A 57671-nucleotide genomic window follows, 5' to 3' on the forward strand; every position below is an offset into this window, starting at 1 on the left:
TACCAAAGAGTTCCACTTCTCGGCCTCGCATCAGCTCACCTCCTTGCCACCCGATCATCAGTGCGCGCGGCTGCACGGGCATAACTATATCGTCGTGGTGGAGCTTTCAGGTGGCGAACTGGACGAACATGGCTTTGTGCGCGACTATCATGACCTCGGCGCACTCAAGCATTACATCGATGGGACGTTCGACCATCGTCATCTGAACGACGTGCTGGGGCATGACCGTGTTACAGCGGAATGTCTGGCCAAGCACTTCTACGACTGGTGCAAGGTGAGGCTACCCGAAACCTCCGCCGTGCGGGTGAGCGAGACACCGAAAACCTGGGCGGAATACCGGCTATGACCTGCACGCTGGATCCCGGAATCCGGGTGAGCGAGATCTTCGGCCCGACCATCCAGGGTGAAGGCATGCTTGTCGGCTTGCCGACGGTGTTCGTTCGAACGGGCGGATGCGATTATCGCTGTTCCTGGTGCGACAGCCTGCATGCCGTGGACAATCGCTTCCGCCATGAATGGAAGACCATGTCCACAGACGAGATCTGGCAAGAGGTCAATGCGCTTTCGGGTGGCCGACCGATAATGGTGTCGCTATCAGGCGGCAATCCGGCCATCCAGCCGCTCGGCGCGCTGATCGAACACGGACATCGTAAAGGCTACCGCTTTGCATTGGAAACCCAAGGTTCCGTGGCCAGGGACTGGTTTGCCGAGCTTGATGTCCTGATTCTAAGCCCAAAGCCGCCATCGAGCGAAATGACGACCGATTGGGCTGCGTTCGAGGCGTGCGTCGAGGCGGCGAGGGATAGGCCGCAAATCGTGCTCAAGCTCGTCGTGTTCGACGAAAGAGACTACGCCTATGCCAAGGATGCCGCCGCGCGTTATCCGCAACTGCCTGTGTATCTGCAGCCCGGCAATCACACACCGCCGCGCCCTTATGACGAAGAAGCGCTCATTGACATGGACGGCATAATGAAACGCATGGAATGGCTGGTGGAAACGGTGGCTCGTGAAAGATGGTTTGACGTACGCGTCCTGCCGCAGCTTCATGTTCTGCTCTGGGGCAACAAAAGGGGCGTCTAGCCCGCGCAGTGCTGGTAACTGGAATGCGCCTGGCCGAGGCGACCTATCCCGGTTGCGGAGCACTTCGTTCGGGCCACCTGCTATAGTAATTTTCGTGAATTTCGTGAAAATCTCCAAAGTAATCCATCGGGATCAGACGGCTTAAGATCATTGAAACGCAGCAGTTCCGTCGACGTCAATGTCACATCAAGTTTGACGAGGCAAATGCGGCTTTGGCCACACCTGCCCTACTCTCCCGCGGTAACTTCTCCGCGACCCATGGCGAGCCCTTCCGCCCGATTTGATTGGCCGTCGACCGTCGCCACGGCCGAATGCGCTTGACAAGATAGCGCCGGCCCGTTCAATTCGACCCATTCACCAGGGGAGTCCCGGCAAGGGGCTGAGATACTGCTGGCTTTCGCGGCGCAGTGACCCGTTGAACCTGATCCAGTTCATACTGGCGTAGGGACGGTGCAAGCGCTTTGCGGGAGTTTACGCCCGAGGTCCTGTTTCGGCAGGTCAACCAAAGCGTCTTTTCATCCTTCCGGCACAGAACTGGGTCTCCAATGCATGAGCAAAGGAGCCTCAAGATGAATGCCCTCACCCCCGCCGTATCGACGGGACCGCTGCCCGCCTCACGGAAAATCCACAGGCCCGGTGCCATCCACCCGCAGATCAGGGTGCCGATGCGCGAAATCTCCGTCCATCCGACGGCCGGCGAACCGCCCGTCACCGTCTACGATCCGTCCGGCCCCTATACAGACCCGACTGTCGAAACCAGCATCGACAAGGGCCTTGCCCGGCTTCGCCACGAATGGATTACGGCGCGCGGCGATGTCGAGGCCTATGAAGGCCGCCATGTCCGGCCGGAGGACAATGGATTCGCGGCGGGCGAGCGCCTGACACCGGAATTTCCAGTCCGCAACCGGCCACTCAGGGCCAAGACCGGCAGGGCGGTGACACAGCTTGCCTATGCGCGCGCCGGCATCATCACACCCGAAATGGAGTTCGTCGCCATTCGCGAGAACCTTGGTCGCGAGATCCTGCACGGCAAGCTTGAGCGTGACGGCGAGCCTTTCGGCGCGACGCTGCTCGATTTCGTGACGCCGGAATTCGTCCGCGAGGAGGTGGCGCGCGGACGCGCAATCATTCCCGCCAACATTAACCACCCAGAGAGCGAGCCGATGATCATCGGCCGCAATTTCCTTGTCAAGATCAATGCCAATATCGGCAACTCTGCTGTCACCTCCTCGATGGCCGAAGAGGTCGAAAAGATGGTCTGGGCGATCCGCTGGGGCGCCGATACGGTGATGGACCTGTCGACCGGCCGCAACATCCACAACATCCGCGACTGGATCGTGCGCAATGCGCCGGTGCCGATCGGCACAGTGCCGCTCTACCAGGCGCTCGAGAAGGTCGGCGGCATCGCCGAGGACCTGACCTGGGAGGTCTACCGCGACACGCTGATCGAACAGGCCGAACAGGGCGTGGACTATTTCACCATCCACGCCGGCGTGCGCCTGCACTACATCCCGCTGACCGTTGACCGGGTCACTGGCATCGTCTCTCGCGGCGGCTCGATCATGGCCAAATGGTGCCTGCACCATCACCGGGAAAGCTTCCTCTACGAGCATTTCGCGGAGATCTGCGACATCTGCCGCGCCTATGATGTGTCCTTCTCGCTCGGCGACGGCCTTCGTCCCGGCTCGATCGCCGACGCCAACGATGCGGCGCAATTCGCCGAGCTGGAGACGCTCGGCGAGCTGACGAAGATCGCCTGGGCGAAGGATTGCCAGGTGATGATCGAAGGCCCTGGCCATGTCCCAATGCACAAGATCAAGGAGAACATGGACAAGCAGCTCGCTGTCTGCGGCGAGCCGCCGTTCTATACGCTGGGACCGCTGACGACCGATATCGCGCCGGGCTACGACCACATCACCTCCGGCATCGGCGCCGCAATGATCGGTTGGTTCGGCACCGCCATGCTCTGCTACGTCACGCCGAAGGAGCATCTCGGCCTTCCCGATCGCAACGATGTCAAGATTGGCGTGATCACTTACAAGATCGCCGCCCATGCCGCCGATCTGGCGAAGGGTCATCCGGCGGCGAAACTCAGGGATGATGCCCTTTCCCGCGCGCGCTTCGAGTTCCGTTGGGAGGATCAGTTCAACCTGTCGCTCGACCCCGAAACCGCACGGTCCTTTCACGACCAGACCTTGCCCAAGGAGGCGCACAAGCTGGCGCATTTCTGCTCGATGTGCGGGCCGAAATTCTGTTCCATGCGCATCTCCCACGACATTCGCGCCGAGGCACAGAAGGAGGGCATGGCGGCGATGGCGGCGAAATACCGCGAGGGTGGCGATCTCTACATGCCAGCTGGCGAGACCGGCGTGCCACTGAAGCCAGAGGCGCCGGAACCGTCATGAGGGTGCTGGTCAAAGGGGCCGGCGTCGCCGGCCTCACCGCCGCCTTCGAACTCGCCGCTCGCGGCGCGGCGGTCACCGTCATCGAGACCAGGTATACCCTTGGCGGCAATGCGTCGTGGTTCGCCGGCGGCATGCTGGCGCCGTGGTGCGAGCGTGAAAGCGCCGAGCAGCCGGTGCTGGATCTCGGACGCGACGCCGCCGCCTGGTGGGATACGGTACTGCCCGGTCAGGTGACACGGGCCGGAACACTGGTTGTGGCCGCGCCGCGTGATGCGGGCGAACTCGACCGGTTCGCCAGCCGCACGTCCGGGCATCGCCGTGTCGATGAAGACGAAATCGCGCTCCTGGAACCCGACCTCGCCGGTCGCTTCCGCCGCGCACTGCTCTTCCCCGACGAGGCCCATCTCGACCCGCGCCAGGCGATGGCAGCACTTCATCACAAGCTCGCAGCCAGGGGGGTCGAATTCCACTTCGGCGCCGACGCCCGCCACGTTTCCGGTTTCGATCGTCAGATCGACTGCACGGGAATGGCCGCCGTCGATGACAGGCTGCGCGGGATTCGCGGCGAGATGCTGATCCTGCGCACGCCTGACATCTCGCTGTCGCGCCCGGTCCGGCTGCTTCATCCACGCTTTCCGCTCTACATAGTGCCGCGCACCGACCACCGTTTCATGATTGGCGCGACGATGATCGAAAGCCAATCCGGGGAGCCGGTCACGGTCCGTTCGATGATGGAGCTTCTGGGTGCCACCTATGCCCTCCACCCGGCGTTTGGCGAGGCCGAGATCGTTGAAACCGGTGTCGGCGTCCGTCCTGCCTTTTCCGACAATCTGCCGCGTGTCGAGGCACGTGGAAGCACCGTCGCGATCAACGGGCTTTATCGCCATGGCTTTCTTCTCGCCCCTGCCATGGCGCGCCAGGCGGCCGACCTGGTTTTCCATCAAGACGGAACGAAGGAGCTTGCTCATGAAACTGATGGTCAACGGCGAAGCGCATGAGGTTGCCGCCAGCACGCTGGCCGAACTGCTTGCCGCGCTCGACTATGAGGGCGATTGGCTGGCGACGGCCGTCAACAGCGACCTCGTGCACAGAGCCAACCGGGCGGAATTCCGATTGAGCGACGGCGACCGGATCGAAATCCTCTCGCCCATGCAAGGAGGCTAGCCATGTTCGATCTTCTTGGAACGAAACTTCCTTCACGCCTGCTTCTTGGCACGGCTCAGTATCCTTCGCCGGCAATCCTTGCCGATGCGGTCAAGGCGTCGGGCACGGCGGTGGTGACCCTTTCCTTGCGCCGCGAGATGGCGGACGGCCGGGCTGGCGAAAAATTCTGGTCGCTGATCCGCGCGCTCGGCGTAAGAATCCTGCCCAACACCGCTGGCTGCCACTCCGTCAAGGAAGCGGTTATCACCGCGAAAATGGCGCGCGAAGTATTCGGGACGACCTGGATCAAGCTCGAAGTGATCGGCAATCACGACACGCTGCAGCCGGACGTGTTTGGCCTGGTCGAAGCCGCCCGCATCCTGTGCGAGGACGGCTTTTCAGTATTCCCCTATACCACCGACGACCTTGTAGTCGCCGAGCGGCTGCTGGAGGTAGGCTGCACGGTCTTGATGCCGTGGTGCGCGCCGATCGGTTCCGCCCTCGGGCCGGTCAACATCATGGCGCTACGCTCTATGCGCGGACATTTCCCAGGCGTTCCGCTGATCGTGGATGCAGGGCTCGGGCGGCCGTCGCACGCGGCAACCGTCATGGAGCTCGGCTTTGATGCCGTGCTCCTGAACACGGCGGTCGCCAGGGCGGCCGATCCGGTCGGCATGGCGCGTGCATTCGGCAAGGCGGTCGATGCCGGCCGTGAAGCCTTCGGCTCGGGAATGCTCGAACCGCGCGACGTCGCCGTGCCATCGACGCCGACGATCGGCAGGGCAGTTTTCTAATGAAGCTCGATCCCTTCTACCTGATCGTCGATAGCGCCGCCTGGATCGAGCGGCTGGTGCCGCTCGGCGTCAAACTGGTGCAACTCCGCATCAAGGATCAGGAAGAAGCCACGCTGCGGACGGAAATCCGCCGCGCGAACGACGTCTGCGCGGTCCATGGCTGCCAACTGATCGTCAACGACTATTGGCGGCTCGCCATTGAGGAAGGCTGCGACTTCGTTCATCTCGGCCAAGAGGATTTAGCTGCTGCCGACCTGCTGGCGATCAAGTACGCCGGATTGAAGCTCGGACTTTCGACCCACGATCACACCGAACTGGAAACAGCCCTCGCAGCCGAACCGGACTATATCGCGCTCGGCCCCATCTACTCGACCATCCTGAAGAAAATGAAATGGGCCCCGCAAGGGGTTGAACGGATCAGCGAGTGGAAGCGCCGGGTCGCACCGATTCCCCTGGTCGCAATAGGCGGCCTCAATCCTGACCGGCTCGACGGTGTTTTCGCGGCCGGCGCGGACAGTGCCGCAGTGGTTACAGACGTCACGCTGAATGCCGATCCCCAAGCGCGCACGCGAGAATGGATCGAAAAGACGGAACAATGGCGCTGAGGCGAGAACCGCATGTGCTTGTCGTTGGCGGGGCGGACTCCAGCGGCGGTGCTGGAATTGCCCGCGATATCGAGATGATCTCCTCCATTGGCGTGCGCACCTGCCTTGCTGTCACTGCGGTGACGGTGCAGACGCATGAAGCCGTCATAGAAATCCATCCTTTGCAGCCCGATCTGGTGGCCGATCAGATGCGCGCCGCGCTGCGGGCCAACCAGGTTACGGCCATTAAGATCGGCATGCTCGCAACGGCTGAGATCGTCGCAGCCGTAGCCGCCGTGCTGCGCGAAAATCCGCAGGTGCCGGCAGTGCTCGATCCGGTGCTGGCTTCTTCGTCGGGCCGGGCACTGCTGGAAGCAGGCGCCATCGCCGTCATGAAGCGGGATCTGATGCCACTTTGCCGCCTCGTCACACCCAATCTCATCGAGCTAGCGCTCCTTGGCGGCTCAGATCTGGCGGTGGATGAGGACGGCGCGCTTCAACAAGCACACAGACTCCTGGCCGCCGGCGCTCAAGCTCTGCTGATCAAGGGTGGGCATGCGTCGGGACCTCGATCAACGGATATCCTCGTTCGTCCTAACCAAGGACCGATCCGCTTCGATTCACCGCGCCTTGCCACATCAATGCGCGGAACAGGTTGCATGCTGGCCAGTGCGATTGCAGCGCATCTGGCCAATGCGAGATCCCTTGAAGACGGGGTGCGCAAAAGCAAGCTGTTTCTTTTCGAGAAGCTGCAGAAGAATGTAGCCGGACGACAGTGACGTTGCCTCAGTCAATTAATCGCGGCCGCCCAGCAATCAAGCTATCCAGCGCTCTGGGCGCGCATTGTTAGATGTCAGACCGTCCTTCTGCAAAGTCTCCAGAATGGCGATATCAATCATGTCGAGCGGCTTTTTTCGGGATTCCTGCGACAATACGACAATTTTACGCAACGATTATCGAAACGCACCCTCCTGCGCAAGCACATTCGCAAACACCTGCGCAGCGATTCGTGGTTCACTTCACCAATACAGGGAACGAGCCCCTAAGGGCCGGATCAGGAGAGAAAGATGCGCGTCGGCTGCCCCAAGGAAATCAAGAACCACGAATACCGCGTTGGCCTGACGCCAGGCTCGGTCCGCGAATATGTCGCGCATGGCCATGAAGTGCTGGTCGAGACCGGCGCCGGCGCCGGCATTGGTGCCGACGACAACGCCTACCGCGCCGCCGGTGCCACCATCGCCAAGACGGCGGCCGATGTGTTTGCCAAGTCCGACATGATCGTCAAGGTCAAGGAGCCGCAGCCCAACGAATGGGTTCAGCTCCGCGACGGGCAGATCCTCTACACCTATCTCCATTTGGCTCCGGATCCGGAGCAGACCAAGGGGCTGCTCGCTTCCGGCGTCACGGCAATCGCCTACGAAACTGTGACCGACGACCGCGGCGGCCTGCCGCTGCTGGCGCCGATGTCGGAAGTTGCCGGCCGCCTGTCGATCCAGGCCGGCGCCACCGCGCTGCAGAAGGCCAATGGCGGCCGCGGCGTGCTGCTCGGCGGCGTTCCCGGCGTGCTGCCCGGCAAGGTAACTGTGCTCGGCGGCGGCGTCGTCGGCCTGCATGCGGCGCGGATGGCCGTCGGCCTCGGCGCCGATGTCACCATCATCGACCGTTCGATCCCGCGCTTGCGCCAGCTCGACGACATCTTCGGCGGCCGCGTTCATACGCGCTACTCGACCGTCGAGGCGCTGGAAGAGGAATGCTTCTCCGCCGACATCGTCGTCGGCGCCGTACTGATCCCGGGTGCGGCGGCCCCGAAACTGGTTTCGCGCGAAATGCTGTCGGGCATGAAAAGAGGCTCGGTGCTGGTCGACGTCGCCATCGACCAGGGCGGCTGCTTCGAGACTTCGCACGCGACCACCCATGCCGACCCGACCTATGAGGTTGACGGTGTCATCCATTACTGCGTCGCCAACATGCCCGGCGCGGTGCCGGTGACGTCGGCCCACGCGCTCAACAACGCGACGCTTCACTATGGCCTGCAGCTTGCCGACAAGGGCCTGAAGGCGCTGATCGACGACCACCACCTGCGCAACGGCCTCAATGTCCACAGGGGCAAGATCACCAACCGTGCGGTCGCCGAGGCACTCGGCTACGAACTGGTTGAGCCGAAAGCCGTTCTCGCCGCCTGATTCCAGTTACACCGTTTCCTCCCGTCTCGCCCGCCGGTTCGTTCCGGCGGGCTTTTTGCCGACGATTGGCCAGAGGCGTCCCTCCCCTCCCCTTTCCGTCAATGTCCGCGGTGAAGCTCGTCGGCGCGACACCCTAGTCGACGATGAGGCTGAACGCGTCCGAAACTAGACATCGCCTGCCGAAATCCCCCAGTCCCTTCCCCGTGAGCATCAGCTTTGGCGTCTCGGGGTGGTCGGTGCAATCGTTCCCGGTCTCCAGATCGTTACTGACGAAAAGGAGAACCTGCCCCCACCGGCGAGTCCGATTTCTGCTGATTACATGGCCAGCTCTGCTCGTAAGGGCGCCATGCTTTGATGTCGACAGCCCACATAAACACAGATGAGCTGTCGCTGTGACACCACCATGCGCGGTGCCTTTGCCGCCAATGCTTTCACGGCGGTCAAGATCGGCATGCTCGGGTCGGCGGGAGCGACCGTAGCGATCGGCTCTGCCCCGGAACAGCCATCAGGCATCGGCAGTGCTCGACCCGGTCGAGGCCTCAACCTCGGGACGAGTGTTGCTGAGCGATCATACCATCGAGCGCTGCGTCGCAGTCGGCAACTTTTTGAACGACACGTGCCCCAAATGAGCATTGGAGGCGAACAGCGTTTCCCTCGGGTGACAAAGAACAGCATCCCATACTTTATCGTCTACATAATTGACATACTGAACAGCGAAAGTAGGGCCGTTTCCAAGTTGGAGCAAGACGATGATGTTGGCAGTGAAGAGATTTTCGAGAAGAAGGTTTGGTGGATTGGCGACCGCTTTGGCGGTAACCATGGTCGCTTCTTCCTCCCCTTTCAGTGCCCAGGCAGGCAGTCCGGACGCGGGTAAACTGCCGACCAAAATCCCGGAGGGCACCGTGCTTCGAATCGGCGATCCCGAGACGCAAAGGGCACTGGAACTCTCGGGCCTGATCGATCGACTACCCTTCAAGGTTGAATGGGCCAATATCAGCGGCGGCCCACAGACAATCGAAGCTTTTCGCGCCGATGCATTGGACGTCGGATCCGTCGCCGACATTCCGCCCATCCACGCGACCTGGACGGGGCTCCAGGTCAAGATCATAGCCGCGAAGTTCCGCAAGGACCCGGTTGCGCACCCGATTTATCAACTCGGCATTGCGCCGGGCGTCGAGGTCAAGACGCTCGCGGATTTGCGCGGCAAACGGATCGCTTTCAGCCCCGGACAGGCGCAAGGCGCGCTGGTGCTGAGGGTCCTGCAGGCCGCTGGCCTGAACAAGGAGGATGTAAATCTCATCGAACTGCCCAGCAAAGGCGATGCCTACCCGGTGGCACTTGCCAGCAAGCAAGTCGATGTCGCACCTATCTGGGGCGTCCTCGTCAAGCACTATCTGCGCCAGTATGGTGCCGACGGCGCTACCACCATCCCGCATGGCTTGCGAGATGATCCAGACCATCTCTATGCCCCGCAGGCCGTGCTTGACGACCCGGCCAAAGCTGCCGCTCTCGGCGAATATGTGCGCTACTGGGCACTTGCGGCCCGATGGGTGGAGCAGCATCCCAAAGAGTGGATCGAGGGTTACTACGTCGCCACCCAGGGCCTCAACAGCGAAGATGGCCAGTATCTCGTCGACGCCGACGGACGGTTCGACATACCGTCCGACTGGAACGAGGTGATCGCGCGCCAGCAGGCGACGATTGATCTCCTGGCCAGGGAACTGAACAAGCCCCCGATCAAGGCCGAGGATCTTTTCGACAGGCGCTTCGAGACGATCGCCGCAAATGCGCTGAACGCGTCCTGACGACCTGCTTCCCAGCACTGGAGACGATGCAGATGAACGCAATCTCACATACCGCCGCACCCATTCCCTACGCATCGGATGAAAGGGGGTTGATTGCGCCCGCTGTACAGGCCCGCAAAACCGGGACGAGGCGTCGCCTCGCACTTGGGCGGGCGATCCCGTTTGGCGCGCTGATCGGGCCCGCACTTCTTCTCGTGATTTGGTCCATCGGCAGCATCGCTGGCCTGATCGATCCAAGAACGCTGCCGGCGCCTTGGGCGGTTGTCGGCACTGCCATCGATCTCATCGCCGAAGGGAAGCTTCAGGATCACTTGATGACGTCTGCCTGGCGGGCAGCACAGGGGCTGGTGTTCGGCATCCTGACCGGAACCATCCTTGCTCTCATTTCAGGTTTATCCCGGCTGGGCGAGGCGATCATCGACGGTCCCGTTCAGATCAAGCGGGCGATACCGACGCTGGCTCTGATCCCGCTGCTGATGCTGTGGTTCGGCATTGGCGAGGGCATGAAGGTGACGGCCATCGCGCTGGCCGTCCTGATCCCGATCTATATCCAGACTCATAGCAGCTTGCGCAGCATAGACAGCCGATATGTCGAATTGGCCCGGACCTTGCGAATGGGCTACGGCGAATTCATCCGCCAGGTGATCCTGCCGGGGGCCCTTCCAGGCTTCTTCCTTGGTCTGCGTTTCGCGGTAACCTACGCCTGGCTGTCTCTGGTGGTGGTCGAACAGGTCAATGCCACGAGCGGCATCGGCTACATGATCGATCTCGCACGCAACTACGGCCAGACTGACATCGTCATCGTCGGTCTCGCCGTCTACGCGTTGCTCGGTCTCGCCTCCGACGGCATCGTCCGCTTCTTCCAGGAAAGGTCCTTGTCATGGCGTCGCACCCTGGCGGATTGAGCGGCGCGCCCGCGGTGCGGGTCGAGAGCCTTGTGAGGCGTTTCGGGCCGCGAACCATCCTCGACGGCCTCAGCCTCGACATCGAGAAGGGGGAGTTCGTCGCCCTTCTCGGCCGCAGCGGGTCGGGCAAGAGTACATTGTTGCGCGCGCTCGCCGATCTCGATGACAAAGTCTCCGGGTCCGGCCGACTCGATACGCCCGATAAGAAATCGGTGGTGTTCCAGGATGCCCGCCTGCTGCCCTGGAAACGGGTGCTGGAGAATGTGGTGCTCGGCCTCGGCCTGGCGGACGCCGCCGAACGCGGACGGCTAGCTCTCGAAGAGGTCGGCTTAAGCGGTCGTGAGAGCGCATGGCCGGTCGAACTCTCTGGTGGCGAGCAGCAGCGGGTGGCATTGGCGCGCTCGCTGGTTCGTGATCCTGAGCTGCTGCTGGCGGACGAGCCATTCGGCGCGCTCGACGCGCTGACCCGCCTGCGCATGCACGATCTGCTGCGCCAGCTCTGCGCCCGTCACCAGCCGGCCGTCCTGCTGGTCACCCATGATGTGGACGAAGCCGTGACGCTGGCGGACCGCGTTTTGGTGCTCGACAATGGCGCGATCGCCGCCGACATCGTCATCGATGTCCCCACGCCACGCGATCATGGCGATCGCCGGTTCGGCGAGATCCGCTCCGAACTTCTGCGTCATCTCGGCGTCGAGACAAAGCCCGTGCTGCCGGTCTGAGCGGCCGAAGATGTTCGCTCAGTGTCACCCCCAGGAGGACCAACAATATGCCCGCCCAATCACGACAGCTGAACCTCAACCTTTTCATCTACCTGGCGGCCATCATGAAGCCGGCTGGCGCTACAAGGATTCTGCCCCCGAGAGAGTGCTGGACATCGCCTATTATCGGGAACTGGCGAAAAAGGCTGAGGCGAGCAAGTTCAACGCGCTGTTCTTCGCCGATGGGCCCGCGCTCGCCGACAACATCCGCTACGCGAGCCGCTTCAGGCTGGAGCCGCTGACATGGATTTCCGCGCTCGCCGCCGTGACGAAAAGCATCGGCTTCATCGCGACCGCCTCGACCACCTACAACGAACCCTACAACCTGGCCCGGCTGTTTGCTTCTGTCGATCATCTGAGCGGCGGGCGTGCCGGTTGGAACATCGTTACGACGGGGGACGCATCCGCAGCGTTGAATTTCGGCTTTGACCGATATCCGACCCATGCAGACCGTTACGAGCGCGCCGGCGAATTCGTTGATGTGGTGACGAAGCTTTGGGACAGCTGGGAGGACGACGCGCTCGTCGCGGACAGGGAGTCTGGAATTTTTGCCGACACCGACAAGATCCACCCAATCAACCACATCGGCAAATATCATCGGGTGAAGGGACCGCTCACGCTTCCGCGCTCGCCGCAGGGACGGCCGGTCTATGTCCAGGCGGGTTCGTCGGAAGGCGGACGGTCGTTCGCAAGCCGCTATGCCGAGGCGATATTCACAGCACATCAGACACTCGGCAACGCGCAGGAATTTTATGCTGACATCAAAGCACGCGTGAAGTCGGTTGGCCGCAACCCTGACCACGTCAAGGTGTTGCCCGGTATCAGTCCCTTCATCGGTTCAACCGAGGCTGAAGCCCGGGCACTGCATGACGAGTTCAACGAGCTGACGCAGCCGGAATATTCTCTCGATCAGCTACGCCGCATCGTAGACGCCGACCTTTCCAGCTACGATCTGGACGGGCCATTTCCGCGCGAGCTCATCAGTGTCGAGGGCGAGCGCGGTGCGAGCAGCCGCTTCCACGTCGTACTCGACATCATCGAGCGCGAGAATCCGACCATCCGCCAGTTGCTCCACCGTCTCGCCGGCGCGCGCGGGCATTGGGTCCAGGCCGGGACGCCCGAACAGATCGCCGACAATATCCAGGAATGGTTCGACAACGGTGCGGCGGATGGTTTCAATGTCATGCCGCCCTATCTGCAGGGCGGGTTCGACGTATTCGCCGACGAGGTGGTGCCGATCTTGCGAAGGCGCGGACTTTTCCGGCACGACTATGAGGGGGTAACGCTGAGGGACCATTTCGGTCTGCCCCGCCCTGACAATACGTTCAGCCAGCCGCAAAAGGCGACCGCCTGAGCTACTTTCGCATCGAGCGTTTTCTCTTGGAGGGATTCGACCGGACACGGATTCTCGCCCGCATCCCCCCGCGTTGTTTCGCGTCGTGACGCGCTCCTGGCACATGTATCCGGTCGGTTTCCGGTTCGGGCTCGGCCTTATTGGCGCGACGATAGCCTCGGATAATCGTGTCCGCTTCATTGACTATCTTGCCGGACTGTTTCGTCTTCCTCGCATTAGCGGAAGTTAAATTTCGAGTGTTTCGGCTTGCCGCAAATTAGGATCTCGGTGGCATAACTCCGCATGACTTTCGGGGTGCTGGCAGGAAGACTGATGCGCGGGCGTGGGTGGATCAAGGCGTTGCGTCAGGACGATGCCCGACAGGTGCGTGCGCACATTGCCGAACTGGAGCGCAACCTCATGGCGACCAAACCTCAGGGACGCCATCGACGTTTCGAAGCCGGGAATGAACTTCGTATTGCGAAATTCCGCCTGGAGCGTCTCGAGGCATGCATCGCCGCAATAACGGAGAAATGTTGGCGTTAGCGGAAGCTCGCCGCTCGAAGTTGCCGCGCGGTACGGCCGGACTGTGCGTCGGCGCTGTAATCACAAGGCCGGCCGTCTGACACCGCTCGGTCGGGAGCACCTTTTCAAGTTGCGCTGGGCGGCAGACGCGCAGGCACACGAGACTGCCTGGAGACAACCCGCAAGTGGGTTCCGTAGTGCCGGACGAGGGGCGACCGGCCTGTGGGGCCGCCCGTCGTGGCCAAATCGCCTCTATCGTAACTAATTGCCAAGTGACACTATTCGTCTTTGATGGCTATTGGTTCGACGTTGCGCCCGCGCTGGCTACCGGAAAAGAGCTTTCCGTCCTATGCGTATCTTCCCGGCCGGCAGCCGCATCCCGTGCGCGATCCTGCAGGACACAGCTACCACAGCGAAGCAATCCCGGGTGCTGAAGAGGCGTCGCTTGACTCCGACATGTTCCTCTGGGGTATCGACCTCTTCAATCATGGTTATTACTGGGAAGCCCATGAGGCTTGGGAAGGTCTTTGGCAGGTTGCAGATCGAGGCGCTCCGCTTCGGATGCTCTTCAAGGGATTGATCCTGTTATCGGCGGCCGGCGTGAAGATCCGCGAGGGCAAGCATGCGGCGGCGGTGCGTCATGCCGGACGCGCCGCGGCGCTCCTTCGTCGGCTGATGAACGCGCCGGATCGCGCCTTCGAATGTGCGCTCGGCATGTCACTCACAGTGCTTGCCGAACAGGCCGAAGCCGCAGCAAGGATTCCGGCAGCCCCGCAGGCGACAGCGCTTGGTCAGCCTCAAGCGGTGTTTGATTTCATTCTCGGGTCAAGTTCCCGCGGAATGCCGATCAGATCGCAAAAGAGAAACAGTCATTCGTAGAAGACGGCGGATTCACCGTGCCGTTTTGCGGGCGCAGTGAACCGTCTGGCCCGTCGTGTCGAAACGCGGCTCGAAGGCGATCAGAGCGAATCCGGCTTTGGACCTTTGTTGAGGTCCTTAGCTTCATGGCGATCGGACTTGTCCCGATCTTAGGATGTTGGGCTCGAGCCGATGCAGACTGCTTAATTCGACGACGAAATCGCCGTTCCGTCCGCACGCTGGGGATAACACTGGAGTTCACTATTTGTTCTTTTCCAAAAACGGTCGATAATATATCGCCTGGGACTACATCAGCCCTCAGTGAGTCAGCGCGCCAATGACTGTGCAGCCCAGGATTCTTAATGAACCAACGATCATCTGCCCGAGCTGCAAAACGGACATTAAGCTCAACGAGTCGCTTGCGGCGCCGCTGATTGCCGCGACCCGCGAGGAGTATGAACGGTGCTTGGCGCAGAACAACGCATCGATGGCTGCCAGAGAAGAGGAGCTTAAGCGCCAGCAGGCCGAGATCGACGCCGCCAAAGAGGACATCGGCAACCAGGTGGCTGAGCAAATCAAGCTTGAGCGTGCGGCAATCACGGTCGAGGAAGCCCGCAAGGCAAAATTGCTTCTTTCGGTAGATCTGGAGGACAGGGATAACAAGCTTGCCGAGCTGGAGGCAACGTTGAAGGCGCGCGACGAAAAGCTCGCCGAGGCCCAGCAGCAACAGGCGGAATTCCTGAAAAAGCAGCGTGCGCTTGACGACGAAAAGCGCGAGATGGCGCTGACCATCGAAAGGAAGATCCAGGAAGGATTGGACGCCGTTCGCGTAAAGGCTAGGTCCGAAGCCGAAGACGGCCTCAAAATGAAGGTTGCGGAAAAAGAAGAACAGATCGCCGGCATGCAGCGCCAAATCGAGGAGCTGAAGCGCCGGGCGGAACAGGGCTCCCAGCAGCTGCAGGGCGAGGTCCTCGAGCTTGAGCTGGAGTCTCTCATTGTCAGCCGATTCCCGATGGACATCATCGAACCGGTCGCCAAGGGCGAGTTCGGCGGAGATGTCCTGCACCGCGTGGTCGGACCGGCCGGCCAGCTATGCGGCGCCATTTTGTGGGAATCGAAACGCACCAAGAACTGGAGCCAGGGCTGGCTAGGTAAGCTCAGAGGAGATCAACGAGCCGCGAAAGTGGATATCGCGCTGATGGTCTCGGAAGCGTTGCCTCCCGGCGTGGAAACTTTCGATCTTGTAGACGGAGTCTATGTCGCCCATCCCAAATGTGCGATCCCGATCGCCATCATGCTTCGACAATCCCTGATCGAGCTGGCGAACTCCCGCCTCGCCCAGGACGGCCAGGCCACCAAAATGGAACGGGTCTACGGCTACCTGACCGGTTCGCGGTTCCGCCACCGCGTCGAGGCGATCGTGGAGAAATTCTCCGATATGTAGGAGGACCTCGCCAAAGAACGCAAGGCCACAACACGCCTGTGGGCCAAGCGCGAGGCGCAGATCCAAGGGGTGATCGAGTCGACCGTCGGCATGTATGGTGACTTGCAGGGTATCGCCGGAAAAGTGATGCAGGAGATTGAGGGGCTGGATGTGCTGGCGATTGAAGCCTCTTCGCCTGAAACCGAATAGGTGACCTTCACGCCGGCTAAGACGATCAAGGACGCCCTCAACGACTGAGCCGCAACTGAAGGATGCGACCGAAAGAGGGGGCTCAAGCCCCCTCCTCCGCAGCCATCGCTTCGTCACGCTGACTCCTTCCGCCTGCCGGCGTTCGCTTGAAAACGCCGAAGGCCCCGCCTTGCGGCGGAGCCCTCGTCGAGGCGATCAGTCCCGGTTAGGGCGAGACCAGATCAGCTGCAGGCCTTCCTCGCCTTCCGCCTCGATCAGGGTGGCGTAAATCGGAGCGGGGAAGCTCGGGTCGTCCAGCTTGACCGAGAGGTAGTCGCGCTTGGTTTCCCTGGAAACCTTCCCGTCGCCACATTGAGAAACGGCAGGAAGGCGCTGATCCTACCGCCGGACTCGGCGTGAATCTCGGGTGGCCGTTTATCTTCGGCCAACGTCGCGCTCTATCTCAGAAAACCTAAAGTTTGCTACATCACAGGCCTTAGTCGCGACAAAAGCCATCAGTTGGAAAAATGGTCAATCCTATGATTGTCGCGCGCTCCCGGTGCGCGTCGACAAAGGTTGCCTGTATCCCTCAACCGAGAGGCCAAGGCCAGGCGCCGGAGCACGAACCGCAGGCGGTACACGCCAACGGCTGAGAGAGTCGTGGTAACGGTTAAGAGCGCGGCCGCGTTTCAGAAGGTCGATCTACTCGTAAAAAGGAATCGTCTTAGGCGGAAGGCCGCACTTAATGCCGCTACCCCTATATTCATTGCCGCCCCATCGGGTTCCCGGATTGAGCAAATCCGGATCACTATTTTATGCCGCTGCCAGCGTTGTGTCTGCCTTGTGCACGCGCGCTGCCGCCGCCAGCAGATCGGTCTGGGTGATCAGCCCAAGAATGCGTCGCTCGGCATCGACGATGACCACGGCATGGCTGCGGCCGTCGGTGAGCACCGGCAGCAGGCTCATCGCCGGCGTGTCGGGAGAGGCGGTGCCAGCCTTCGACATCACAGCTCTCACCGTGTCGGTCGCCTTCGTCAGCTCGCGCAGGCCAACTACACCAACCAGCCCGCCCTCGGCGTCGGTCGCCGGCAGCGTCCGGATGTTGTGATCGAGCAGCAAATGACGCGCCTGGTCGGCAGGCGCATGTTCATCGACCGAAATCACATCGCGCGACATAATGTCCTCGCACAGCAGGGTCCGGTGCGAGCGCACCATCGCCTGCAACTCGACCTGCCGCAGCAGCCGCTCGAGATCGTCGCGGTCGATATCGAAGGTTTCCTCCAGCGCGCCGAGCGCGGCATCGATATCCTCGGGCCGGAAGCCGACCCGCTCCCGCGCCGGCGGGTCGATGGTTCCATGGGAGCTTTTAAGGGTAGGGGCCGCCACATGCGGATAGTTGCGCCGCGACAGTTTGTGGATGCCGTAGCCGAGTGCGACCAGCACGATCGAGTTCAGCGCCACCGGAACGAAGGGAAACAGCAAGCCGGAGCTGAAGACGGCCGGTCCGCCGAACACCGCGGTCAAGGCGGCGGCGCCCCCCGGCGGATGCAGGCAGCGCGTGAATGACATAGCGGCGATGGCCAGCGCCACCGCAATGCCGGTAGCAAGAACGGGTTCATGCACGAAATGCGCCACGATCACCCCGACCAGCGCCGAAATCGTATTGCCACCGATAATCGACCAAGGTTGCGCCAGCGGGCTTGAAGGCACGGCAAAGAGCAGCACGGCCGATGCTCCCATTGGAGCAACCAGCAGTGCGACATGTGGGCCAGATCCGTTCGCCAGCGCACTGATCACGCCGGTCAATGCGATGCCGATCATAGCCCCGATGCAGGCAAGCAGCCGCTCGCGCAGCGTTGCACCGGCAAGGATCGGAACAAAGAGACGAAACGCCATGGCATGCCCTGCGAGTGGTCGGAACTAAGAGGTCCGCAATGCAGGCAAAGCCACAGATTTGGAAGTTAAGCCAATTCGGAAAGTCGGCTCACGGGGGAATACTTTTGCGCGCAGCGGCCATTCCCAAATGGGTGCAGACATTTGATCAGCCAGAGGAGAGGCGGACGGCACGCTGATCCGCTCGAGCGCAGCAAGAGGCGAAGGGCTACCGTGCCCCGGGCAGCCGGAAGCCTAAATCCAGCTTTCGGAGCCTTTGCGGCCGTTGCCAACCGGCGACTAACGACGCGACCGAGCTTATTGCGGACGTCAGCGGATTTGATGCTTCGGCCCTTCCGGCTCGACCGGCCCTGTGCGCCGAGCCCATTCATGCGCCGCCGCGGACGTGTATCCTCACAGCATTCCACGGTGAAATTCAAAGCCACATATTGCCGTCTGTCGCGGTTCGTTGCATTCGGAAAAAAGAGCGCGACTATGAGACGGCGCTAAGCCGGCTATTTCGCTTGCCCAGAGAGTTTTTTGTGAAGCAGAAAGCGACGACAACACTGATGCATCTCGCCGTGCCCTCGCCAAGATGATGGGACTCGGCCGAAAGCCGAATGAGCCCGAAAGCCGGCTCCTGAGAAACGGACGGTCCGGTTCGCGCTCAGGAAGCTGTCGGCCCCTCGTGGATTTCGCGCCGGACTGCTGCTCGATCAGGTTCCAGTCGATCGCCCGTGTCAGGATCGGCAGAAGGTTCGGGAGCTCGCGCGCCATTTCGGTGTCGGGCACCCCGCACTTCATCGACAAGAGAACGGGCGACGGTTCCGGCCAGATCGCCAACCATGTGATGGCGCACCCCGATCCGGACCTCTTATGGTACGGCGAACTGGAATGCGCCCCCTGCCATGATGCGCTCATCCAGAAGAGGTGAGAGGCTACGCGATCGGGTGTGATGAGAGTGGAGGCGCATCCCGTCCGACAATCTGTGGAATCGGCAGCCTTGATTAACGTGTGCGATGTCTGACCCTAGCCATCCATGGCGGAGTGCTCTCGCTGAGGTTAAAGGCAGCCTCTTCAGCCTCGTACCGGGTCAGCCCGGTGAGCGGCCGACCGTATCTCTCGGCGGGAAGCCCTGTCAGGCTATCGATCACCGACCACAACCCTGATTCCGACGGCAGAATCTTGTAGCGCCTCATCGAGCCCTCGCGTGCTATAAGCTTAGAGAACTGCATCTTTACCGGAAAGTTCCGCAGTGCAGCATCAAAATGTTGCGACGCACTACGAGGGGTCCTAGTTCATATGAGAACTGACCGGCCCGAAGCTGATGAGGTGGAACGGCCCCAATGCGCGTCAGGGATGGCCGCTCAACGGGTGAAGACCCCTTTGAGAGGCGGCGGAATGATTTAGAGATGGCACCAAAGCCGATAATCCCACCCGAACAGCTCTCGGAGGAGACGAGGGAGCTTTTCGACCTGTTAAATCACGAGGCGGACTTGGCGGTCATTCTGATAGCCACGCGCTTCTTAGATGCCTGCCTGAAATCCATCCTGGAAAACCACTTTTTAGAAGGTAGCACGAGCGAACGCATCTGGGGCATACAGGCATTCTCGGTGCGCTGAGCGCCCGAAGTGACCTGCTATGTGCTGGGACATCGCCAAGCAATGCAACGAACTGTCGACCAGTGAGCTAATCGGTATGGGGCCGGAGCAAATGACGCTACGCGCAAGGTTCACTCTGTGCGTAGCAATGCTCGCGAATTGGCTTCTGATCACAGCTTTGCAGATCAAGCAAAAGCTGAAGGTTACATCCCCGCGCGACCCAAAGCTCATACGGTACACCACATCGCCTCCACCGGAGTAAGGCATTTCGTTCGGCAGTTTTTCGCAAGCATTCTGCCCGAAGGACAAGTGAAGGCTTTTCCGACGTTCCGAACGTTTGTTCAATGACCGCGTTCAATCAGAACCTCGTATTGGCCAACGGTAGCTTGTGGTATAGACGGCGCTGCCACGCCATGTCGGCGTTGGGCGCATTGCTGCTCGGCGACCTAGGGGCCGTGTATGGACGGCTCTCCGTTGGCAAGGGATTTGTGAGCTTTTGCAGTTGCTGGTTGGTGCGGCCATGTATCCGACCTGTAGGTGCGGCCTTTCATGTGCCGCTGGCCATAATGCCATTCGCGCGTCTCAGGTCCCGATCGAAAGCTCGCACTTATAGTGCACGGCCCCAGTGGGTTTTCCCGATCCGGCGGTTTCAACCGGCTTTGTGCATTAGCTCCTGTCCGCCCTTTCCAACCTCGTCGGCGACCGCTCGCCTTGTCTGAGTTATGCGATTACCGGTTCCCTGTAGCGCTCGCCGCCGGTCATCAATGCCCAGACCATGCGGGCTGTCTTGTTAGCCAGCGCAACCGCCGCGACCTTGGTCGTTCGTCGTGCCATCAACTGCACGAGCCATGGGCGCCTGGTCCCGTTCCGCTCGGCATAGCGGATGACTGCCATCGCCCCGACGACGAGCAGCTGGCGCAGGTAGCGATTACCTGCCTTGGAGATGCTGCCGAGCTTCTCCTTACCCCCGCTCGAGTTTTGCTTCGGCACGAGCCCTATCCAAGCCGGGAGGCATCGCCCCGACTTGAATGCGTGCGGATCGGCGACGGTCGCAACGAACGCACTCGCCAGCAGCGGGCCAACGCCCGGAATCTCCATCAACCTGCGACCCAGTTCGGTCTCTCGCGCACTCGCACGGACCCGGCGATCGTTTTCGAGGATCTGTTCCTTCACGACACGAAGCTGTGCTTCAAGCATCCTCAGGCAAAGCCGTGCGTCGGCCGGTATCCTGGCATCGTTCTCGTCGTTGATGACCACGAGAAGTTGCTCAATTCCATTACGCCCGATCGGCGCCACGACCCCGAACTCGGATAGGTGCGCCCGCAACGCGTTCCGATATCTGTGTGCGCTGGCGGTTGAGCATCAATCGAACCCGGTGCAGCATCATCACACTCTGTTGCTCAGGCGACTTCACCGGCACGAAGCGCATCGTCGGTCGTGTCACGGCCTCGCAGATCGCCTCTGCATCTGCAGCATCATTCTTCTGCCGCTTCAGATACGGCTTCACATACTGTGCCGGCAGCAGCCGCACATCGTGGCCACGCGCGATTAGCTCGCGAGCCCAATAATGCGACGAACTGCACGCCTCGATCCCGACAAGGCATCGCTGCAAACTCTCAAAGAACGGCAGCACACGCCCACGCGTCAACTTCCTGCGAACTGCAACCTCACCAGCCGCATCCACGCCGTGGACTTGAAACACGGACTTCGCAATATCCAGACCGATTGTCGTAACGTTGCTTATCATAGCGCTCCTCCAGCTCTAATCCCGCGATCATACCGCAGGAAGGGAGGAGAGCCGTCCACCGCATCAAGAGCGGATCGGCAGTTTCTGGCGTCCATCGCGCCGGGCGTTCGCACCCGAGAACACTCACGTCGTGGCCTAGCTGTGAGCCGATTGTTCAACGCTAAGTCCTGGAATTAACTCCAAAGCCAAGCGGGGTACGGCACTGTCGGCACCGGCTGGACCCGGATATCGAGGCGCCGCAAGCGGAGACGGAGCTGACATCCTGCATGATCGCGTGGTGATTGATCCCCTGACGGTTATTGCCGGCGATCTGTGGGAACCGTTTCCCCTTTTCCACCTGCTCGTCGCCATGGCCAAGATCGGCCAAGCCGACTTTGTCGAAGTGGCGTCCCCGTTCTCCGGCCAATCTGTCTTATTCGGCTGCTTCCAATGGGCCACCGACGACATGGCTCCGCCAACCGAGGCGGGAGGCTCGCCGATACGCAAGCCAGCCAATAAATTGTTTTTGCAACCAGAATACTGCCAAGCCTGATGCGAGACCAATCGAAATGGCCGCTGCCGGCCCGGAAGGCTGCTGCGTGCCCAGGTCGAGTTGCGGAAGCAGCCAGTCGGGGATTACGCGGTGAAAAAGATAGATGTGATAGCTGGCGGCAGAGACCGGCAGGATGAGGCGCGCCGCCCAACCGGGCAATGTAATGCGCGGAATGAAAAGCAGGACGAACACCGCGCCGAGCACCAGCATGAACTTGACCCAGGAACCTGTCCAATTGCCGCCCCACCAGGCCAGCACCAGGCAGAGAACAGTGGTGACGGAAAAGAACGCCTTCCGTTTCGGCGGCGTGTCGAGGAAGTACAGGCACCAGCCTAGGACGGCCAAATAAAGGATGTCGGGCAGTGTGAATATTTGCGGCCCGCCGATGTACCAGACGAGTGGCGTGAGGAACTTGGCTGCTACCGCAATTGCCAGCGCGAAAATGCCAGAAGCGAGCGGCATTGCATGTGCGATGCGCCGCGCCTGCGGAATGGAAAACAGGATCACCCATAGAAGAATGGTCTGCGCATACGCCTCAACGAACCAGTAGAGATACGGCACCATGTGCGGCGGTGCGGCAAAGCCGAGATTGCCACTCAGGAAGACCGAAGGCCATAGCACCTCGCCACGCGCCAGGGAGAAACCCGCGACGATGGGCGCATAGAGCGCAAGGTTGGCTGCCAGCGGCCGCAGCACCGCCAGACCATCGCCGGCGAACAGCCGCTGGCGCTGAAAGCGAGCCAGGCTGAACCCGACCAGCATCACGAGTGTGGCGGCTCCGCCCGGAATGGGCCAGAGCGTTGCGTGATGGATGACAACCAGCAGGATCGCGGCAGCACGCAGGACCAGTTGACTGTCGATGGACCGATTATGGTTCCTGGGTTCGGCGGTTCGGGCAAGGTCGCCAAGGGGCATGGTTTCCCATCCCTCCGGCAGGCTCCCGAGTTCACGTTCCAGGGTCAGCGAGAGCTGCACATAGAGCAGCGAGTCGCCGCCGAGCTTTTCGAAAGTGTCGCTGGGACCAACTTGACGCGGATAGAACGCATTCCTGAAGGCGTCCAGGACATTCATGGCCATCTGCTGGCGCGGGGCTCGCAGGCGAGCCTGGAGCGAAGCATAGTCGATCTTCCCCGAGGCGAGTTTCCGCAACGACGTCGCCCTGCCGACTTCGAGGTGCGGCCTTGGCAATCCGCTTGCAGCCATCATGACCTGGAGCACCTCGTTGTCGTCGACATTGGGTGTCGTCACCATCGCCAGAATGCGCTCATCGTCTCCGACGACTGCTGCGGCGATCCCAGCTTTCTCAAGCGCCGTTTCGATCGCGTCGTGGCTCAGGCGGAGGCCCGCGATCTTCGACATCCGCTTGCGGCGACCGACTATCGAATAGAACCCGCGATCATCACGCTTTGCGATGTCGCCTGTACGCAAATCCGCGACTTCGTGCGCCCTTGCCAGATCCGTCCGTCGATGGGCATAGCCCATCATCACATTGGGACCGCTGTAGATGAGTTCGCCCGGCTCGCCATTTTGTTCGATTGGCCGGCCGTCTTCATCAGCCAACCAGAGTTTGCCGCCCGGGATGGCAATGCCGATGCTGCCCAGATTGCCCTCGAGCTCGCCGGGGGGAACATAGGCGATGCGAGCAGTTGCCTCGGTCTGCCCATACATCATGAAGAAGCAGCCAGAGTTGTCCGCGAGATGACGCCGAAAGGTCTCGGCCAGAGCTTGTTGCATGCGTCCGCCGGCTACCGTCATGAAACGCAACTCAGGCAAGTCGTGCCTCCGGAAGCCGGCGTGGTCCATCATTTCGAAGGAGTAGGGAACGCCACTGATATTGGTGCAGCGCGCTTCGCGCATCTCTTGAGCAAAGGCGGCGTGGGAGGCACCGTGTTTGGGGAAATAGATGCTGGCACCTGCCTCTAGATGAGAGTTCAGGACCGAGAGGCCGTAAGAATAGTGGAATGGCAGGACAAGCGCCGCCCGGTCCCGATGGCCGAGTTCCAGATAGCTGACTATGGCTCCCGCATTGGCCTCGATTGCGGCGGCTGACAGGCGAACATACCGGCTCTTGCCGGTGCTGCCGGAGGTCCCGAGCAGCACGGCGAGATCGGGATGCAGTGGGCCATTGGACTCCCCAGCTTCCGTGCGGCAGCGCCAGCGGGCGTCTACGCGTCTGCAGATGATTTCGGGCGAATAGTCGGCGACGAAGCCGTCCAGAGCCGACGCGTCGCATGGCGGGATCAATGCGACGGCGTGCTTGCCGTGCATGGCTGCCAAATAAGAGATGACCGCGTGTTCCGTCGGCTCGGCTGCTACCGCGACCAGCTTTTTCTCCGGTCCGAACTCGGCTGCCACCGCTGCGACACGCAGCGCAAGATCGCGGTAGGGGATCGGCGTGCGGCCGGGAAAGATCAGCGCCGGACGATCGCCGTGTTCTTCCAAGCGCCGGGTCAACCCCATTCCCCTGATCTCCGTCAATTTGAAGAGGCTCATTGCAGCCATCAGTGCAGTCGGGGACGGCGGCTATCACGTTTGTTGAGTGATTGCATCAACTTTTACGGGATGTCTTCGCGCGCGAGCGGAGGGCGAAACTACGATGTCCAGCGTGGTCGCCGGCAACGTCTGCTATCGGGCAACAGCAAAGATCACCTCAATGACCGACTTGCTGAAGATCCTATGGGGATGGAAGGCGACCAGCGCTCTGCCAAAGTGAAGTCGCCAAACATCACCTGGAGGTCAGCATGCAAGCCAACATCACCAAGGCCCGGCCGCTATCCGCGTCGATCTTGCCGCAATATTTGTCTCGTTAGAACTGTCTCGTTCAAAATGGCTCGTGACTTCGCTTTCGCCAGGTGGGGGCGAGAGAATGTCGAGACACCTCGTGTCGGGGGGCGACATTCCGGGTTTGCTCGATCACTTCGCAGAGCTGCAACGAAAGGCGGAAGTGCGGACAGGGCAGCGTTTCCGGGTCATATCAATCCAGGAAGCTGGTCTGGATGGATTCTGGATACATCGGGTCCTCGAACGCGAAGGCATCGAGAGTTATGTCGTGGACCCGGCATCCATTGCACATCGCGTCGCCGCCGGCGGGCCAAGACCGACAGGATTGACGGGGGAAGCACTGGTTCGAGCGTTGTTGGCCTACATCTCCGTGCAACGGAGCCAGCGCGGTCCCGATTGTAACCTCGACGCCGATTCGATGGGAATCCAGATCGTAGGTGGTCAAGACCGCCTGCCTAAGCATGGTGAAATTGACGGCTTCCGCCTCAGAAAAGACTGTACTTTGCACGACGACGAATTCGTCACCGCCAAAGCGTGCCACGAAGTCCTTTTCTCCAACGCTGCACCGCAGCCTCTCGCCGAGCTCCTCCAACACGGCGTTCCCCACATGGTGGCCAAGCGAATCGTTGATCTGCTTGAACCTGTTCACGTCGACGAAGTGGACGGCGAACCCCTCGGGCTGCTGGCCCAATCGCTTGTCCAGTGCGTCTGACAGTGCAAACGAGTTTGGTAGCTTTGTCAGGTGATCAGTGAAGGCCTGTTGTTTGATGGTGCTGTTGGCCCATAACAGCCGGGCAAGGGAAACGGCGTCCCGGCGGTTCGTCTTCACCCGATCGCCGGCTGCCTCGGGATCAGTGACGGTGCAACCACGGTGCATTCGTGCCCGAGCGACTGGATCAGGCGATAAAGGCCAATACCCCGTGAGCCCAGCCTCGTAGCAGAAATGCACATGATCAAAGCGGCTGGCAAGGTGACCCGCGACAGATGGTTTGAGGCGCGCGTGCTGCTACAGCTTCACGTTCTACTCTGGGGGAACAAAGGGGCGTCTAGCCCACGCCCTGCCTTCCAGCGGCAACGGCCTGGCATCTCTCGGCTAAGTCCATCGCGGGGCACCACAGTCACCTTGCAATCGCGATTTGTCGAGCCTCAGCCGTTTGACACGTGGAACTGTAGCCGAAAATCGCGGCGATGGCCTCGTCTCGAACTGGTTGGTGACTGCATGTGGTTAATACCATTCAGCATCGCCTAGACGTGAAAAGCACCCGGTGGCTTGCTCCGACAAGGCCGTCTCCGGCAATACGCCTTGATGCGCGTTGACGACATGGCTTCGACTGGTTATAGAACCCCCGCGAGCTAATCATGAGAAAAACACTCATGATAGCCAGCTCTGACCGATCTCGTGAAAAGCAGGCTGGCCGCAATGCAATATTGCCTTCTTCCCCCATCATCTTTGATTCCTACGGAAGAGGTCGACCCGGACAGGGTTGCGGAGCTGCAGACGCAGATCCTGCAGGCGGGCTGCTGGACTATCCCCATCACGGCAGAGAAAGATACGCTATTCGTGATGGACGGCCATCATCGGCTGACCGTCGCGCATCGTCTGCAACTCGCGTTGGTACCGGTGATCCCCCTGGATTACAGCACCGTAAGGGTGGAGAGCTGGCGGCCGGGAGAGACGATCACGCCGGCGCGCATCTTCACAATGGCCCGCAGCGGCCGGAAATTTCCCTGCAAGACGACGCGGCATATTTTTGAGCAAAGCCTACCCGCCTGCACCCTGCCTCTGGAAAGCTTGCGCCACCCGGCTCCGGCAGCGCGCCCGGCAACAGATATGCAAGGGGTATGGGCATGACCCTTCATTGCCACAAGCTTGGCGCGGCTCTGCCCCCGGTTCTGCGGCCGTCGACGGCTGAACTGTTGGCCCGCGATGCACAGCGTCTTGCGGAATGGGTCGCGCGACACGGCTCGCCGCTCAATCTGATCTGGCCCGATGAGCTGCAGAAGAACCTTGCGACACTGACGGGCGTGTTGACAGAAAGCGATGTGGCGCATGCGGTTTATTACGGGGCGAAAGTCAACAAATCGCCGGGGCTGATGGAGGCGGCGCTCCGCGCCGGCGCCGGTATTGACGTCTCGAGCCTTTACGAATTGCGCGACGCCAGGCGGCTTGGCGCCGATGGCGCACGGCTTGTAGCGACAGGCCCGGCAAAGACGGCGGCATTCCATAGCGAGCTCGTTGGCTGCAGCGCTCTGATATCGGTGGACTCACCGGAAGAGCTTGGCGATCTTGTGAGCTGCTTGCCGGTGGGCCAAGTGGTCCAACCGATCCTGCTCCGCTTGCGCCCTACGGAACAGGGCATGAGCCGCTTCGGCATGCCAGCGGACGCCATCCAGCATTGTCTTTCGCGCATCGCTGGTGAAGGCAGGCTGCGCTTCGACGGGTTGCATTTCCACGTAAGCGGCTATCGCTGGGAGTCCCGCGCGGCAGCGTTGAGGGAAGCCGCCAGCTTGATTACCGAAAGCCGGGCAAGGGGATTTGATCCGCGCATGATCGACATCGGCGGCGGGCTGCCAGTTCAGTATGTCGATCAGCTGGCCTATCAGGCGCATCTGAAGGCACAGGTCCCCGAGGACTACCGGACCGGAAAAGTCCCGGGCTCCTTCTACCCCTACGGCGGCGCGCTTTCGGCGACTGACTGGCTGCGCCAGTTCTTGCATGCGCCGATGCCCAAAGGCCGCAGCATCGCCGGGTATTTTGCGGATGAGGGATTGGTGTTGGGAATGGAGCCGGGGCGTGCATTGGCAGATCAGACGGCCATCTCCATCTTCCGGGTCTTAAGAGTGAAGGCCCTCAGTTCCGACACTTGCGTCATTTTTGTCGAGGGCAGCAGTTTTAGCGCCTGCGAAACCTGGTTCGCATCCGAATTCCTGGTCGACCCCATTTTGGTGCCGGTCACACCGCCATCCGCCCTGTCAAAACCCGTGCGAGGCTATCTGGCCGGTCATAGCTGCCTGGATGAGGACGTGCTTTGCAATCGGTGGCTTACTTTTCCCGTGGCCCCGCGCGCGGGAGACCTTCTGGTTTATGCCAACACCGGCAGTTACCAGATGGACCTCCTTGAAAACGAATTCCACCGCCACCCGATGCCGCGCCGCCTATGCGTGGTTCGGGATGCACATGGGCAGCCAGCACTCGTCCCCGACATAATTGGAGAGGCATAAATGCTCTGCACGACCACAACCCAGCTGATCGGCCAGACACCGATCATGTCGATCGCCGTGCCGAACCGCGACGCCACACTGGTGCTGAAGATCGAGAAGAACAATCCCGGCGGGTCGATGAAGGATCGTATGGCGCGCAGCATGGTGTGTGCCGCGCTCGAGGACGGGCGGCTTGCCGCCGGTGGCACGATCGTCGAATCCTCGTCCGGCAACACCGGCATCGGGCTGGCGCTGGCCGCACTGGAGTTCGGTCTGCGCTTCATCGCCGTGGTCGATCATCATGCCGCGCCGGACAAGATCCGCATGATGCGCGCGCTCGGCGCCGAAATCCGCTATGTCGAAGGCCATTTCCGAGAGGACGAAGTTGCGGTGGTCGAGCGGCAGCGCCTGGCAGCCCAGCTTGGCGCCCAACTTCCCGGCGCGCTGTTCATGAATCAATCCGACAATCCGGCAAATCCGGAAGGCTATGCCGGTTTTGTCGAAGAGCTTCTGGCGCAGCTCCCGAACGGCATCAACGCCTTTGTCGGCTGTGTCGGCACCGGCGGGTCGATGACCGGCATCGCCCAGCGCCTCAAGCGCCACAATCCTACCGTGCGCACGATCGCGGTAGAGCCGGCCGGTTCGATCGTCTTCGGCAAGCCCGGACATCCCTATTACCAATCGGGAACCGGAACGCCGGCAGGTGATGAAGTCGGCAAGGTGCTCGATTATGGCTGCATTGATGAGGGGGTGCAGGTCACCGACACCCAAGCCTTCGAGACAGCGCGCTATATCGCCCGGCGCAGGGGCCTGCTGGTGGGTGGTTCCACCGGCGGCACCATCTACAAGGCGCTGGAGTTCATAGCGACGGGCAAGTTGCACGGCACGGTCGTCACACCGGTGGCCGATGGCGGCGAAAAATATCTCGGTTCGGTTTTCGACGATGATTGGATGGCACAGCGCGGCTTGCTGGATCCGGCAATTGCCGACCGGTTGGATGGGTGGCTGGCCGCAAAGGCATGCGCAGCATGAAGGTGACGATCTGCGGCGCGGGCCGCACCGGGCATTTGAACGCAGTGCTCTTCAACCAGCGTCCCGGCATTGCGGTTTCTGTCCTCACTACCTCTGCCGCGGTTGCCGAAGGATGGGCAAGCGGCGACGATGTCTGGCAGGCACACACGCCGGACGGTAACGTCCTGAGCGCGCGGCCCGACTATGTCGGCACCGATCCGGGCAAAGCGCTGGAAGACGCGGATATGGTGGTCGTGACCCAGCCGGCCCAGGTGCGGCCGGCGCTTCTACGCCAGATCGCTACCCACCTTCCGCGGAACAAAAAGGTATTTCTCGGCGCGATCCCCGGCTTTTGCGGTTTCGACTGGCTCGCGGCGAAGATCCTTTCGGGCCACGACAATGTGGTGATCTGGGGTATGAAGGATGTTCCCCATACGGCCTTTGATCTGGTTCCGGGCAGACGCGTGCGTATGGGTGGCGCCAAGGCGCAACTCTTTGCCGCCCTTCATCAGCGCGAAAGCAGCGCCGACCGCGCTGTGCTGGCCGAGATGCTCGCCCGGCTTTTCGACGCGCCCGTCGCTATGCTGCAGAATTATCTGGAAATCACGCTGACGCCGGGCAACGCACTGATGCACCCAGCCGTGCTCTATGGCCTGATTGGCCCGGGCGCCCCTTGGCAGGACAAGCCCTTTGACAAACCCATATGTTGGTGGAGCGACTGCCCTCGCGCTAGCGCCGAATTGCTGGAGGCGTGTGACGCGGAAAACCAGGCGATCCGTGGTGCGATCGAGGCGCGTCTCGGGATTGATCTAAGCACTGTAAAGCCTCTCCGGCAGGAACTGATCGAGGCTTATGGCAGCCAGATCGGGGACGACCGCACCATGTATACGCTTCTGCGCACGAATCGCGCCTATGCCGGCATTCGCGCGCCGCTCGTACCCAATCCGCACGGGTATGGTCTTCTCATCGATCGCGAGAGCCGCGCCTTCCACGAAGATATCGCCGTTGGTCAGGCCTTGCTCGTGGAGATGGCCGCGCGGCTGAATGTGGCCATCCCGGCCATTGCGAAAACCTATCACTGGGCGCGTCGCTACCACGGAGGGCTAGCCGAGGGTGCACCAGCCTATGTGCCTGCCGACTGGCCAGAGGCGGCCTGATGGACGAGAGGGCTTCTTCCGCGCCGGATACCCAAGCCCAACCGCGCGATGCGCGGCTTTGGACGGATGCATCGCGCAATGCGCTCGCCCGGCTGGTCCGCTGCCTGTTTGCCGAACGCCTTCTTGAACCGAAGACTTTGCTGTGGGCGCGCGATGGCCGCCAAGCGTGGCTCCCCCTCTGGCCTTCGCGCCGCGTCCTGCATTTTACCGATTTGCGCCGTGCGCCTGCCGGAACATTGCAAAATCGCGGGCACATCGAAGTGCTGGACGGAACCGGCGCCCGGCACCGGCTCGATGATCCGTCCGCCCTGATAACGGAGGTCTCCCCGGCATTGGCGGTTTCGGCCGCCCCGGATGGTCTGGCGCAACTGTTGCGCGACGTGGACAACAGCATGCGCAACGACGTCCTGGCGCGTCGCCACCGGGAGGGCTGGAGCGCAGAACTGCGCCCGAAAATAGCCGACGCAGGTGTGCCCGGCTTCCTCGCCTATCTCGAACAGAGTTTGCCGCCGCATTTGGCGGCCATGACCCTCGATCAATGGGGTGCGCTCGAAGGCCATCCCTTCTATCCGACATGGAAGGCCAAACCTGGCCTGCCGCCACAAGAGGTGACCGCGTTATCGCCCGAATTCGGCGCCCGGGTGCGCCTGCGCATCACGGCGCTGCGCAAGGAATGGGCCTATGTCGAGAAGATGCCGCATGTCGGCAGCTATTCGGAATGGTTTTCGCAAAACTTTCCTGACCTCTGGCGCGACTGGGCTGAAGGTTTGAAAGAGCGCGGAAAGTCGCCCGGGGCCTGGCTTCCTCTCCCCGTCCACGGGTGGCATCTGGACAATTTCGTGCGCCGGGAATTCGAGTCCGAGATTACGTCCGGTGTTTTGCACCCGGAAGGCCCCGAGATCGTGACGCTGCCGTCCATGTCGTTCCGCACGATGCTGCCGGACACACAGGAGCCCAGACCCTTCATCAAACTGCCGGTGGCAATTTGGCTGACCAGTGAGCAACGCACCCTCCAGGCCAAGTCGATCCATATGGGACCCCGCCTCAGCACTCTGATTTCCGACATTCTGGCAAAGGAGGAGGATCTCCGCGACACGCTGGAGATTTTCACCGAAGAGTTAGGTGCAATCCTGCGCCATCCCGATACGGGTGACGAGCATCCGGGCCGTTTTCTGTCGGTGGTCTTCCGCAATACGAACGCTCTGGTGCGCACCGACGGGCTGATGCCAGTAACCGTCGCGGCGCTCCTGACGGCAGGTCCAACGGACGATCGCCCGCTCATTTGCGAATTGATCGCGAGAAACGGCAACGAAGCCGAGGCGGATGTGGCGGCGTTTTTCCGCGCCTATGCGCGCACCGTCATCCGGCCAACCCTTGCCATGTATCTGCTATACGGGATCGCCTTTGAGGCGCATCAGCAAAACAGCCTGGTATTGTTCGACCATGCCGGCCACCCACGAAAGTTGCTGATCCGCGATTTCGGCGACGGCCGCAGTTTCGCGCCGCTGTTCGAGGAACGCGGGCACTGCCTAAAGCCCTTCACCCAGAGAGGGATTTTGCCCACGACGTTCGATGAAGACATCAGCCTCGTGCGCTCGTTCGTGATCGATGCCTGCTTCGTCTGCCACCTCCATGAGATCGCCCTGTGCTTGTCGGAGCAATATGGACTGGCGGGCAACAGCCCGTGGCGCATCCTGAGGGAGGAGACCGAAGAGGCATTCGACGCACTTCGGCCGCGCGTGTCGTCCGATGAGTTCTGGCTGCGGGAACGCGCGGCCTTTCTCGAAAATCCGTGGCCGACGCGCTCGGTGCTGCGGATGCATCTGGAGCGGTATCGAGACTATCGCGTCGAACACCAACTGCCCAATCCGCTGACGGCAGTGGAATGACAAACGCCTCTGCCGCCGTTCGGGGTTTCGGGCCTGTTTTCGCGCTCCTGTTCGGCTTGCAATTCGTTTCCATGGGCGCAATGGAAATGAGCGGCCCCTTCTGGCCGGTCCACATCAAGGCGTTGAGTCCTTCCGACAGTGTCTTCAGTCTCGCCGGAATCGGCATTTATATCTGTCCGATGCTCGGCGTATCGCTCACCAGCGCCTTTTGGGGGCGTATGGGAGATCGCTACGGCAACCGGCTGATGATGGTTCGCGCCTTGGCCGGTTTGGCGATCACGCAACTGCTCATCGCCTTTGCGCAAGATGTCTGGACAATTTTGGCTCTGCGCTTTTTGCAGGGCGCCTTTGCCGGCTACATCGCCCCGGCGCAGGCCTATGCCGTGCAGATTAACGGAGGACGCGACCGTGCCGGCCTGTTTGCCTGGCTTCAGGTGGCCACCAATGTCGGGTCGCTGGGTGGCGCTTTCCTGGGCGGCCTCATACTAGACGCCTGGCCTTTCACCGCCATCAATCTGACGGCCGGCGTGATCTGTGCCCTGTGCGCCGCCACCGCCTGGGCAAGTCTGCCTGTGCCGCCAAACGGGATTATTTCCGTACGGTCAGCAACCGCGAAAATTACTGCCCATGCACCCACGGGGAGTGCGCCGGTGCCGGGGCTTCTTGTGCTGATGGGGATGTTGCTCGCAAGCCGCATGGTGCTGCAGGTTCCGTTTTCCTTATACATGACGCAAGTTTTTGGCGCACAGCACTGGGTCACCGGCTTGAGCTACGGACTTCTGGCGCTGGGCTTTGTCGTGGGCGCGCCCTTGTGGGCGCGGCTGTTCGAGGGGCGCGCGAAATCCTATGTGCTCGGCTGGAGTGTGTTGATTTCAGCCGATTGCCTTGCAATCACCCATTTGGCCGGGATCACCGGGTCTATAGGCTTTTTTGCAATGCTGTATTTTGTCTGGGGCGCTCTACTGGGAGGAACAACGCCGGCTCTCCTGTCACTCATTTCGGCGGCAACGCAAGACGACCGGCAGGGTTCGGTGCTGGGTCTTGCGCAAAGCTGCCAGCAGGGCGCCTCGGTAGTCGGCATCGTCGCCGGCGTTGCGGTCACTCAGTTTTTTGGTCTCGACGCCGCGTTCCCGCTCGTCTCAACCCTCTACGCCTTATCATTCTTAGTGGCGCTCGGCATATGGCTCAAAGCGCGCCATTCACCTGACGAAGGAAGTTGATCGTGAAGAGATATCGTCCGCTGTTGCATGCCGCGATCGCGGCCCTTGCAGTGATCGTGGCTGGCCCGGCACCGGCATTTGCCGGGGAATCGGCGATGATGGAGGCGCAGGCGCCGCTCATCGTCACCGATATTGCCGGCCGCGAGGTAAAGCTGAATGCGCCCGTCAAGCGCATGCTTCTGGGCGAGGGCCGTCAGCTCTATCTCATAGCATCTTTGGAACCCGAAGATCCGCTGGCTCGTATCGTTGCCTGGCGCAACGACCTGATCGAGGCCGATCCGGCGACTTACGCGCAATATCTCAAAGCGTTTCCCGACCTGGCAAAGCTCACCGCTTTCAAGGGTTCGGAAGACAGCCTGGTCGATATCGAGTCAGCCATCATCCAGAAACCCGACGTGGTTCTGCTCAACCTTGAAGCCATGCGGGCCAATGAAGACGCCAAATTTGTCGAGAAGCTGGCGGCGCTGGACATTCCGGTTCTTTACATCGACTTCCGCCATTATCCGCTGGAGAACACCGAGCCAACCATCCGCCTCCTGGGCAAGATCATGGGGCGCGAGGCGCGCGCGGAAGAGATCATCGCGTTTCGCCACAAGGCCATGGCGCGGGTGAGCGACGTCCTCGCCGAACACAAACCGCAACGTCCAAAGGTCTTCATCGAGCGTATCGGTGGTTATTCCGACGATTGCTGCCTGTCTTTCGGCGCCGAGAACTTCGGCAACTACGTCGAGCTCGCCGGTGGTCACAATATCGGCAGCGACATCATCCCGGCGACATTCGGGCAGCTAAACCCCGAACAGGTGATCGCCGCCAACCCCGATCACGTGGTCATTACCAGCGCCGACTGGGAGGCCTATGTCCCCGGCGGACACTGGATCCCCCTCGGTCCCGGCGCGGACCCGCAGGTGATGCGCAAAAAGCTCGAATGGTTCCCAACCCGCAAAGCCTATACCGGCATTGCAGCCCAAGAGACGCGAAATTTCCACGGCATCTGGCACCAGTTCTACAACAGCCCTTATGAATTCATCGCAGTCCAGCAGCTGGCGAAGTGGTTCCACCCGAACCTGTTCGACGATCTCGACCCCGATGCAACCTTTGCCGAATATCACCGCCGATTCCTGCCCATCGATCACCAGCCCGGCTACAGCGTCACTCTCTCCGATAGCCCGTGAGGGCCGATGTCCGGGCCGAAGCGGTTTCCCGCTCGGGCATGGCATTTATAGAGCGCCCGCCTAGTGTCAGGCGACAGTTTGAGCGGCGGTCGGCGCCAGCTTGTCGGCGATGCCCGATGTCTGGTGCGCGACCCGCCTGCTTTGCGAAAAACCAACAGCGCGCTCGATATGCACCGGCATCCCTGAAATTCGCGATCAGGTCGCAATTGTGTCAAGTGGAAGCTTGCATGGTTTCGGCGCGCGGCCCAGGGTCCTCACACTGGAGAACCTTGCCGCCACCTTCCACCTCAGGGCATGTGTTACACGCTGCTCTCAGGGCCCCCCATTGCTGATCTCGACGATGCGATTTGACATGCGCGCCTCGCCAGCGCGGCATCAGAAATCCGTTGTCATCGACAACTTCACGGTAAGCGGTGCGCCCTGCGCCAGGGTGCCGTAACTGGCGACGCCTGCCCAGTAGTCGTCGTCGAAAACGTTCTCGACGGCGGCCCGGAAGGTGACCGGACGATCCAGAATGTCGGTGTGATAGCGGGCACCCAGGTCGAGCCTCGTCCAGGAGGGAATCTCCTGCGTATTCGCCGTGTCGACATATTGCCTGCCCGTGTGAATGACGTTGGCCGCCAGTGTGAGCCCCTGCAGGAAGGGCGTATCCCATTCCGCGCCAAGATTGAACTGGACCGACGGCACGCCGATAGGCGTGTTGCCGAGGGTTGCGGCACTGTTTGTCTTCGTCAACTCGCCTTCGAGCAGCGTAACGCCGCCAAGCAGTCGCATACCCGGCGTCACTTCCCCGAAGACGTTGAATTCCAGGCCGCGGTTGCGTTGCTCGCCGCCTTCTACGAACACGAGATCGCTCCCGCGGGTTTCAAGCTGCCCAAAAGGCTTTTCTATCTGGAACGCGCTGAATGTCACGGCCAGGCGGCCCAGATCGATCTTGGTTCCAATCTCGATCTGCCTGGACCTGTAAGGCGCCAGCGTTTCGCCCGCATTCACGGCCGTCGTCGGCGCCGTATCGCCGATGCTCAACCCTTCGACATAGTTGGCATAAAGCGACACGTTCTCCCACGGCTTGACGACCAGGCCGACCAGCGGTGTGAATGCGCCTTCGTCGGAGGACGATGTGACGGCGCCGGTGGTCGAGTTGAAATTCTCCGACGCGATATGCTGCCACCGCGCTCCGACCGTCAGTTGCACCCGCTCATCAAGAATCGACAAGGTATCGGCGAGCGCAAATCCGTATAGCTCGCTCTCCGACACCTTCGGCACCGAAGCCGGCGCCGGTATGTCTTGCCAGGGCCGGGCGACAGGATTGTAGATATTGGTGAGTTGAGCCGTCCCGGAATTGAAGCCCCGGTCGAGACTCTGATTGAAATGACTTGCCTGGAGGGTGACGGAATGCGCGATCGCGGCAGTGTCAAAGCTGGCGCGCAGGCCCGTTTCCGCTGTGGTCCTGTCAATATCGAAAACGTAGTTCTGCGGCGTTATGCTGACGTCCCCGGCCGAGTTCAAGATGACCGGCGTCCCGAAGAGGCGCTCGATGCGCGAGTTGCCCCCGCCGGCAGCGGCAAACACCGTCACCTGATCGGTGAGATCATATTCGACGCGTCCCAGCAAGGACAGATCTTCGCTCTTCGACCACTCCCACGGCTGCTGAACGTTAAGCCGGCCGTCTGGCGCCTCCGGTATTGCGAAACCGGAAAGCGGGAAGAACGGGCGTTGCGGGGCCTGGAAATCTTCCCGCTGACTAATGACGTCGAGCGTCGCCCTCAGCCGCTCGCCCTGATAATCGAGCGCCAAGGCCCCGACCGGCACGTCCCTCGTTTGGTGATCGATCGGCGTGTCGCCGCCGTGATAGCTGCCGTTGAATCGGACTCCGAACTGACGCTCGGCGCCGAAACGCCGGCTCACATCGACATGCCCGCCGCCCTGCAGGCTCGAGGCATAATCGACCGTAAACCGTGTCAGATCGACCTCGGCCGCGCGCTTGGGAACGATATTGATCGTACCCCCGACACTGCTGTTCGGCGCGATGCCATAAAGCAGCGCCGCCGGTCCTTTCAGGACCTCGATACGCTCGGCATAGTCGGTAAACAGGCGATAGGTCGGCGCGACCCCGAACACGCCGTCGAACGCGACCTCGCCAAAATTGCCTTCATTGATCGGAAAGCCGCGAATGTAGAAGGAATCCAAGATCCCGCCGGTTGAATGGGTGCTCCGCACGGAAGGATCATTGATCATCACGTCGGCCACGGTGCGTGCACCCTGATCCTCGATGGTTTGCGCCGTGTAGCTGCCTATGTTGAACGGCGTATCCATGATGTCGCGGTTGCCGAGCAGGCCCAGGCGCCCGCCTCGCGCGACTTGTCCCCCCGGATACGCTTCCGGCAAGGTGCCGATCGTTGCGGTCAGGGGCACACCACCCAGCCCCTCCACCACAATGCGCTCAAGCACCGTCGCTTCCTGCGCAGCGGCGTCCTGACCCACGACCACGGCCAGTGCGGCGCACAGCCCAACGGATTTCCTCATGCAAGTCCCCTCATGCCATGGACCAAGAATGTTTGCCTTGCCCTGGCAGGAGCTGGGTGAAAATGGTCAGGGGGTGGTGCTAGATAACATGAGTGCTCTTGTCAACTACTAGCATAAGCGGCCATTCTCTCGAAGTCGAGGTCCGACGCTGAACCGCCACACTGGTTCGTCATGGGCCAGCTTCAAATCAGTCGGTCGATGCGGCCAGCGCCAACCAGCAGCACCGTCTCCGGCGCGTCGCCAGAACCGATCGCAGTCGTTTCAGCTGCCCGCACACGATCTACATCTTGGTCGCTTGGCAGGAGCCACGAGACCGGCACGGCCGCTGAGGCGATGGCGACGCGCTAGCACTTGCCGCAGATCAGGCGGGCGACGTCTGGGATTGACTTCCACACTGCATTTTATGCGACTTTGCGAGCACAAATGGCGAACATTCACTGGTCCAGGTTTTCAGCTTGTCACCTTGAGGTCAATCTCGCGCCAACTTCCGATGTTGTGCTGCACGCACGGAAGGTCGTGAGCCGATCCATTGCGGCCGCCCACGACATGGGCGTTGGACTCCTGGATTGATCCCAAGGCGGTCATTTGCACCAACGGACAACTATCCGAGCTCATGGATCGTCACGCTGGGAATAACTGCCTTGGCGATCTCGCACAGGTGTTGGTGATGCGTGAGGTAGATCACCTGACCGGCACATGCCATCTCACCAAACAATTTGAAGACCTCCTCGGATCGGATGTGGTCGAAGGTCTCCATTATATCATCGGCGATAAAGGGCACGGAGGGCCTAAGCCGCGCAAACTCGTAGTAGCCTGCGAGCCTCAGGGCTAGGTACAGCTGAAACTGAGCGCCCTTCGACAGCGCGTCGGCGACCTTGGACTGCCCGTCGCGTTGCATGGCAATTAGGACTTCGCCGCCTTTCACCGGCTGGGTCGCCAAGCCTGCGTACTGACCGCGTGTGATGAGCGCGAAGGCATCAGATGCCCGGACCATCATCCCGGAGCGATGCTGCTCGCGATACACTCTCAGAGCGTTTGCCGCGGACATTACTCCCAGTTTCAGCTCGATATACCGAACCGCCTTCTCCTCGATTTCCAGAAGCACGGTGCGACGCTCGGCATCTATTCGGGCAATCGCGCTGTCGCCGCCAATGGCGTCCAGCTTGTCGGCCGCACGGGTCCGCCGGATGAGCTGCTGCTGTATCAATTCGTCGAGATCGCCAAGCCGCCGCTCGCTTTCGGCCTTCTCGATTGCAAGCCCGTGCAAATCAAGGCCATCCAAGATCGAATGGGCTTGTTTGGCACCGTCCGCCGTGAGCTCAGCAGACAGCTGTTCTTCAAGGTCGATCAAGGCGGCACGCAGGCGGTCCCTTTCCTTGAGCAGTTCATCGCGCTCAACGACTTGCGCCAAGTTGGCCACGCCAAAGGCGGCCAACACATCCTGCTTGCGTCGCTCGTGCACCGCGACTTCCAAATCGAGCGCGTCACGAACATCCTCAAGGCGCTCCTGGTCAACGAGCAGGGCCGCCTTTGTCTCGCGGGCACGGTCGGCGCGCTCCAGGCGCTCGGCAAGCCTGATGGCCAATTGTTCCGGGTCAGCCTTGTCCGCCGGCTCACCGATTTGTCTTGCGACAACAGTAACCTCCTCGATGAGCGTGCCCCTGTCTGCCTCCATTTTCGCAATACGCAGCCGCATCGCTTCGCGTTCCTGGATAGCCTTTGACAGCTCCACCAACTGATCGAGGACACCGCCGACGCCAGGCGCGGAAATTCCGCTTTCCAGCCAGGTGCCCTTGAGGGCTGCGGTGACGTCGGCCACCCAATCCTCCTCACGGCTTTCCGCCACCTCCAGGGCGCGGCGTCTGATTGCAAGATCTTCCTCCCTAGCGCTCACGGTTTTGATCGCCTCGGCGCGTTCGGCATCGACCTTGGCTTGCCTGTCGAGGAACCGTTCCGCAACGGCCATCATGGCTTCCAGGCTCTCATTCGGTTCCGGCTGTATCCCGACGCTTTCCAGGGCGGCGCTCACCTCGAGGCGTATGATGCCCCCATCGTCAGTTGCCCGCTCAAGCTTCTTGCGCGCGATCAAGATTTCGTCCCAGGCCGCGAGCGCATCGGCGCGGGCGGAGCTACGCTCCTCGATCAGCCCAATCAAAAGCTCAGGCGAGGTTTCCTGGCATGTCCCAAGCAAGTCTCTCGCTGCCGCGGTGATTTCCGAGAGTGCCGCTTTCGCACTCGAGGCGAGCTGCCCCAGTTGATCAACCGTGCGCGCGATGCCGGTGACGCCTTCGGCGAGGCTTCGCATCGTTGTTCGGATTTCAGCGAGCTCGCGCGCATGGACCAGACGGGTTGCTGCAGCATCATCGTCACGAGCCAACGCCACCTCGAAAATGTCTGCCGTCTCGGCGATCAACCTGTCGCGATGGCCTTTCCAAGCCTCATCCCGCTTCTGCCGCATAGCCATTGCGGTTTCATCATCCGCCACATCGACCGAGGACCGGATGGCTTCCAAATGTGCCAACTGCGAGGCATGCGTTTGCTCTTGCTCCGTCAGACGTTCGGAAAGGACTGCTCTGTTCCTCTCATGCTCTGCCGAAAGTGTCTTCCAGGCCGCGATCTGTCTGGCGCTTGGAACTGACATCGCTGAGAGACCTTCCGCGTCCCCCGTCCACGGCTGGAGACGCCGGATTGCTGTCCGCCAACGAATTTGACTCGAGTCTTCCGCCTCACGCGCCGCCTTTATCTCGCTCAGATGCCCACTTGCTCTCGTCTTGGACAATGCTGCCGTCAGCCTTGCCCTGGCAGGTTCAGGCACAGCGCGTTCTTCACCGACCCGGTGCCGCGCCGTGTGAAGCGCATCCAGGGCTGCCGCGGCCTCATCGCGGGCAACACGCACGCTGGTGGTTATTCCGGATCGCTGTTCGACCATATTGCGAACGGTCCCGACAATGGCGGCGGGCAGGAGAAGCGAAGCTGGCTCCCGTTCTGTGGATTTTCCCAAGGCGGCAAGGCGATTCGCGACGGCGTTGTCGAGGATTTGAAGCTCGGTCCTGCGGGTGGGCAGATCCAGGCCCGCAGAAACATATCGCGCCTTGCGATCGGCCAGTCCGCGAACCTGTTCGGAGATTGCGAGGATCTCCTCGTCCACGGCGATCGCCGCGATCTTCGCCCTTAGCCTCTCCATTTCGTCGTCGTTTGCCAGTTGGCGCGTTCGCAGGCTGGCGTCCTGATCGATCATTTCGGCGACACTCCCCGTCCAGGTCCGGGGCGGCGAAGGCAGGTCAGGCAATTCGGCAAGCCGAGCGGCCTTCCGCTGGATATCGGCCGCAAGGGGAGCCGCGCGCAGATACTTCGCGATTGTCTCCAGGCGAGCCGACAGCACCGATCGTTCGGCTATGCTGCGATCGTATTTTTCCGCGGCCTCGACACGTTCCGCCTCCAATGTCTCGAAGGTGGAGGCCAGCGTGTCGATTTCATCCTTGCGCGACTTCAGTTCGGTAAACCGCTTTTTGAGCAGCGCAAGTTCGGTTCCGTGTGCCTGTTTACGGTAGAGAGAATCTGCCTCCGCCTCGAGCGCGCTCAGGATGTCACTGGCGTGCCCCAGACCGGCACTGGCCGCGAAAAGCAGCTTGCCGAGGTCTCCGCGCGATTCCAGGATCGATTTTCCGCCTGCTTCCAGCGTCTCGTCGTCCAGTGAGAACATGGTGCGGTAGGCTTCGCGGGACAGGCCTGCCAGATGTGCCGATATCGCCACTTCGCTGACCGGTTGGCCCATTGCATCGTGCAGCGAGTTGCCGCGTTGCTTTGTGCGCGAGAAGGTTTGTTCTTCGCCGCTAAATTCCAGCACGCCGCCCATGCGCATCGCGCTATACTCATGCAGGAAATTGTAGCGGCTGCGTTCCTCAATGCCGAACAGAAGATCCAGATAACCGGCAAGCGCAGTCGACTTGCCGGCTTCATTCAAGCCGAATACGATGTGCAGATCGGGTCCGGTCTCCGGCTTTGGCCCGAAGTCGATCGCTTTGTCGGTAAACCTCCCGTAGCGAATGAGGTCGAGGCGCCGCAGTCTCATTGCTGCCCGCCTGCCTTGAGGCGGGCCGTGACCAAGTCGGCACCGCGGGCGAGCGCGCCGTCGAGGAACAAGTCCAGTGCGGCTTCGTCCTTTCCGGCAAAGTCGCGCGCGTCCGGCGGAAGATCCGCGATGGTTTTCAAAACCAGGGCTTTGGCTTCCGCTCGGAAAGCTTCCGACCTGGCAATGGTGTGCATGGATTGCGCGAGCTCCAGAACCGGATCGGCAACGCCGTCGGATGTCTCGCTGTTGGGCGGCGACAGGTCCAGCTCGAGCTTTTCGATCCACGCATCACCCACGTGTTCGGCTGCCTGTTCAGCCTCCCCGAGCAGCAGATCCCTGTCGCGGATTATTTTCCAGGACAGCGGCGATGTACCGGTCAGTCCAAGGCGGACCACAGCATGGCGGGATCGAACGGAGGTCCGGGTTTGCTCGAGTGCGGACCGGATCCGTCCGACGGCCTCTGGCCATTCCAGCGTCCCGGTCAGATCAACGTTCATCCGCTCGAACTGCGCGACGCTGGTCAGCCTCTCCTCGATCGCGATGGTCCGGTCATCGCTTATCGTTACCAGGGTGACTGATTTCTCTCCGGCCTCATTGATGTCCCTGCCTTGCGGCATTCCTGGCATCACCACCGTGCTCGCGCCGGGATGGACTTTTCGAACATGAATGTGGCCCAGCGCCCAATAGTCGAAACCGTGGCCATGCAAGTCGGCAACGCTGCAGGGGGCGTAGACGTCATGTCCTGGCGATCCGGCCAGACTGGTATGCATGATGCCGACATTGACCGCCGCTTCGCGGGGAGCCACGTATTTGGGCAGCAGGCTCTCTGGCGCCTTTGGGCTTGCAAAGCTCAAGCCATGGACCATGACATCCAGGCCTCCGGCTGATTGCAGCACCGGTTGGGCACGGCCACCGAAGATCGTCACAGTATCCGGGAACACGAGCTGCTTCGTAATCCGCGACATGGCGTCGTGGTTTCCGCGAATCATGAAGACCCTGACACCGGCCTGGTGGAGACGGGTGATCTGCAACGCGAGAAACCGTGCCGTTTTCATCGACGTCTGATCGCCGTCGTAGAGATCGCCGGCAATGACGAGGGCATCGACACGCTCCGCAAGGCAAAGGTCGACGATAGAGACAAATGCTTGACGACTGGCGTCTCCCACCAGTTCGGCAAGATCGGGGTTTCGCATCGCCAGCGAGCGCAGCGGCGAGTCGAGATGAATGTCGGCCGTATGGATGAAGCGAAATGCCATTGGGCTATCTCCGGCCCCGAACGAGGGACGTGGTTCGACGCGATTTTCTCGGCACTCGGTCCCAGCTCAGGGGATTTTAATTCAGGCGCTTGCTAGGCCGGCTTCGCCGCCTCTCGCACCCGGTTAGCAAAGCCCAACCGCTTTCGGCAACTCTCTTTCATGGGTTTGGAATGTTGCGACAGGGGCCTCGATGGGTTTCGCCGGGAAATGCTGCGATCCGCTTTCCAGAAATCAACTGTACATCCAAACTATCAAGCTGACAAAAGGGCTTCTTGTTCTGATCTGACATCCAAAAACACGACAAGAGGGAAAAAAGCCGCTAGTCTCTCAAAAGGGGGTACTGCATCAATGGAATCAGCCGATAGTTCTCAGTACGCAACAATAGACAGTCCCGCATCCGATATTTCTGCTGCGCCATGCATCGTTGCCGATGTCGCTTCCAGCTTCACATATGCATCCTATCAGAATGCGATACCGGTCATTCGTTCGATACGAATTGAGAACAACTCGGCCTCTCATTTTGAAAACTGCGTTCTTGAGTTGACGTCTTCACCGTCGTTCCTGCGGCCGAAGACGTGGACAGTCGATCGGATCATCCCTGGCGACAGGCTTGCGCTGAGCGACCGCAAAGTCGAGCTCGATGCTGGTTATCTCGCCGGCCTGAACGAGGCCGAACGCGGTGAGATCATGCTTCGCCTGTCATCGGCGGGCAAGGTTCTCGACGAGAGACGCCTGACAGTCAGACTGCTCGCGCGCGACGAATGGGGTGGCGTTGCGGACATGGCTCAACTGCTGCCAGCATTCGCCATGCCGAATGATCCGGGTGTGGCGCAGATCCTGCGGGCCGCGGCGGAACGACTTGTCGCGCATGGTCACCCGAGTGGCCTGGACGGATATCAATCCCAGAGTCCCCAACGGGCATACATGCTGACCGCGGCCATCTATTCGGCGATCGCCGGTATGGGGTTGCACTATGCGGAGCCGCCGGCGAGCTTCGAGAGCCGAGGCCAGAAGATCAGGCGCCCAACGACGATCGCGCAGGAGCGTCTTGCGACCTGCCTTGACACCACGCTTCTGTTTGCCGCGGCCCTGGAGGCTGCCGGCTTGCACCCGGGCATCTTGATGTTCGATGGGCATGCGGCGGCCGGCGTCTGGCTGACTAAGAGAACCTTTGCCAATGCCATTGAGACGGATCAGATGGAGGTCCGCAAGGCATTGGCGTCCCGCGAATTCATTGCTTTCGAGACAACTGGCGTCACCCATCGACCTGCGCTCACACTTGACAGCGCGCAAAGTGCGTTGAGCAACCGTCTGGCGGAAGACCAGGCGTACGCCTTCGTCGCGGCTATAGACGTACGCCGCTCGCGCAGCGGCGGCATAACGCCGCTCGCCTCACACGAGCCGATCCGCCGCAACGCCGTCGAGGATGATGTGGATGTCGCCGTTCTGCCACTTCCTCCAGCGCCAGCGATTGGCGAATTGCCGGCCGAGGCTATCGAGGTAAAGCCGACCAATGCCGCCGGCCGTATCGACCGCTGGCAGAAGAAGCTCCTCGACCTGACGCTGCGCAACCGGCTCCTCAATCTCCCGGATTCGAAGAAGACGATCCCGTTTCTGTGCACCGACGTGGCCTATCTGGAGGATCGGCTCGCAAATGGTGTCGCTATCCGTCTCATATCGCTCCCCGAGCAGAACCCCTTGGGCGAACGAGACGAGGTGCTTTATCGCGACGTCCACGGGCGCGACCTTCAGCGCGGTTTCGCGGCCGAGGCTCTGCTCAGGGACGAGCTGCCGTCGACGCTGGACGCCCGTCAGCTGGACGCCAGGCTGATCGACCTGCATCGACAGGTCCGTAACGATTTCGCCGAGGGAGGGGCAAATACTTTGTTCCTCGCGGTGGGCTTCCTGCGCTGGAAAAAGAAGCCGGACGATGACCGCAGCTATCGGGCACCACTTCTTCTCGTGCCGGTACGGCTCGAGCGCCGCAGTGCGACTTCGCGCTTCACGATCCGCTTCCACGAAGACGAACCTCGGTTCAACGCAACGCTTCTTCAGTTCCTGGAGCGGGACTTTGATCTGCGCCTTTCGCAGTTTGGCGGCGATCTGCCGCTGGACGACGATGGCATTGATGTGCCGCGGGTCCTCACCATGATGCGGCAGGCAGTGCGTGACGTTCCCGGGATGGAGGTCGTCGACGAAACCGCGCTATCAACCTTTTCCTTCGCGAAGTTTCTCATGTGGAAGGATCTGGTCGAGCGGACCGAGGCGCTCCGCCAAAACAGGGTCGTGCGCCACCTCATCGACACACCGGAGCAGGCCTTTCAGGCCGCAGATGGACAGTCGCCGTTTCGCGAGGAGCGTGACCTGGACCGCGCCTATGCGCCCTCGAGCATCATAAGCCTTCTGCCGTTGGATTCATCGCAGACGGCCGCCAGTCTCGCGGCTGCCGAGGGCCATGACTTCGTCATTGTGGGTCCCCCGGGTACGGGCAAGAGCCAGACCATCGCCAACATGATCGCCAACTGCCTGGGTGTGGGGAAGACGGTCCTTTTCGTGGCGGAGAAGACGGCGGCTCTCGACGTCGTCTATCGCCGGCTGCGGGAACACGGCCTGGGAAATCACTGTATCGAGCTGCATTCGAACAAGGCCGACCGCAAGCATTTTCTCGGGCAGTTGAAATCGTCCTGGGAGCATGGCGGGCGGACGGACGCGTCCGAATGGGTCGCCATCAATGAGCGGCTGCGCGTGAGGCGCGATGAATTGAATGCCTACGTCGAGGCGCTTCACAAACGCTACTCAAATGGCTGGACGCCCTATCTGGCATTGGGGATTGCACTTAGATCGGCAGATGAGCCTGCGCCTGTGCTCACATGGCAGGCGCGCGATACGCACGAGGCGCAAACACTCTTCGATCTGGAAGAGCTAGCCGTAGAAGTAGGCCTTGTTTTTGCATCCGTCGACCGTGAGCCGGCACTCGACCTGATCGATGCTGGAGAGTGGAGCATCGGTTGGCAAGAAAGCGTACTTTCCGCAGCGAAATCGCTTCAGACAGCAATCGAACTATTGACGAGCTCGATCGGGGACTACCTCGCCAGTCTAGGCCTCGGAGCCAACGAGCCGGTGCCGCGTGCGGTACTTGAGAGCCTTGCAAGCCTGGCGGAGGTCCTGAGCCAAAGCCGAGGTCGCGACATCTCGATTGCGTTCGACCGGGACTTCGCACAGTGCAGGACCGCGCTTGTTGATTTGGGACGTTCGATCGAAACCTATCGCGAAGCTGAGCGGGGCCTTGCCGCTACCTATGGCCTTGCCCAGGTCCGCGAGCTGCATCCGGATGGTCTGGACCGTCAATGGCGCGAAGCGAAGGCATCGTTCTGGCCGAACTCCACGCTTGGCAAGCGCAAGGTCCAGAAGCTTCTGCAGGGCCATGCTGAACTCGGCACCGCGAACCCCGGCCGGGACCTGCCGCTGCTGCAGCGGATGAAGCAAGAACTCTCCGCCATCGACCAGAGCCTGCTGGCTGGGAAGCCGCTGCGGGTCGATGGCCTTGCCACTGATGTCAAGGGGGTGACGGACATCCTCGATCTCGCTCAACGCCTTCGCGGTGCTCTGCGTATCCCCGGATGCTCTCAAGAGGAAATACGATCCCTCCTGCGTTCCGTCGCGCCTAGCCTTCGGGGCACGCTGGAAAATGACAGGGTACGCCTAGCGGGAGATCGCCTTCTCGCGGCTACGAAAAGCCTTGAGGTCGCGCGTCGGGTGTTCGGTGAGACTGCCGGGCGGGACGCTCCCGACAGCGCCGATGGCACAAGTCTCGCCGCGCTCAAAATGAAGCTCGGCGCTCTGATAGGCGCGCGAAATCTGCTGCGCAACTGGTCGGCCTGGTGTCGGGCCAGGAGCATGGCAATCAGCAGCAACTTGGCCCCTCTGGTCGAGCAGATCGAGACAGGAGCTATCCGCCCCGAAAATGCGCGTTCGGCGTTTCGCGTAGGCTATGCCCGATGGTGGCTCCCGAAGGTCCTTGATGAGGATCTTGTCTTGCGAGACTTCCGTAGGTTTCAGCACGAGAACGCCATCAAGGAGTTCCGCGAGATCGACGATCTGGCGCGGTCGCATGCCGCGCAGCGCGTCATCAGTTCAATCGCGCATGGCCTGCCAGCGGTTCAAGGTGTTTCGCGCAACTCGGAACTGGGACTGTTGCGACATCAGATGGAGCTTCAGCGGCCGAACCAGTCGATCCGCGACATGATCGGCAAGATGCCGGAATGCTTTTCCAAGCTTGCGCCCTGCATGTTGATGTCGCCGCTCTCCATTGCCCAGTATCTTCCTCCGAACCAAGCTCTGTTCGATGTTGTGATATTTGACGAGGCATCGCAGATCACCACCTGGGACGCGGTCGGCGCTATCGCCAGGGCGCGTCAGACCATCATAGTGGGCGATCCCAAGCAGCTGCCGCCGACCAATTTCTTTGGACGCAACGAGGAGGAGGAGGACATCGCCGACCACGAGAAGGACCTGGAAAGCATCCTTGACGAAGCAAGGGCGTCCGGCATTCCGGTGCGCGATCTGAGATGGCATTACCGCAGCCGAAGCGAGTCTCTGATCGCTTTCTCGAACCATCACTATTATCAGAACCGGCTCGTGACATTTCCTTCGCCGACGGTCGAGGACCGCGCGGTGCGCCTGCGAAAGGTGCCGAATGGCATCTATGACCGTGGCAAGAGCCGCACCAACCGGATCGAGGCGGATGCTGTCGCAGCTGAGGCGGTAGCGCGGATGAATAGCTGGCTAAAACTCCCCGAGATTGGCCGACCGACGCTTGGCGTGATCACCTTCAATGCCCAGCAACAGTCTCTGATCCTGGATCTGCTCGATGCCGCGCGCCGCGATCATCCTGAACTCGAATGGTTCTTCGCTGAAGATCGCGTCGAGCCAACGATCGTCAAGAATCTCGAGAACGTGCAGGGCGACGAAAGGGATGTCATCCTGTTCTCGATCACATTCTGGAAGGATGCCTCCGGAAAGTCACCGCCGATGGATTTCGGGGCATTGAACCGTGACGGAGGCGAGCGGCGTCTCAACGTCGCCGTGACGCGCGCGCGCCAGGAGCTGATCGTCTTCTCCGGTTTCACCGCGGACCAGATCGACCCGGCGAGAAGCAAGGCGCTCGGCGTTCAGCATCTGAAGACGTTCCTCGACTATGCCGAGAGAGGCGCTATCGCGCTACCGGCTCAGGACATCGGATCTGTCGGAGGGTTCGATTCTCCCTTCGAGGAAGCCGTGGCCACATTGTTGGAACGACGGGGATGGATTGTGGTCCCGCAAGTCGGAATTTCCGGCTTCCGCATCGACCTGGCGATCCGTAATCCGGATTTGGCTGGTGCTTACCTGGCGGGTGTGGAATGCGACGGTGCGACCTATCACCGGTCGTCAACTGCAAGGGACCGCGACAAGGTTCGCGAACAAGTGCTGAAGGGGCTGGGCTGGAACATCCTGCGCGTCTGGTCAACGGATTGGTGGTTCGACGCCAACGGATGTGCCGAACGGTTGCACACCAGCCTGGAAACCTTATTGGATGAGGGCCGGGCGCACCGTGCGGCCGCAGAACCGGAGACCGAGTGTCACTGGGACATGGGGCGCCAGGTCAACCCGATCGACGAGATTGCCGAGGACCGCTCGACGCCGATCGAGGAGCCTCCATCGCCGCCGACGGTGGCCGTGACTGAACTCGTATCGGTGAATATTCCGGCAGCTTCGAGCCCCGCTGAGACGACCGCACCACCACCGATAACGGGCCCGCTTATTACCGACGGCACCGCGGACAGGCGGTATCGGTTGGCCGATCTCAGTGGCCTGCGGGCAGACCCCGATCAGTTCTTCGAATTTGGCTATCGCGCGACGCTGCTTGGCATGATTGAAACCGTCGTCGACACTGAAAGTCCATTGCGAACAGACGTCCTCGCCCAACGGATTGCTCGGGCCCATGGTTGGCTCCGCACGGGCGGACGCATCCGCGAGAGGATTGATCTTCATTTGCGGGATCTGGACAGGACACAAGAGTCAAGCGGCGAGTTCATTTGGAAGAAGGGCAAGGTCTTGGACCCGATGCCATATCGTCAACCCGTCAATGAGGAGGCCCGGCGTTCGATTGCCGAGATACCGTTGGCGGAACTAGCCTCGGTGGTGATCGGCAATGCGGAACTGCTGGACATGCCCGATCCTGCACGCGATATGGCGCGACTCCTTGGGGTCGAGCGGCTTGCGGCGGTCTCACGGACGCGCCTGGACGAAGCAATCGCCAGGGCAAGGCACCATATCGCGACGACCCAATCTGGTTCGTGATGGCTTGCTTACGATCGAAAGAAGGCGAAGATCGAATGTCCGGAACGCGCCTCCACGCTGACAAGATGTATCGGCGAAAGGCTCGAACCGGCCGGAAGCTCCCTGCGCCTTGTCCATTCCGGAAAACTGGCGCGCGTTTCAGCGTCGAGCGCGTGGGGATCACCTCGCGAGTTGTGCGGGGAATCTTGATCACCTCCCACGAAGCTAGCGCCGATCGTTTGATCGACGTCGCCGTCGTGCCGCGTTGTTCAAAGTTGAAGCCAACTAACCGCGGGGAATGCATGCTACTACGGTCAGGGGATGGTCGATGTAGCTCTTGGTGAGATTGTAGTGGAGCGCCTTGCGAACCAGCGCTGCTTCTCACGACTGTTTCCAAAAGCCCCACGCCGGCCGGAACCGACAAGAAGCGGACTGGCGCAAAAAGGACTCGCTTAACTGCAAAGTTGTTGGCAGGCACCCCCTCGAAGGCAAAATTTTCTGATATCGGACAATTATTTCGGTAGTGTCACACACTCTCTCTACCTCAATACCATTGGTGAAGGTGTCTCCGGTGCAAGAAGGGTCAGACGAAAACATCGATGGGCTAAATGCTCGTGCGCTGCATTTGCACACAATAGACTCGTTAGTTGCCGATTTGATTACAGGCATCCCAGTTCTCATTGAAGGCGCGCGCAGATTTTCTTTGCCTGATACTGCAACGCGTAGCGCGTTGGCATGGTACCAAAATCGTGGCCCGGCGACTTGGAGTGCTGATGTCCGCTCCCTGCATGCGGAAGAACTCGTGGACGCGATTTCCCAACCGCCACCTGCCGTGAAGGCCTTGCCCTCACGGCCCGCGAACGCGAACAATCGGCGCCTTCGGCTGAAGAGGGTGGAGGCCCACCGGTTCGCCGGCCTGCATAAGTTTGGGACACCGGATGCGGCTCCGGAGAATTATGTCCATGAGTTCTGGTCCCCGATCACGCTCTTCGAAGGGCGGAACGGATCCGGCAAGACCTCCCTGCTCAATACCGTCATCTGGACCCTCACCGGTCAGATGCTTCGGCCGCAGCGCGAGCCGGAAAACCCGGAGGACTTCGATTGCTGGATAGGCAATGCGGAGGACGAGCGGACAACGCACAAATTGTCGTCACTGACACCCATGCCACTCCTGGACGAGTACCGGCCCGACAAGGACTGGGTTCCCGCAGATACATGGGTTGAACTGACCTTCGTTGATGACGGCGGCGTGGAGCTTCCCCCAATCCGCCGAAGCATAACGCGCTCGCTTCAGGGCAAGCTGAAGGAGTTGCCACCCGATCTATCCGCGCTTGGGGTCGATCCCATCGCACTTCGCATCGGCACCGTCATGCCGGCCCTACTCCCGCTCATTCGGTTGGGATCCGAGTCAGAATTGGGACGCGCAGTGTCAGAGCTTACAGGGTTGTCTGCGCTGGTGGACCTTGCCGCACACACGCGCCGCGCGAAAACCAAAATTGACAAAGATCTCGTTAAGGCTAAACGCAGCGAATGCGATAAGGCGGACGCCGACTACAACGTTGCCAAAGGCGACCTCGAAAAAATCTTGCGGACCCATGCTGGGCTTGAGCCGCCGATGGCGGTGCCAGTCCCGTCGGACGACAAGGCCATTGAGGAAAAGGTTAAGACCATCAAGGCGCACTTCGACGACGCAAAGGCATCGGCGTTTGAGTCTGCGAAAGAGATCCTTGGCGGGCGTTTCGATCCCGCCGATGCAAAACTGCGTTCCGACCTCGAAGATAACATCGGTCGTGCGCTCGAGCGTTTCAGCCAGCCTCAAACATTGAAGTCGATCGCGCGACTCGCCGACCTCCGCAAACTGACCCCGGACCAGCTTGGCGGTGCCGAAAACAAGCTGACTGCCATTCTGACGGAAGCGCGTACCCTCCAGGAACTGGCGCAAAATCCGTCAAGCGCAGCACGAACGCGCTTGTATGCGCGGATCAAGGCCTGGATGACGGATCATCCGGACCCAGCACGCGACCAAGACCGGTGCGTCGTGTGTGGTGGCGATCATTCACATGCCGTCGACCCTGTGACGGGTCAGCCGGTCAAACAACACCTAGCCGGGGCTGCTTCCAATGCTAACCTCTTGTCGCAAACCCTTGCCCATTGGGCGGCAAATGCCCATGGTGATATGTTGCGCTCGTTACCCGAGGCGCTTCGCGCTGAGTTGATTACGGACTTGCCGTCAAATCCGTGCGACCTTCTGAGAAAAGCGCTCGTTGAAGAGGCTTTTTCGTTCGCACCGTTTGCGGGCATTCTTGGCGAGTTGAAGTCCCCCACGGCCTTGAGCCTCGATGGCGTATTCGAGAATCGCGCGGAATTGGATGATCCCATCGCCATCGCTTTGCCAGCAGGGTGTAGCGACCTTCAACTGGCCTTGGAGCGGCTTGACCGGGCAATCCGCTTTGCCCGTTGGCGCCAGAACAACGATGCATTGGCAAAGGATGTCCTCACCCGCGTACTCGGGCGCAAGCCCAAGGAAGGAGAGCCTGCAGAGAAGCTAACCCTTACCGGGAAGCTGTTGGAACTTCAAAACCTCGTCAAAGCAGCCGAGCCGATATCGGACGCGTTAACCCAGTGTGCACGGCTCTCAAAGCACTTGGCGACGCGTCGGGCAGCTGAAATCCGGCTTGCCAATTACGCGACGGCAAGCACGGCGCTCAGCCAACTCGCTGATTTGGGAACACTGGCTGACAGGCAAGTCGACCAGCTTCGCAAAATCCTTCGAACTGACGCTGCTGCATGGCGGCATCTGATCTATCTCGGCGCATTTCCCGATACGGCTCACCAACTCGTCGATACCGGCATGGGCCGCAAAGGCGAATGGGAACTCGTCGTCCAAGCAGGAGGTGTCGCGGCTCCAGCCCAACATGTCACGAACGCATCGGCCCTAAGGGCGAGTTTGGTCGCATTCTTTTTCGCCTTCTGGCAGCACGTGCTGAAGGAGCGTGGCGGTCTGACTACTCTCGTGCTTGACGATCCCCAGGAGCTGCTTGACGACGAAAACCGGGAGCGGCTGGCGGCCGCACTCGGAAACTTGGCGAGCGGGGGGGCGCAGGTGATCGTTACGTCCTATGATCCCCGCTTCAGCAGCCGAGTTGCCAAAATCCAGCTTCCGGGCGGAATTGAGCATCTTGCAGTGCATCCCGCGACACGGCTGCAGCCCCGCGTTAGGACGATCGTACCCCATGCCGTCCTGCTTGAGCGCAAGAAGCGCTTTGATGCCGACCCAAATGAAGAAGAGCCCGCACGCGAGCTCGCCGATGGATGTCGCGTGTTCCTCGAGGCGCAGCTTGGGGACATGTTCGACGATCCGGCCCATTCATCCTGGGCGAAGGCTACGCCGAATCCCACGCTCGCCGATTTCGTGCAGCGTATGCGCCCATTGGCGCGTGCCGGATCGGTCGGGATGTTTGGCGCAGGCATTTTCAGGCGGTTCACTGAACACCCCGCGTTGGGTGACAATTCCCCGGTGGTGGCCTTGATGAACAAGGCCCATCACGGACGTCGCCTAGACATCACTGCTGGAGAGGTCGCGTTATGCGCTAGCCAATTGGTCGATCTGATCAAACTTGCCGAGGACATGCGTGAAGAATGCTATCGCTGGCGCCGGCGGGACGCCCCAGAAGCGAAGCAGAAGCTTGAGGCGCCAGCCGCGATCGACTTTACTTCGCTTTCCACACCGCAGGTCATCATCTGTCCTGACTTGGCGGCCTTTACCCGGCACCGGGCGGCTACGGGAACTCAGGACGAACCAGAGATTCTGGATTCGCGCGTTCTTGAGGGCTGCGTCGCATACTATCTCAGGCGGGCCAACTTCGGGTTCGCGGCACCCGCTGGCAGTCTTGCGATCGTTAAGTCCATCGCAGCACCAAGCGCGGACCGGCGGCTTGTGATCGCTCGTCACGGCAAGGATATTTACGCGCGCCGGCTGGTTCGCAGCGCAAATGGCGGATTAATCGGCCTTACTGCCGAGACGCCGGACCCGCGCATCCGCAATCCTAAAACCGTCTTTCTGCCCGAGGATGAAACGGCAATTCACCAAGTTGTCGGGATCATTTTCGACCACAGGGTGCGCGTCGATCATGGCCCAGAAGAGGCCGTAGCTGTTGACGTCAACAGGGAGTTGCAGCGGATCGCAGTCGCCTTCCGCGTGGTCGATGAAAGTGCGGTGCCGCTCGCACTGGACAAGCAAGTCGTCCTTGGAGGGGATCACATCGAACTCGATACCCTCGGGCATCATCAGGACGCCCTCGTTGCCCTTTTCCTCGATGACGGATCAAGCATTTTCAAGCGGGTGGGGTCGGCACTTCCTGGCGACCTTTCCCATCTCAGGCTGTTCGAGAGCATAGGCGGGATGGGATCGTCTCTGGTCCTTTCTGTTGGAAAGGCGGCATGCGGGGTTCCATCGGTCGTTGGCGCTCGGAAAATCGTCGGCGTGCTTTACAACGTCTAGCGATGTGACGCGCAAACCAAGTCGATCGCAACCAAAAGCGGCGAGTCCCACTTTGGGCCGATTTCGGCCGTCCAGCGTATTCGAGACTACGCCTGAAAGCTGTCGTTCTTTTTGAAGCGCACGACAGATGAATTGCTGGCGCATTCGCGCGGCCATTACCTAGCGCTTGCTTCGGCGCTGTCCAGGCTCTGGTCGGGATATCGGGCGCGCGCTACCGAGTCGAAGCACTCTCCTTCTGGCTGCGCCGAGCGCCTCGTCTCCGCAGCAGCGTCGGCTGGACTCGCCGCTTTGGCTTTTATCCTCTCCATTCGCGCCTGATGGATAGGGGCGACCTTTTCGCTAGACCGATGAACGCCTATATTGACGCAAGTAATGGGCACTCGCTTTACTTGGGGCGGGTTGGAGTTCAGGGGGAATTTGAGATGTGTCGGCCTCAACAGGCTATTCGCAGGCAAATATGTCGCTTGCGCTGACGTCGGTGACGCATGGAACGCTGTGTCATGGCTCGCGTTGGGTTATAGCGGACGAGGACGACCTCGCCGCTAAGGTCGCGCAGATCGCCTTGGGTCAGTCGCGCCACGTTGCCGCGATCCTCTCCGGTATCGACAAGAAGACGCCCGCGACCCGCGTCGCCGCGGCCAAAGGCGCGATCAAGCTCCTGACCGTCGAGGACGGCAAGGATGCCTATCACCGCGACGGCTGGATTTTTCAGGCGATTTCCTGGATCGCGGCGCACCGCGATGATTCCGGCGCCGTCGTGCGCGCGCCCCACGCCATTCTCGCGCACAAGGGTTTCGACGGAATGCAGTTGAAGCTCGATGCGGCCCGAGAGGAGATCACGGCAGTCGTGATCTTCGAGGACAAGGCAACAGTGAACCCGCGCTCGACGATCACCGGCGACGTCTGGATGGGCATTCGCGCGCTCGAACGCGGCGAGCGCATGCCCGAGCTCATTCAGGAGACCGGCGCGATCCTTGAGGCGAATCAGCTGCGCTTTCCCAAGATGGACATCGATGCGGCAGTCGAGACCATTCTCTGGGATGAAGCCCGCTATTATCGCGTCGCCATCACCGCCGACGACAGCCATGACGACGATGACGACCGCGAAGCCCTGTTTAAGGGATTCGACAAGGTGGCACCGGGCGGCCGGAAGCGGCGCCAAGCCGAAACCATGTGCATCCCTAAGCTGCGCGATTGGATGAAGGAGTTCGCGGCCAAGGCAATCAAGTACATCGAGAAATGGCGCGACGATGTTTGATCCCGTCACCATAGACCTGATCGCCGGAGCCCCGCCGCTCGAAGCGCTCGATCTGGAGGAGCTGCCGCGCCGCTTCACCAATGTCTTCGCCGAGATCGTCGCCGCGCGCGTGCGGCTGCGGGGCGCAGCCGCAGCTGAAGATCGCAGCGAGGCCTTGGTCACGCTGCTCGACGAGATGCGGCGCTTGGCGGCGACGCAAGAGCTGCTGGTCGCGACCGCGCCCGAACGCACTGACCGGGCGGCTGCCGCCTTCGTCGCCGGCACCGCGCATCAGCTTTGCCTGATGGCCGAGATCATTGCCGCGGACGACGAGAAGCGGGTATCCTATATCGACGCCATCCGCGCGGCCCCTGAAATTTGCGCTACCTTGCTCTTCCTGATCGCGGACTCACAAAGCGATGCTGCAGAAATGGCCAAGCGCCTGGTCTCCGATACCGATGACCAGGGTGCGGAAGCGCGGCTCATTCGCGCGATCGGCGATCTTGCGACAGGTCGGCTGCGCTCAATCATCGATAATGACGGCGATCTCGACTATGAACGCCCGGCCGATCGGAGCGGCGCGGGTCGGGCCGTGGACGCCTTGTTACGGCGGCTCCACGCCGGCGTCATCCAGCTCGCGCGGGAACTGCTCACCCGCCCGGCCGACGATCCCGAGGCGATCGCGGTATCTGAGGCCCAGAGGATCTTTGCCGATGTTCGGGACCTCTGCATCGCGCCGATCGAAGGAGTGTTCGACGCCGACGGACCGCACGCTGTCAGTGTATTTCCCGGCCCGCTCCATGTCGCGAAGCTGTTGCTCGCCGTTTCCGGCGACTTGGCGGAGGCGGGCCTGTGCCGCGTGCGCGCGCCGTCGGGCATCGGCTCGAACCAATGGTGGCGCATCATCCGCCGCGCGGCGAACAAGCGCCCCTATCTCTGGCGCAACCACCGGGCCGCGCTCGACAAGGGCTATCTTGCCGCGGGTACGTCCGCCGCCGTCAGTTTCCCGACTGGCGGCGGCAAATCGACCCTCGCTGAGCTCAAGATCGCGGCCGCGCTTCTTGCCGGCGGCAAGGTCGTCGTGCTTGCTCCGACATTGGCTCTTGTTGATCAAACCACCTTCACGCTCCAGAATGCCTTCAGGGACTTCAGCGTGTTCGGCGATCTCGACGAGGAAATCACGTTCTCCGACGCGATCGTGCTGCCCGAGATCATCGTCACGACGCCCGAGCGGTGCCTGATGCTCCAATCGCTGCAGCCCGAGGCCTTTGCGGACGTCGGGCTGGTGATTTTCGACGAGTGCCATCTCCTGCATCCGCGTGAAGCGGACCGCAGCCGGCGCAGCATTGATGCGATGCTCTGCCTCTTGAACCTCACGCATTCGGCGCCGGACGCCGACCTGCTCCTGATCTCGGCGATGATGCAGAATGCCGAGGAAATCGCCGGATGGGTCGCCGAGCTAACCGACCGCCCATGCCTGCCGCTCGATCTGGCGTGGAAGCCGACGCGCCAAGCGCGTGGCTGTGTCGCCTATAGCGCTGACCGCGTCACCGAGCTCGAGAACTTGCTCGTCACAGAGCAAGCAAAAGCCACGACCAAGGGCGTCCCAACCAAGCTCAAGGCGCAGCTCGACGCCCAGCCGCTTGCCTTTTTCTGCCTCCGCCAGACTTGGGCGACGCGCAAGCGTAGCGACTATGCGCTGATGGCCCTGCTCGACGAGCCTGTCCTGTTTGCGACGAGCACGAACAAGCGGACCAAGGACTGGTATCTGACCCCCAACGGCAACAAGGTCGCTGGGACGATTGCCGCGGCGGCGGCCGAGGATGGTCTCAAGACCTTGACCTTCGTCCAGAGCACCGTCGCCGCCGAATCCACCGTGCGGCATTTTCGCGAGCTCCTGCCCAAGCGTCGGGTGGCATTGACGGATGAGGAGCGCGCCTGGCGGAAGCTGGTCGAAGAGGAACTGGGCGGACCGGATCACTGCTATCTGAAGCTCGACGCCAAGGGACGGGTGGACGGCAGCGCCACCAGCCACCATGCACAGCTTCTGAAGCAGGAGCGCCTGCTGCACGAATCGCTGTTCAAGCGGCGCGACGGCATAGATGCGCTCTTCGCGACCTCTACGCTCGCGCAGGGCATGAACCTTCCCAGCGACATCGTGCTCATCGCCGGCGACAGCCGGTGGGACGTCGAAGGCGACAAGATGAAGCAGCTCGATGCCCATGAGCTGCTCAACGCGGCGGGGCGCGCCGGCCGGGCAGGCGAGGGCGGCCAAGGCTTCGTGCTCGTCGTGCCGAGCAAGATCATCAACATCGACGATGCAAAGAACAATATCGCGGGCCACTGGATGACGCTCCAGGGCATTTTCTCGCAATCCGACCAGTGCCTGACGATCGACGATCCACTGACCGGGCTGCTCGACCGGATCCACACCGGTCTGCACGAAGGTAGTGAGGATTATCTTCTCTCCCGGCTCCCGGTCGGCGACGACGACGAGCCGGACGAGCCGGCCAAGGCAATGATCCGGCGGTCCTTCGCCGCCTATCGCAAGTGGCAGGCGGGCAAGGAGAAATGGATCGAAAGCCGGATCGAGTCAGCCTTGGTGCGCCGCAAGGAGCTCGCGCCCGAGCAGGAGCTTACCTGGCTGGAACGCGTCGCTGCATCGGCGGGACTGCCCTATGAGGTCGTCGCCAGCCTCACTGCGCTGGTAAAGGCCGACGCCTTTGCCGGCACCGCGACCGACTGCGTCGCCACCCTGTTCGCTTGGATCGAGAAGCGGCCGGAGTGGCTGCTCCAGCTGATCCGGCCCAACGATATCGAGGGGCTATTCGGCACCGACTATCGCGCTCTCGACGGCGACAGAAAGAAGGCGAAGCACGCCCTGCCCGTGATCAAGGCACTCCTCGCGGCGTGGATGGCCGGCAAGCCGCTCTGCGATCTCGAGCGTGCGATTGGAACCGCCGAGAAGGATATCAAGACCTGCGAGATCGCGCGCCACTTCGCGGTGCGCATGGCGTCGGACTTGGCGTTCGTCGCAGGTCTTCCGGCGCGGATCCTCGCAGCCAAGGCGCTCGCCGAGGGCGAGAAACCCTTATCCCGACAACCCTCCTCACCTTGAGCGGCGTCGTGCGCAAAGGATGCGCGAGCGCGGAGCTGCTCGCCAATGCCGTCCACTTGAGCGATCATTCGCGTCCGGCCGCGCGTGCCGCTTTCGACAAGATCGAGGCGCTCATTCCGGCGGGCGACGACCATGAAAGCTTCGAGGATACCCTGGCCCGCGTCCGGAAGGCACACGATCTCACGCTGTTCGACGATCTATAGTCAGCTATTCACAACCGACTGTCCGTTACCCCCCTTTCCTTAATAGGAGCTGCCGGTCCGCTCTTGGCCCCCTGTCCGGCAGTGCGATTTAGCAAGAGGCAATTGTTGTTGAGAGCACTACCTACGCCGCTCGGAAGAAACTTCTTCCATTGTCGTAGCTTTCCGCTTGGCCGAGCCGGACCAGAGATTGAAGTACGTCGCGCACCTCGACGATGGTTTCGTCCGACGATGTGAACGTGACAGCGATTTCCTCTGCCGACAGAGGTGCT

Annotated in this window: 35 protein-coding genes, 8 pseudogenes and 1 riboswitch (1 of these 44 running past the window's edge); of the genes and pseudogenes, 32 read left to right on the forward strand and 11 right to left on the reverse strand. The window is 61.2% G+C overall.

The window, feature by feature from the left end:
* The 9 genes from queD to ald all read left to right on the forward strand — a co-directional run.
* Window positions 1–346 (forward strand): 6-carboxytetrahydropterin synthase QueD (gene queD, locus NKH36_RS26240; RefSeq protein ID WP_352965114.1); only part of this gene is annotated, 346 nt, incomplete at its 5' end.
* Window positions 343–1080: a 7-carboxy-7-deazaguanine synthase QueE gene (gene queE, locus NKH36_RS26245; RefSeq protein WP_352965116.1), complete on the forward strand. Its 738-nt coding sequence runs from the start codon at window positions 343–345 to the stop codon at window positions 1078–1080. The genes queD and queE, both read left to right, overlap by 4 nt.
* Before the next feature lie 349 nt (window positions 1081–1429).
* Window positions 1430–1546, forward strand: a riboswitch (TPP riboswitch).
* Between the two features lie 103 nt (window positions 1547–1649).
* Window positions 1650–3485, forward strand: coding sequence for a phosphomethylpyrimidine synthase ThiC (gene thiC, locus NKH36_RS26250; RefSeq protein WP_352961257.1), 1836 nt, complete (start codon window positions 1650–1652; stop codon window positions 3483–3485).
* Entirely contained in the window at window positions 3482–4483 is a 1002-nt protein-coding gene (gene thiO / locus NKH36_RS26255) for a glycine oxidase ThiO (protein WP_352961255.1), read from the forward strand. Before thiC ends, thiO begins: the two co-directional genes overlap by 4 nt.
* Window positions 4452–4649: a sulfur carrier protein ThiS gene (thiS, locus tag NKH36_RS26260; RefSeq protein ID WP_352961253.1), complete on the forward strand. Its 198-nt coding sequence runs from the start codon at window positions 4452–4454 to the stop codon at window positions 4647–4649. Before thiO ends, thiS begins: the two co-directional genes overlap by 32 nt.
* A gap of 2 nt (window positions 4650–4651) precedes the next feature.
* The gene (locus tag NKH36_RS26265) at window positions 4652–5422 is read left to right on the forward strand and encodes a thiazole synthase (RefSeq protein WP_352961251.1); all 771 of its coding nucleotides are present in this window, start codon (window positions 4652–4654) and stop codon (window positions 5420–5422) included.
* The gene (locus NKH36_RS26270) at window positions 5422–6027 is read left to right on the forward strand and encodes a thiamine phosphate synthase (protein WP_352961249.1); all 606 of its coding nucleotides are present in this window, start codon (window positions 5422–5424) and stop codon (window positions 6025–6027) included. Before NKH36_RS26265 ends, NKH36_RS26270 begins: the two co-directional genes overlap by 1 nt.
* On the forward strand, window positions 6018–6785 hold the full coding sequence (locus NKH36_RS26275; RefSeq protein ID WP_352961247.1) for a hydroxymethylpyrimidine/phosphomethylpyrimidine kinase: 768 nt from the start codon (window positions 6018–6020) through the stop codon (window positions 6783–6785). The genes NKH36_RS26270 and NKH36_RS26275 overlap by 10 nt, the downstream gene beginning before the upstream one ends.
* 288 nt (window positions 6786–7073) lie before the next feature.
* Complete coding sequence (gene ald, locus NKH36_RS26280) at window positions 7074–8189, forward strand: alanine dehydrogenase (RefSeq protein WP_352961245.1); 1116 nt, start codon at window positions 7074–7076, stop codon at window positions 8187–8189.
* Window positions 8190–8757: 568 nt separating this feature from the next.
* On the opposite strand, the gene NKH36_RS26285 is transcribed toward ald, so the two are convergent.
* Window positions 8758–9009 (reverse strand): hypothetical protein, encoded by a 252-nt coding sequence (locus NKH36_RS26285; protein ID WP_352961243.1) that lies wholly within the window; start codon window positions 9007–9009, stop codon window positions 8758–8760.
* Here NKH36_RS26285 and NKH36_RS26290 point away from each other — a divergent pair.
* The 7 genes and pseudogenes from NKH36_RS26290 (at window position 9008) to NKH36_RS26320 (ending at window position 16009) form a co-directional block, all read left to right on the forward strand.
* Window positions 9008–9994 (forward strand): ABC transporter substrate-binding protein, encoded by a 987-nt coding sequence (locus NKH36_RS26290; protein WP_352961241.1) that lies wholly within the window; start codon window positions 9008–9010, stop codon window positions 9992–9994. The genes NKH36_RS26285 and NKH36_RS26290 overlap by 2 nt on opposite strands.
* A 32-nt stretch (window positions 9995–10026) precedes the next feature.
* Window positions 10027–10899 carry an ABC transporter permease gene (locus NKH36_RS26295; protein ID WP_352961239.1) on the forward strand — a complete coding sequence of 291 codons (873 nt, stop codon included), beginning with the start codon at window positions 10027–10029 and terminating at the stop codon, window positions 10897–10899.
* Complete coding sequence (locus tag NKH36_RS26300; protein WP_352961237.1) at window positions 10875–11621, forward strand: ABC transporter ATP-binding protein; 747 nt, start codon at window positions 10875–10877, stop codon at window positions 11619–11621. Before NKH36_RS26295 ends, NKH36_RS26300 begins: the two co-directional genes overlap by 25 nt.
* A 47-nt stretch (window positions 11622–11668) precedes the next feature.
* A pseudogene (locus NKH36_RS26305) lies at window positions 11669–13014 on the forward strand (LLM class flavin-dependent oxidoreductase).
* A gap of 282 nt (window positions 13015–13296) precedes the next feature.
* Window positions 13297–13539 (forward strand): hypothetical protein, encoded by a 243-nt coding sequence (locus tag NKH36_RS26310; RefSeq protein ID WP_352961235.1) that lies wholly within the window; start codon window positions 13297–13299, stop codon window positions 13537–13539.
* Between the two features lie 270 nt (window positions 13540–13809).
* Window positions 13810–14397, forward strand: coding sequence for a DUF309 domain-containing protein (locus NKH36_RS26315; RefSeq protein WP_352961233.1), 588 nt, complete (start codon window positions 13810–13812; stop codon window positions 14395–14397).
* 316 nt (window positions 14398–14713) lie between these two features.
* A pseudogene (locus tag NKH36_RS26320) lies at window positions 14714–16009 on the forward strand (DUF2130 domain-containing protein).
* Between the two features lie 195 nt (window positions 16010–16204).
* Here the strand turns inward: NKH36_RS26320 and NKH36_RS26325 are convergent.
* Window positions 16205–16348, reverse strand: a pseudogene (locus NKH36_RS26325) (DUF736 family protein); the annotation flags it as partial.
* A gap of 453 nt (window positions 16349–16801) precedes the next feature.
* Window positions 16802–17884 (reverse strand): HPP family protein, encoded by a 1083-nt coding sequence (locus NKH36_RS26330; RefSeq protein ID WP_352961231.1) that lies wholly within the window; start codon window positions 17882–17884, stop codon window positions 16802–16804.
* Window positions 17885–18548: 664 nt separating this feature from the next.
* On the opposite strand from NKH36_RS26330, the gene NKH36_RS26335 reads away from it, so the two are divergent.
* Both NKH36_RS26335 and NKH36_RS26340 read left to right on the forward strand, forming a co-directional pair.
* Complete coding sequence (locus tag NKH36_RS26335; RefSeq protein ID WP_352961229.1) at window positions 18549–18794, forward strand: hypothetical protein; 246 nt, start codon at window positions 18549–18551, stop codon at window positions 18792–18794.
* Window positions 18795–19206: 412 nt separating this feature from the next.
* Complete coding sequence (locus tag NKH36_RS26340) at window positions 19207–19482, forward strand: hypothetical protein (protein ID WP_352961227.1); 276 nt, start codon at window positions 19207–19209, stop codon at window positions 19480–19482.
* 699 nt (window positions 19483–20181) lie between these two features.
* Here the strand turns inward: NKH36_RS26340 and NKH36_RS26345 are convergent.
* Window positions 20182–21205 (reverse strand): annotated as a pseudogene (locus tag NKH36_RS26345) (IS110 family RNA-guided transposase).
* Between the two features lie 415 nt (window positions 21206–21620).
* Window positions 21621–24242, reverse strand: coding sequence for an AMP-binding protein (locus tag NKH36_RS26350; RefSeq protein ID WP_352965121.1), 2622 nt, complete (start codon window positions 24240–24242; stop codon window positions 21621–21623).
* A gap of 271 nt (window positions 24243–24513) precedes the next feature.
* On the opposite strand from NKH36_RS26350, the pseudogene NKH36_RS26355 reads away from it, so the two are divergent.
* Window positions 24514–24885 (forward strand): annotated as a pseudogene (locus tag NKH36_RS26355) (IS110 family transposase); the annotation flags it as partial.
* A 12-nt stretch (window positions 24886–24897) separates the two neighbouring features.
* Here the strand turns inward: NKH36_RS26355 and NKH36_RS26360 are convergent.
* Together NKH36_RS26360 and NKH36_RS26365 are read right to left on the reverse strand one after the other, a co-directional pair.
* Window positions 24898–25311: pseudogene (locus tag NKH36_RS26360) on the reverse strand (diguanylate cyclase domain-containing protein); the annotation flags it as partial.
* Window positions 25300–25470: pseudogene (locus NKH36_RS26365) on the reverse strand (IS110 family transposase); the annotation flags it as partial. The pseudogenes NKH36_RS26360 and NKH36_RS26365, both read right to left, overlap by 12 nt.
* 15 nt (window positions 25471–25485) lie before the next feature.
* On the opposite strand from NKH36_RS26365, the pseudogene NKH36_RS34910 reads away from it, so the two are divergent.
* The 8 genes and pseudogenes from NKH36_RS34910 to NKH36_RS26400 form a co-directional block, all read left to right on the forward strand.
* Window positions 25486–25560 (forward strand): annotated as a pseudogene (locus NKH36_RS34910) (7-carboxy-7-deazaguanine synthase QueE); the annotation flags it as partial.
* A 381-nt stretch (window positions 25561–25941) separates the two neighbouring features.
* Window positions 25942–26373, forward strand: a complete 432-nt coding sequence (locus NKH36_RS26370) for a ParB N-terminal domain-containing protein (RefSeq protein WP_352961263.1) — start codon at window positions 25942–25944, stop codon at window positions 26371–26373.
* A complete protein-coding gene (locus NKH36_RS26375; RefSeq protein WP_352961225.1) occupies window positions 26370–27743 on the forward strand; it encodes a Y4yA family PLP-dependent enzyme in 1374 nt (457 codons plus the stop codon). Before NKH36_RS26370 ends, NKH36_RS26375 begins: the two co-directional genes overlap by 4 nt.
* Window positions 27744–28754, forward strand: coding sequence for a cysteine synthase family protein (locus tag NKH36_RS26380; protein ID WP_352961223.1), 1011 nt, complete (start codon window positions 27744–27746; stop codon window positions 28752–28754).
* Complete coding sequence (locus tag NKH36_RS26385) at window positions 28751–29890, forward strand: NAD/NADP octopine/nopaline dehydrogenase family protein (protein WP_352961221.1); 1140 nt, start codon at window positions 28751–28753, stop codon at window positions 29888–29890. Before NKH36_RS26380 ends, NKH36_RS26385 begins: the two co-directional genes overlap by 4 nt.
* On the forward strand, window positions 29890–31779 hold the full coding sequence (locus NKH36_RS26390; protein ID WP_352961219.1) for an IucA/IucC family protein: 1890 nt from the start codon (window positions 29890–29892) through the stop codon (window positions 31777–31779). Before NKH36_RS26385 ends, NKH36_RS26390 begins: the two co-directional genes overlap by 1 nt.
* Window positions 31776–32999 (forward strand): MFS transporter, encoded by a 1224-nt coding sequence (locus NKH36_RS26395; protein WP_352961217.1) that lies wholly within the window; start codon window positions 31776–31778, stop codon window positions 32997–32999. The genes NKH36_RS26390 and NKH36_RS26395 overlap by 4 nt, the downstream gene beginning before the upstream one ends.
* A gap of 95 nt (window positions 33000–33094) precedes the next feature.
* A complete protein-coding gene (locus NKH36_RS26400) occupies window positions 33095–34171 on the forward strand; it encodes an ABC transporter substrate-binding protein (RefSeq protein ID WP_352961261.1) in 1077 nt (358 codons plus the stop codon).
* A 375-nt stretch (window positions 34172–34546) separates the two neighbouring features.
* Here the strand turns inward: NKH36_RS26400 and NKH36_RS26405 are convergent, their stop codons facing one another.
* The 3 genes from NKH36_RS26405 to NKH36_RS26415 all read right to left on the reverse strand — a co-directional run bounded on the left by NKH36_RS26405 (window position 34547) and on the right by NKH36_RS26415 (window position 42025).
* On the reverse strand, window positions 34547–36697 hold the full coding sequence (locus tag NKH36_RS26405; protein ID WP_352961215.1) for a TonB-dependent receptor: 2151 nt from the start codon (window positions 36695–36697) through the stop codon (window positions 34547–34549).
* Window positions 36698–37298: 601 nt separating this feature from the next.
* Window positions 37299–40769 (reverse strand): ATP-binding protein, encoded by a 3471-nt coding sequence (locus NKH36_RS26410; RefSeq protein ID WP_352961213.1) that lies wholly within the window; start codon window positions 40767–40769, stop codon window positions 37299–37301.
* Window positions 40766–42025, reverse strand: coding sequence for a metallophosphoesterase family protein (locus tag NKH36_RS26415; protein WP_352961211.1), 1260 nt, complete (start codon window positions 42023–42025; stop codon window positions 40766–40768). Before NKH36_RS26415 ends, NKH36_RS26410 begins: the two co-directional genes overlap by 4 nt.
* 348 nt (window positions 42026–42373) lie before the next feature.
* Here NKH36_RS26415 and proA point away from each other — a divergent pair, with 348 nt between their 5' ends.
* The 5 genes from proA to NKH36_RS26440 all read left to right on the forward strand — a co-directional run bounded on the left by proA (window position 42374) and on the right by NKH36_RS26440 (window position 57402).
* Window positions 42374–48364: an anti-phage protein ProA gene (proA, locus tag NKH36_RS26420; protein ID WP_352961209.1), complete on the forward strand. Its 5991-nt coding sequence runs from the start codon at window positions 42374–42376 to the stop codon at window positions 48362–48364.
* A 550-nt stretch (window positions 48365–48914) separates the two neighbouring features.
* Window positions 48915–52844, forward strand: coding sequence for an AAA family ATPase (locus tag NKH36_RS26425; protein ID WP_352961207.1), 3930 nt, complete (start codon window positions 48915–48917; stop codon window positions 52842–52844).
* A gap of 424 nt (window positions 52845–53268) precedes the next feature.
* Window positions 53269–54102, forward strand: a complete 834-nt coding sequence (locus NKH36_RS26430; protein ID WP_352961205.1) for a hypothetical protein — start codon at window positions 53269–53271, stop codon at window positions 54100–54102.
* On the forward strand, window positions 54095–57199 hold the full coding sequence (locus NKH36_RS26435) for a DEAD/DEAH box helicase (protein WP_352961203.1): 3105 nt from the start codon (window positions 54095–54097) through the stop codon (window positions 57197–57199). The genes NKH36_RS26430 and NKH36_RS26435 overlap by 8 nt, the downstream gene beginning before the upstream one ends.
* Window positions 57196–57402, forward strand: coding sequence for a hypothetical protein (locus NKH36_RS26440; RefSeq protein ID WP_352961201.1), 207 nt, complete (start codon window positions 57196–57198; stop codon window positions 57400–57402). The genes NKH36_RS26435 and NKH36_RS26440 overlap by 4 nt, the downstream gene beginning before the upstream one ends.
* A 121-nt stretch (window positions 57403–57523) precedes the next feature.
* Here NKH36_RS26440 and NKH36_RS26445 read toward each other — a convergent pair whose 3' ends face one another.
* On the reverse strand, window positions 57524–57671 hold the final stretch of the coding sequence (locus NKH36_RS26445; protein WP_352961199.1) for a DNA methyltransferase. The gene runs 3305 nt beyond the window's last position; the window shows 148 of its 3453 coding nt (coding positions 3306–3453); its start codon lies off the right edge, out of view; its stop codon occupies window positions 57524–57526.

The sequence above is a fragment of the Mesorhizobium sp. M1312 genome (assembly GCF_040318115.1).
In the GTDB taxonomy this organism is placed as follows: domain Bacteria; phylum Pseudomonadota; class Alphaproteobacteria; order Rhizobiales; family Rhizobiaceae; genus Mesorhizobium.

Excerpts from the sequence above, each read along its gene's own strand:
- NKH36_RS26390 (WP_352961219.1), top strand. The coding sequence starts at position 29,890 with ATGGACGAGAGGGCTTCTTCCGCGCCGGATACCCAAGCCCAACCGCGC.
- NKH36_RS26310 (WP_352961235.1), top strand. The coding sequence starts at position 13,297 with ATGACTTTCGGGGTGCTGGCAGGAAGACTGATGCGCGGGCGTGGGTGG.
- NKH36_RS26405 (WP_352961215.1), bottom strand. The coding sequence starts at position 36,697 with ATGAGGAAATCCGTTGGGCTGTGCGCCGCACTGGCCGTGGTCGTGGGT.
- NKH36_RS26285 (WP_352961243.1), bottom strand. The coding sequence starts at position 9,009 with ATGGTTACCGCCAAAGCGGTCGCCAATCCACCAAACCTTCTTCTCGAA.
- NKH36_RS26375 (WP_352961225.1), top strand. The coding sequence starts at position 26,370 with ATGACCCTTCATTGCCACAAGCTTGGCGCGGCTCTGCCCCCGGTTCTG.
- NKH36_RS26395 (WP_352961217.1), top strand. The coding sequence starts at position 31,776 with ATGACAAACGCCTCTGCCGCCGTTCGGGGTTTCGGGCCTGTTTTCGCG.
- proA (WP_352961209.1), top strand. The coding sequence starts at position 42,374 with ATGGAATCAGCCGATAGTTCTCAGTACGCAACAATAGACAGTCCCGCA.
- NKH36_RS26315 (WP_352961233.1), top strand. The coding sequence starts at position 13,810 with ATGGCTATTGGTTCGACGTTGCGCCCGCGCTGGCTACCGGAAAAGAGC.
- thiS (WP_352961253.1), top strand. The coding sequence starts at position 4,452 with ATGAAACTGATGGTCAACGGCGAAGCGCATGAGGTTGCCGCCAGCACG.
- NKH36_RS26330 (WP_352961231.1), bottom strand. The coding sequence starts at position 17,884 with ATGGCGTTTCGTCTCTTTGTTCCGATCCTTGCCGGTGCAACGCTGCGC.
- NKH36_RS26350 (WP_352965121.1), bottom strand. The coding sequence starts at position 24,242 with ATGGCTGCAATGAGCCTCTTCAAATTGACGGAGATCAGGGGAATGGGG.
- NKH36_RS26275 (WP_352961247.1), top strand. The coding sequence starts at position 6,018 with ATGGCGCTGAGGCGAGAACCGCATGTGCTTGTCGTTGGCGGGGCGGAC.
- NKH36_RS26435 (WP_352961203.1), top strand. The coding sequence starts at position 54,095 with ATGTTTGATCCCGTCACCATAGACCTGATCGCCGGAGCCCCGCCGCTC.
- NKH36_RS26270 (WP_352961249.1), top strand. The coding sequence starts at position 5,422 with ATGAAGCTCGATCCCTTCTACCTGATCGTCGATAGCGCCGCCTGGATC.
- NKH36_RS26295 (WP_352961239.1), top strand. The coding sequence starts at position 10,027 with ATGAACGCAATCTCACATACCGCCGCACCCATTCCCTACGCATCGGAT.
- NKH36_RS26265 (WP_352961251.1), top strand. The coding sequence starts at position 4,652 with ATGTTCGATCTTCTTGGAACGAAACTTCCTTCACGCCTGCTTCTTGGC.
- NKH36_RS26300 (WP_352961237.1), top strand. The coding sequence starts at position 10,875 with ATGGCGTCGCACCCTGGCGGATTGAGCGGCGCGCCCGCGGTGCGGGTC.
- NKH36_RS26400 (WP_352961261.1), top strand. The coding sequence starts at position 33,095 with ATGATGGAGGCGCAGGCGCCGCTCATCGTCACCGATATTGCCGGCCGC.
- NKH36_RS26380 (WP_352961223.1), top strand. The coding sequence starts at position 27,744 with ATGCTCTGCACGACCACAACCCAGCTGATCGGCCAGACACCGATCATG.
- thiC (WP_352961257.1), top strand. The coding sequence starts at position 1,650 with ATGAATGCCCTCACCCCCGCCGTATCGACGGGACCGCTGCCCGCCTCA.
- ald (WP_352961245.1), top strand. The coding sequence starts at position 7,074 with ATGCGCGTCGGCTGCCCCAAGGAAATCAAGAACCACGAATACCGCGTT.
- NKH36_RS26410 (WP_352961213.1), bottom strand. The coding sequence starts at position 40,769 with ATGAGACTGCGGCGCCTCGACCTCATTCGCTACGGGAGGTTTACCGAC.
- NKH36_RS26385 (WP_352961221.1), top strand. The coding sequence starts at position 28,751 with ATGAAGGTGACGATCTGCGGCGCGGGCCGCACCGGGCATTTGAACGCA.
- NKH36_RS26370 (WP_352961263.1), top strand. The coding sequence starts at position 25,942 with ATGCAATATTGCCTTCTTCCCCCATCATCTTTGATTCCTACGGAAGAG.
- NKH36_RS26340 (WP_352961227.1), top strand. The coding sequence starts at position 19,207 with ATGCGCGTCAGGGATGGCCGCTCAACGGGTGAAGACCCCTTTGAGAGG.
- NKH36_RS26290 (WP_352961241.1), top strand. The coding sequence starts at position 9,008 with ATGGTCGCTTCTTCCTCCCCTTTCAGTGCCCAGGCAGGCAGTCCGGAC.
- NKH36_RS26415 (WP_352961211.1), bottom strand. The coding sequence starts at position 42,025 with ATGGCATTTCGCTTCATCCATACGGCCGACATTCATCTCGACTCGCCG.
- queE (WP_352965116.1), top strand. The coding sequence starts at position 343 with ATGACCTGCACGCTGGATCCCGGAATCCGGGTGAGCGAGATCTTCGGC.
- thiO (WP_352961255.1), top strand. The coding sequence starts at position 3,482 with ATGAGGGTGCTGGTCAAAGGGGCCGGCGTCGCCGGCCTCACCGCCGCC.